The sequence below is a fragment of the Achromobacter animicus genome (genome assembly GCF_902859585.1).
Taxonomy (GTDB): Bacteria; Pseudomonadota; Gammaproteobacteria; order Burkholderiales; family Burkholderiaceae_B; genus Achromobacter; species Achromobacter animicus.
On the sequence record NZ_CADIJM010000003.1, the window covers coordinates 343,981 to 401,176 of the forward strand.

Here is a 57,196-nt window from a genome sequence, read left to right on the forward strand (position 1 = left end):
CAGCGCGGCCTGGCTGTCAGCCGACGAGACAAAGAGCTCGTCCGCCCAGAAGTAGTCGTCGGCCGTGCCGCCCATCGGCACCTCCAGGGCATCGAACACCGCCTGGTAGAAGCGCTGACTGGCCGGCAGATCGCGCACGACAAGCTGGATGTGATCGATCAGACGACCGCGATGGATCTCGTTGGTCTGCATGACATCTCCTTCCTGGTGGGGATCGGTCGACTATAGCGCCATCCGCTGCAGGCGATATGGGTGCTCGGTCAAACGGATACCACCGGGATGCATTGCCGGCTTGCGCATTCAGTCAGCCCGTCAATGACAAGGCCCGCATTGCCGTGTGGGGCAATGCGGGCCTGAATACCGCGGTCATGCGGGGCGTGCGCGGCACGCCCCCGGATTCGATCAGCCAAACACGCGGAAGCGCTCGGCGTCGTCCATGAAAGCCTTATCGCCGAAACCGGCTTCGTTCGAGCCAAACGGCATCTGCGCGCGCAGCTTCCAGTAGGCGGGAACGTTCCATTCGCGCGCGACGGCGGCGTCGATCAGCGGGTTGTAGTGCTGCAGGCTGGCGCCGACACCGGCGTTGGCCAGCGCGGTCCACACGGACAACTGGGCCATGCCGCCCGATTGCTCGGACCAGACCGGGAAGTTGTCGGCGTACAGCGCAAACTTTTCCTGCAGGCTGCGCACGACGTCCTGGTCTTCAAAGAACAGGATGGTGCCCACGCCGGCGGCAAAGCTCTTGAGCTTGGCTTCGGTCTTGTCGAAACCTTCGGCGGGCGCAACCTTGCGCACTTCTTCCGTAGCCAGGTTCCAGAGCTTGTCGCTTTCGGCGCCAAACAGGATCACGGCGCGCGAGCTTTGCGAGTTGAAGGAGGACGGGCTGTGCTTGATCGCTTCCTGGATCAGCGTGGTCAGTTCTTCCTTGGAGGCCGACAGGTTGCGGCCCAGCGAATACTGCGTGCGGCGCTGCTTGAGCGCTTCGAGATATGCGTTGCTCATTATTTGACCTTTCGACCAGTAGATAGAGATGACGATGGGAGGCATTCTACCGGCTCGACCATGACGCGAATACCCGTTCAAACGCACTTTGGCTGGAACATACTGTTCCACTGATGGTGCCAAAGGGGCTGCAAGGTGCTGTCCGCACGAGCAATCGGCCGCCTTCACACGGCCGAGTTCAAACGTTTGATTTGGTCAGAGGTCCATGTCCAGGACGCGCGTCACCGTGTTGCAGGACGTGCATTGGCCCGCCACGATGAGATTGCTGAAGAAGTTCTGCACGGTGTCCGGATCTTCGTCCCAGAGTTCGTCCGTGCCGTCGTAGTCGAACTGGGCGAAGACGCTGAACCGCGTGCCCTGGCAGGCGGGGCAGGCAAAGGCCTGCGCCGCCCCCTCGCCGCGGATCTTGGCCGAGCAATCCAGCTCGCCGTGATAGCCGTGGATGTCGCTGTCGAACACCACGACATCCTCCGATGCGCCGTCCCATTTCACGGCCAGCGGCGACACGAATTCGTAGTCCTGGACGTGTTCGTTGTAGTCGCGCAGGTCAAAGCCCAGGATTTCGCCCGTCTGCGCGCCGCCGGCGCCTAGCAGGCGGAATGCGACCGCAACCTCGCCACGGTCTTCCACGATCAAGGGCGCGGGTGTCACGCGCACGCCATCCAGACAGCGTGGCGGGTGGGACAGAACGTGATCGAACGTGGGATCGGACATGCAGCGGGTCTCCAGTGAAGCGCGAAGATTGATGAGCGCGAGACTATAGCAATCGCTGTGGCCGGCGACGTATGGCCGGCGACGTACGGCCGGCCAGATCCCTCGGTCCATCAGTCGGCGCGGAACCCCGTCGCCTTCACCACATCGGCCCAGCGCTTGGACTCCGCGGTCAGCAAGGCCTGCAGCGCCTGCCGGTCCGAGCCCACGACGACAAATCCCGCTTCGCCAAGCGTCTTCACGGCGGCAGGCTGGCGCAGCGCGGCGGCGCTGTCAGCCTGCAAGCGAGTCAGCACGGCCTCGGGCGTGCCGGCCGGCGCGAACAACGCGAACCAGGCACCGAAATTGACCGCGGGCAGGCCGCCCTCCGCGAACGTCGGCACGTCAGCCAACGCGGACGAGCGCTTCGCGCCGGTGGTGGCCAGCGCGCGCAGCTTGCCGCCCCGCACCTGGGGCGCGGCCAGAGCCGTCGTCACGAAGGCCGCCTGCACGCCGCCGGACACCAGTCCCGACACGGCATCGCCCGTCGACCGGTAATGGATGGCTTCGATCTTCAGGCCCGCCTCGCGCGCGAAAAGCTCCGCGCCGAAATGGCCGGGCGTACCCGCGCCGAAGGTGGCGAAGTTCACGCGGTCCGGCGCCTTCTTCGCGGCGTCGATAAACGCCGGCAGGTCCTTGTACGGCGAGCTGGCCGGCACCACCAGCACGAAGTCGGCACGCACTACCTCGGAGATCGGTGCGAAGTCGCGCGGCGGATCGTAGTTCAGGTTGCGGTACGTGGCAGGCGAAATGCTGATCGAGCCGACCTCGCCCAGCAGCAGCGTCTGGCCGTCCGCCGGACTGCGCGCGACGTTCTGGGCGGCAATCTGCCCGCCCGCACCGACCTTGTTCTCCACCACCACGCTTTCGCCCAGCAGCGGTCCCATGTGCTGGGACAACGTGCGGGCCACGATGTCCGGCCCCGTGCCGGGCGGAAAACCCACGTTCAGGCGCACCGGCCCATTGGGGAACTGGGCGGCTGCCGCAAGCGGCAGGCACAGCATGAAGCCGCCCAGCAGGCGGCGCAGCATCGTTTGCATGGTTGTCTCCTGGTTTTTTTAATGCCGCGGCGGCTGCCGCGGGTTCAGCAAATGCGATAAAAGCGCAATTCGACGCGGTCGGGATAACGCGCGCCGGTGCCGATGAACAGGCTTTCGTTCATCCAGCCGAGCGCGGGCGACGACGTTTCAAAGCGGGGATAGCTGCGAAAGTAGATGCGCGCCGGATCGACGGCTTCGCCGCGCGCCAGCCGCGCGATGTCCTCGGCGCTGCCCGTGCGGATGCCGGTGTTTTCGACATACACGCGCTCGCCTTCGGGCGTCTCGATCACATAGCGTGCGTGGATGTCCGTGAATGTGGCCGAGCGGATGATCTGGAAGTCCGCGCCGCCGGGCAGCACTTTGCCGGACAGACGCGGACCGTCGACCGTGCCGCCCGTGATCGGGATCACGCGGCGCCGGCCCTGCGGCGTATCGCCCACTTCCTGCGGCGCGCCCACGTCCACCACCACGGTGGTCACGTGTTCCAGCCGGGGCGCGTGGGGTTCGTTGATGGCATCGGCGCCGCTCATGGCTTTTCTCCGCGGGCAAGGCGCAGCGCGGCGGGGTCAAAACCCGCCAGCTGCTTGTAGCGCAGCGATACCGCCGCCAGCTCCTCGCCCGATATGACGTCGTTGATGTTCGCAAAGCCTTGCGGCGCGCGCTCTTCGGCCAACTGCATCACCTGTTCGGGGCCGTTCAAACGATTGCGCAGCACGATGCCGGCGGTGCGCGGCAGACGTTCGGCCTCGTACTCCAGCAGCGCGATCTCTGCTGAACGCGCCTTGCCCTGCACCGCCTGATCCAGCCAGTCGGCCAGGGAGCGCGCATCCAGGATCGCCTGGGCCGATCCGTTCGAGCCGATCGGATACATCGGATGCGCCGCGTCGCCCAGCAGCGTAAAGCGCCCGCGCGTCCAGCGCGGCAAGGGGTCGCGGTCCACCAGCGGGAATTCGTAGATCGCCTCGGCGCCGTCGATGATGGCAGGGATGTCGATCCAATCCCAGCGCCAATCGGCAAAGCGGTCCGCGAAGACGGACTTGTCGACCTTGCGGTTCCAGTCGGTGGCGGGCAGTTCCGCGCCGGGGATCGACAGCTCGGCGATCCAGTTGATGAGCGAACGGCCTTGTTTGCGCAGCGGTTCGGAGATCGGATAGCAGACGAATTTCTGGTCCTGGTGACCCGCCATGAACATGCTGCGCCCGTCCAGATACGGCGGCGCCTCGGTCACGGCGCGCCACAACATGCGCCCGGAAAAACGGGGCTCGTCCCCGACGGGATGAAGCTGACGGCGCAGTGCCGAGTGGATGCCATCGGCGCCCACCAGGATGTCGCCGTGCACGGCCTGCAGCACGTTGTCCGCGCGGCGGCGGAACTGCGCGTGCACGCCCGCCGCATCCTGGCTGGCCGATTCCAGCACCATGCCCGGCACGATGGCATTCGGGCCGAGCCGGTCGCGCACGGCCTGCGCCAGCAGCATCTGGAATTCGCCGCGATGCACCGAAAACTGCGGCAGCGGATAACCGGCCTCGAGGCCGCGCGGCTCGCGCCAGATCGGCTGGCCGAGCTTGTTGTAGTAGTGAAGCTGCGAGGTCTCGATGGCGCGTTCGGCCAACTGGGGCATGAGGCCCAATTGTTCGATCTCGCTGACCGCATGGGGCAGCAGATTGATGCCGACGCCCAATGGCCGCAATTCCTGCGCGCTTTCATAGATGCGGCAGCCGATGCCGCGCCGATGCAGCATCAGCGCAAGGGTCAGCCCGCCGATCCCGGCCCCGGCAATGACGATATGCATGTCTACTCCTGGTCTTATTTGTTATGCAACATAACAAAATAGCCACGCGTTTCGCACGAGGGATTTCCCGCAATCCGGTGGCGCGGCGGCGACGCGTGCATTAGTGTTGAGGCCCCGTTTCACGATCTGCCCCCGATGTCCAGAGCCTCCGCCCCACGCCCTCGCCGCCCTGCTGCCCGCGGCGAACACTTCGATCCGCATGTGCCCGGCATTCAGTACGGCGCGCTGGACGATCTGGTGGGCTACGCCATCCGCCGCGCGCAGATCCTGATCTACGAGGACTTCCTGGCCGCGCTGGCGCCGTGGGACATCACGCCGCAGCGTTATTCGGCACTGACGCTGATCGCCGCCAATGAAAACCTCAAGCTCACCGACCTGGCGCGCATCCTGGGCATTGCGCGCTCGGGCGCGGTGCAGATCGTCAACCAGTTGCAGGAACTGGGCTACGTGGAGCGCCAGGAAGCCGAACGCGACCGGCGCGCCTACGCGCTGGCCATGACGCCGGCCGGCCACACCGCGCTAGCCGCCATCACCGAGGCCGTGCAGGCGCACGACGCGCGCATCAGCGGCAAGCTCGGCGCGGCGGATCGGCGAAAACTGATCGGTCTGCTGGGCAAGCTGGGGTAGCGCGGCCCGCCGTCGCGCACCCATGGACAGGTAGCGCGGCTTCCCTCTCCGCGCTTCGCCGCATCGTGCGCGCCTTTTGCGCCCATGCGGGCATTCCCCTATTACTCCAGCCGCGTCAAAAAACTATCGTATTCGAGAATTATCAAATAAGAGAATTCTCGCTTCCGACAAAATGACTGCTGAAACCCTATACGACTTTGCCGTGGTCGGCGCCGGGATCGCCGGCGCCTCCGTGGCCTACCGCCTCAGCGCCTCGGCGTCCGTGGCAGTGCTGGAACGCGAGTCCCAACCCGGTTATCACTCCACCGGCCGCTCCGCAGCCATGTTCATGGAGACCTACGGCACCACGCAGATCAAGGCGCTTACGCGCGCCAGCCGCGCGTTCTACGAGCATCCGCCCGAAGGCTTCTGCGAGCATCCGCTGCTTAGCCCGCGCGGCGTGCTGTACATCGCAACGCCGGACCAGAAGGATCTGCTGCAGGAAGTGTTCGAAGACTTCCACCGCCAGTCGCCCAACGTCACGCTGATCGACGCCGCGCAAGCGGTGGCCCGCGTGTCCTGCCTGCGCGAAGACCAGCTCTGCGGCGCGATCGAGGAGCCCGACGCGCGCGACATCGACGTGCATGCCCTGCATCAGGGCTTTCTGCGCGGCATGAGCCGCCAGGGCGCGGTGCTGCACAACAATGCCGAGTTGACCGGCGCCGCGTTCGAGAACGATGTCTGGACGCTGACCCTGGCCGACGGGCGCCAGATCCGAGCGCGCGCCGTCGTCAACGCCGCGGGCGCGTGGGCCGACCACACGGCAACGCTGTGCGGGGCCGCCCCCGTCGGCCTGCAACCCTGCCGCCGTACCGCCTTTACCTTCAGCGGTCCGGACGACGTCGATTTTTCGCACTGGCCCGCCGTGGTCGGCGTAGACGAAAGCTATTACTTCAAGCCGGACGCCGGGCAGCTTCTGGGCTCGCCCGCCAATGCCGATCCGGTCGACGCGCACGACGTCGTGCCCGAAGAGCTGGATGTCGCAACCGGCATCTATCGCATCGAAACCGCCACGTCGCTGACCATCCGCCGCCCGAAGCACATCTGGGCCGGCCTGCGCTCGTTCGTGCGCGATGGCGATTTCGTGGTGGGCTGGGACGCGGCCACGCCGGCCTTCTTCTGGCTGGCCGCGCAAGGCGGCTACGGCATCCAGACCGCCGCAGCCACTTCCGAACTGGCGGCCGCGCTGCTGACGCGCCAGCCCCTACCCGATCACCTGCACGCGCACGGCGTCAATGCCGACGCCGTGCGGCCCGAGCGCTTGCGCTGATCCAGTCACCGATAACCGAGACCCCGACATGACCGCCATCACCCGATACCCCAGCAGCCTGCCCCTGCCCTTCTCGCGCGCCACTCAGGCGGGCGGCTTTTTGTTCCTGTCCGGGCAGATCCCGCTGGATGCCGACGGCCAGGTCGTGCGCGGCGATATCACCGCCCAGACGAATGCCGCCATCGAGCGCATCAAGGACACGCTCGCACTGGCCGGCGCCAGCCTGAAGGACGTGGTTCGCGTGACCGTGTGGTTGACCGATCTGGCGCTGTTCGCGCAGTTCAACGAGGCCTACCGCAGCCATTTCTCTTCCGATTTCCCCACGCGCTCCACCGTCGAGGCCAAGCTGGCCATGGACGTGGATGTCGAGATCGAAGTGCAGGCCTGGCTGGGCGACAGCCAGCCCAAGGGTCCCGCAGCCGCCTGACGCCGTATTCGTTCGATTGCATGTCACCGCCAGGCCCACGCCTGGCGGGGCGACACCTCCCAGCGCGCGCCCCGATGCCCGCGCCCTCAAAGCCCCTCTCTAGCGCGGAGCGTCATTCATGAAGATCTTTTCCGGGTCCCTGGCGACCGAGACGAACACCTTCTCCCCCATTCCGACCGGCCTGGCTTCCTACCGGGCGCGCGGCTACTTCCCCGCCGGCCAGCATCCGGACCGCATGCAGATGTTTTCGGGTCCGCTGTGGGCCGCGCGCCAGCGCGCCGCGGGCAAGGACTGGACGCTGATCGAAGGCTTGACCGCAGGCGCGACGCCGGCCGGCATCACCACCCGCCACGCCTACGAGACGCTGCGCGATGAGCTGCTGGACGACCTGCGCCGCGCGGGCAAGGTGGATATCGCACTCTTCGGCCTGCATGGCGCGATGGTCGCCGACGGCTACGACGACTGCGAAGGCGACCTGCTGCGCCGCGCGCGGGAGATCGTCGGCCCGGACGCCGTGATCGGCGCCGAACTCGATCCGCACTGTCACCTGACAGACGCGATGGTAGAGAGCGCCGACTTCCTGGTCTGTTTCAAGGAATACCCGCACACCGACATCCTGGAACGTGCGTTCGACCTGGTCGACCTGTGCGTGGCGCGCGCCGAGGGCCGCATCAACCCCACGCGTGCGGTCTACGACTGCGAAATGATCTCCATCATGCACACCAGCCGCGAGCCGATGCGCAGCTTCGTGGACCGCCTGCTCGCGATGGAAGGCAAGGAAGGCGTGCTGTCCGTGTCCATCGCGCACGGCTTCCCGTGGGGCGACACGCCGGACATGGGTTCGAAGGTGCTGGTCTATACCGACGGCGACGCCGCGCAGGCCGAGGCGCTGGCGCGCACGCTGGGCGAGGAGATCATCGGTTTCCGCGATCAGCTGGCGCCGCCTTACCCCGGCGCGGACGAAGCGCTGGACCAGGCGCTGGCGCACAAGGAATTCCCGGTGGTGCTGGCCGATTCGGCCGACAACGCCGGCGGCGGCGCGCCCAGCGATGCCACCTTCATCCTGGAACGCGTGCTGGCGCGCGGCATCACCGATGTCGCCACCGGCCCGTTCTGGGATCCGGTTGCCGTGCAACTGTGCTTCGAGGCCGGCGCAGGCGCGCAGATCAAGCTGCGCGTGGGCGGCAAGGTGGCGCCGGTGTCCGGCCAGCCGCTGGACCTGGATTGCGAGATCCTGGCGCTCAAGCGCGACGCCGTCATGACTGGTCTGGCCGGCACGCCTGCGCTGCTGGGCGACGTGGCCGTCGTGCGCACCGGCGGCGTCACCCTCGTCATGACCACCTCACGCACCCAGGCCATGGGCACCGACCTTTTCACGCAATTCGGCGTGGACCTGGCCGCGATGAAACTCGTCATCGTGAAGTCTTCGCAGCATTTCTATGCCTCGTATTCCAAGGTCGGCCGCCACGTCATCTACGTCGAAACGCCCGGCGCCATCACGAATGACCTCAACACGCTGCCGTTCGTGAAGCGCAAGCTGCCGAAATGGCCCTTCAAGGCCTGAGGCGGGGGCCGAGGACCAACCACCATTGCCGCCCATGACGGGCAGACCAGAACCAACAAGGGGAAATCCATGATCAGACGTTTCAGCCTGCTGGGAGCCGCCGCGCTCCTAGCCATGAGCGCCGCGACCGGTGCACTCGCCCAGACCAAGACGTTGCGCCTCGTGCCGCACGCCGACCTGAAGACGCTGGACCCGCTCTTCAACACCGCCTACATCACGCGCAACCACGGCTACATGGTGTTCGACACCCTGTTCGCGCAGGACAGCAAGGGCCAGGTCAAGCCGCAGATGGTGGATACCTGGACCACGTCCGAAGACGGCAAGACCTGGACCTTCACCCTGCGTCCCGGTCTGAAGTTCAACGACGGCACGCCGGTGACGGCCGAGGACTGCATTGCGTCGATCCAGCGCTGGGCAAAGAAGGACACGCTGGGCCAGGCCATGATGGCGGCCGGCGCAGAATTTGCCGCCACCAACGAAAACACGTTCACGCTGACGCTGAAAGAGCCCTTCGGCCTCGTGCTGGACGCGCTGTCCAAGCCTTCGGGCATGCCGCCCTTCATCATGCCCAAGCGGCTGGCCGCCACTGATCCGAACACCCAGGTCACCGAAATGGTCGGCTCGGGTCCGTTCCTCTTCAAGCGCGATGAATGGGTGCCCGGCAACAAGGTCGTCTATGTGAAGAACCCGTCCTACGTGCCGCGATCCGAAGCGCCTGACGGCCTGGCGGGCGGCAAGAACGTGAAGGTGGACCGCGTGGAATGGGTCTACATCCCCGATGGAAACACGTCGACGGCCGCGCTGATGAACGGCGAGGTCGACATGATCGAACAGGTCACGCCCGACTTCCTGCCGGTGCTGGAATCCAACCCGGACATCACGCTGAGCACGTCGGTGGCCTCGCAAGGCATGGTGATCCTGAATTCGCTGCATCCGCCGTTCAACAACCCGCTCGCGCGCCAGGCGGTGTACTACCTGGTCAGCCAGAAGGAAATGCTGACCGCGATGGGCTACCCGGACAAGTACCGGGTGGACTACTGCGCCACCATGTACATCTGCGGTTCGCCCCTGGCCACGGACGCGGGCGCCGCGCCCTACGCCAAGACCGATCCCGCACGCGCCAAGCAACTGCTGCAGGAAGCCGGCTACAAGGGCGAGAAGGTGGTGCTGCTGTACCCCACCGATCACCTGAGCGCCCCGGCCGTCATGGTGCTGGCGCAGAACCTGAAGAAGGCTGGCGTGAACGTGGACCTGCAGTCGATGGACTGGGCCTCGCTGGCCGGCCGCCGCCTGAAGAAGGATCCGCCCGCTCAAGGCGGCTGGAACATCTTCCTGACCTGGGGCGGTTATTTCGACGCCAGCACGCCGGTCACCAACCCGTGGCTATCCGCCGCCTGCGGCAACAGCCTGCCGGGCTGGCCGTGCGACAAGGAACTGGACACCCTGCGCACCAGCTGGATCCGCGAGAACGACGCCGCCAAACGCAAGGACCTTGCCGCGCAGATCCAGGCGCGCGCCTACCAGACGGTGCCCTACGTGATGTGGGGCGAGTTCAAGCCTGTCTTCGCGGTGCGCGGCTTGAAGCAGACCGATCTGATCAAGTCCGGCATTCCGGTGATGTGGAACATCGAGAAACCGTAAGGCAGACGCCGGGCGCCGTGCGCGCCCGGCCGCAAGCCGGGGGGAATCCAGCGTGAAATTCATCCTGCGCCGCATCGCGGCCGTCATACCCGTCATGGCCGTCGTGGCCGTCGTGGTGTTCCTGCTGATACACCTGTCGCCGGGCGATCCCGCGGCGGTCATCGCAGGCGACAACGCCACCGCCGACGACGTCGAAAAAATCCGGCAGAACCTGGGGCTGGACAAGCCGCTCCTGCAGCAGTTCGTCATCTGGATCAGCCATATCGCCGTCGGCGACCTGGGCACCTCGATGTCCACGCAGATGCCCGTGTCGCAGCTCATCGCCCAGCGCATGGGCCCCACGATCTCGATCGCGCTCTTCACGATGCTGTTTGCCGTGCTGGCCGCGATTCCGCTGGGCGTGCTGGCCGCGTGGAACGCCGGCAAGTGGCTGGACAGGCTGGTCATGGTGGGCGCGGTCTGTGCGTTCTCGGTGCCGGTGTTCCTGATCGGCTACAGCCTGGTGTACGGATTTTCCATCAAGCTCGGCTGGCTGCCGGTGCAGGGCTACAAACCGCTGGCCGATGGCCTTGTGCCTTACCTGCGCCACCTGGTGCTGCCCTGTCTGTCGCTGGGCCTGGTGTACATGGCGCTGCTGACGCGCATGACACGCGCCACCATGCTGGAGGCCCTGTCCGAAGACTACATCCGCACCGCGCGCGCCAAGGGCCTGTCATCCGGTCCCATCGTCTGGCACGCGCTCAAGAACGCCGCCAATCCGATCGTCACGACCATCGGTGTGGGCGTGGCGCTGCTGATCGGCGGCGTCGTCGTGACCGAGACCGTGTTTGCGATCCCCGGCCTGGGCCGCCTGACCATCGACGCCGTGCTGCGCCACGACTATCCGGTCATCCAGGGCGTGCTGCTGGTGGCCTCGGGCATCTACGTGCTGATCAACCTGCTGGTCGACCTGAGCTACCGGCTCTTCGATCCCCGCATCCGCTATTGAGAAGAGGCCACGCATGAACACGACCACCCTGCCCCTTCCCGCCGCGCGGCCGCGCCTGCGGCGCGCGTTCCGGTCTATACGCCGCCATCCCATGCTGTACGCCGGCGGCGCGATCCTCATCATCCTCGCGGCCATCGCGCTGGCCGCGCCGTGGCTGGCCACCGTGGACCCGCAGGAGATCAATCCGCTGGCGCGCATGAAGCCGCCCTCGGCCGAACACCTGTTCGGCACCGACGCGCTGGGCCGCGACGTCTATTCGCGCACTGTCTGGGGCGCCCGCATCTCGCTGCTGGTCGGCATCGTGGTCGCTGTCGTCTCCACCGCCGCTGGCGTGGTGCTGGGCATGATGGCAGGCTACTTCCGCCGCATCGACGCCGTCATCATGCGCATCATGGACGGCCTGATGGCCATCCCCGGCGTGCTGCTGGCGATTGCGCTGATGGCCACGCTGAAGGGCGGGCTGGGCACCGTCATCATCGCCATCGTCATTCCCGAAGTGCCGCGCGTCGTGCGGCTGGTGCGCGCGCTGGTCCTGACCATCCGCGAGCAGCCCTACATCGAGGCCGCCGTCTCGGTCGGCACGCGGGTGCCGTCGATCCTGATGCGCCACATCCTGCCCAACCTGTTTGCGCCGCTGATGGTGCAGGCCACGTTCATCGCGGCCTCCGCCATCCTGACCGAAGCCGTGCTGAGCTTCCTTGGCGTGGGCATTCCGCCGCACATCCCGAGCTGGGGCAACATCATGGCCGAAGGCCGCAACTTCGTGGCCGTGGCGTTCCACATCATCCTGTATCCGGGCCTCTTTCTGGGCGCGGCCGTCCTGGCCGTCAATCTGGTCGGCGACGGGCTGCGCGACATGCTCGATCCCCGCCTGGCCAAGAAGCTGTAGGAGCGCACATGCAGCCCCATCCCGTCCTGCGCGTGCAAGACCTCACCACCTGTTTCGACGGCGACGACACGACCGTGCTGGCCGTCGACAAGCTCTCGTTCGACCTCCTGCCCGGCGAAACCCTGGGCCTGGTGGGCGAATCGGGCTGCGGCAAGAGCGTCACGTCGCTGTCCATCATGCGGCTGCTGCGCGCCCCCGGCCGCGTCGCCACCGGCAGCATCGAATTCGACGGCAGCGATCTCCTGGCCCTGCCCGAGAAATCGATGCGCGCCATTCGCGGCAACAAGATCTCGATGATCTTCCAGGAGCCCATGACCTCCTTGAACCCCGTGATCACGGTGGGCAAGCAGATCAGCGAATCGCTCATGCTGCACCAGGGCCTGTCGCGGCGCGAGGCGCTGACGCAGGCCGAGGCGCTGCTGGACCTGGTGCAGATCTCCGACCCGGCGCGCCGCGTGCGCGAGTATCCCTACCAGCTCTCGGGCGGCATGCGCCAGCGCGCCATGATCGCCATGGCGCTGGCCTGTCAGCCCAAGGTGCTGATCGCTGACGAACCCACCACGGCGCTGGACGTCACCATCCAGGCGCAGATCCTGCACCTGTTGCGAGACATCCAGGCGCGGCTTGGCACGGCCATCGTGCTGATCACGCACGACCTGGGCGTGGTCGCGCAGATGTGCCAGCGCGTCATCGTCATGTATGCCGGCCGCAAGGTCGAGGAAGGCAGCGTGGACGACGTGCTGGACCGCCCGCAGCATCCGTACACCCAGGCGCTGATCCGTTCGCTGCCCGACTTCGTCGACGGCCAGGACCACACTGCCCGGCTTGCCGAGCTGCCCGGCATCGTCCCCGTCAGGACGCCCGTGTCGCGCGGCTGCGCCTTTGCCGCGCGTTGCCCCGAGGCCCTGCCACGCTGCACCGAGGAAGCGCCGTCCGCCACCGACGCCGGCGCGCGCCACCGCGTCTGGTGCTGGGCCCGCCAGGACGCCCCCGCGCCCGCCGCCCTGACTGCCTGAGACGCATGAGATCCGCCATGAATCTGCACGACATTCCCCTCGCGTCTTCCGCGCCCGCGGCCACCGCGGTGCCCATGCTGGAAGTCATCGGCTTGAAGAAGCACTTTCCTGTGGACAGCGGGCGCGGCGCCAAGGTGCTGCGCGCCGTCGACGGCATCTCGCTATCGGTGCCGCGCGGCCAGACGCTCAGCCTGGTCGGCGAGTCCGGCTGCGGCAAGTCCACGACGGGCAAGTGCCTGATCCGCCTGACCGATCCGACCGAAGGCCGCATCCTGCTGGAAGGCGAAGACCTCGCCAAGATGAACAGCAGTCAGCTGCGCGCCATGCGCCGCCGCATGCAGTTCATTTTCCAGGATCCGTTCTCGTCGATGAACCCGCGCATGCGGGTGCGCGACATCATCGGCGAGCCGCTGCGCAACTTCGGACACGGCCGCGAGGCCATTCGCGAGCGCGTGGCGCAGCTGCTGGCGCGCGTCAGCCTGCGGCCCGACGCGGCCGACAAGTATCCGCACGAGTTCTCGGGCGGCCAGCGCCAGCGCATCGTGATCGCGCGCGCCCTCGCGCTGGACCCTGGCCTCATCGTGTGCGACGAGCCGGTGTCAGCGCTGGACGTGTCGGTGCAGGCGCAGGTCATCAACCTGCTGATGGACCTGCAGCGCGACCTGGGCCTGACCTACGTGTTCATCTCGCACGATCTGAGCGTCGTGCGCCACATCAGCCACCGCGTGGCCGTGATGTACCTGGGCAAGATCGTCGAGATCGGCACGCGCGACGCGATCTTTGACCGCCCGGCGCATCCGTACACCCGCGCGCTGCTGGCCGCCGTGCCGTCCGCGCGCCAGGGAGAACGCAATCCGGTCGAGGTCCTGAAGGGGGAAATCCCCAGCCCGCTGTCGCCTCCATCCGGCTGCGCGTTCCGCACGCGCTGTCCGATGGCGCAGCCGCGCTGCGCCGAAGAAACGCCCCAGCCCCGCCAGGTCGCCGCCGAACAGCAGGTCGCCTGCCACTTTGCCTGATCCCCGCATTGCCTGATCCATCCAGCCGGAGAACCGCATGTCCCAGCCCGACGCCACCCCGTTTGACTACATCCTCACCGGCGGCACCGTCATCGACGGCACCAACGCCCCCGGCCAGCGCGCCGACGTGGGCGTGCGCGGCGACCGCATTGCCGCCGTGGGCGACCTGTCCGGCAGCGCCGCGCAACGCCGCATCGACGTGACGGGCAAAGTGGTGGCGCCCGGCTTCATCGACTCGCACACCCACGACGACAACTACCTGCTCAAGCGCCGCGACATGACGCCCAAGATCTCGCAGGGCGTCACCACCGTCGTCACGGGCAACTGCGGCATCAGCCTGGCGCCGCTGGCCCACGCCCATGCCAGCCCGCCCGCGCCGCTGGACCTGCTGGACGAAGGCGGCTCGTATCGCTTCGAACGTTTCTCCGATTACCTGAACGCGCTGCGCGCCACGCCCGCCGCCGTCAACGCCGCCTGCATGGTCGGCCACTCCACGCTGCGCGCGGCCGTCATGCCCGACCTGCAGCGCGCCGCCACGCCGGATGAAGTGCAGGCCATGCAGACGCTGGCCGACGACGCGCTGGCCAGCGGCGCCATCGGCATCTCCACCGGCACGTTCTACCCGCCAGCCGCCCAGGCCACCACCGAGGAAATCATCGAAGTCTGCCGCCCGCTCAACACGCACGGCGGCATCTACGCCACCCACATGCGCGACGAGGGCGAACACATCGTGGAGGCACTGGAAGAAACCTTCCGCATCGGCCGCGAACTGGACGTGCCGGTTGTAATCTCGCATCACAAGGTCATGGGCCAGCCCAACTTCGGCCGCTCCGCCGAGACGCTGCCGCTGATCGAGGCCGCGATGGCCAAGCAGGACGTCTCGCTGGACGCCTATCCCTATGTAGCCGGCTCCACCATGCTCAAGCAGGACCGCGTCCTGCTGGCAGGCCGCACCATCATCACCTGGTGCAAGCCTCTTCCCGAACTCAGCGGGCGCGACCTGGACGAGGTCGCCGCCGAGCGCGGCAAGTCCAAATTCGACGTGGTGCCCGAGCTGCAACCGGCCGGCGCCATCTACTTCATGATGGACGAGCCCGACGTGCAGCGCATTTTGAAGTTCGGCCCCACCATGATCGGCTCGGATGGCCTTCCCCACGATGAGCGTCCGCACCCGCGCCTGTGGGGCACCTTCCCGCGCGTGCTGGGCCATTACTCCCGCGACCTGGGCCTCTTCCCGCTGGAAACCGCGGTCTGGAAAATGACCGGCCTGACCGCCGCCAAGTTCGGCCTGGCCGAACGCGGGCAGGTGCAGCCAGGCTACTTTGCCGACCTCGTGGTCTTCGATCCGGCCACGGTGGCCGACGCCGCCACCTTCGAACGCCCCACCGAACGCGCGGCCGGCATTCACTCGGTCTACGTGAATGGCGCGCCCGTGTGGGAGGACCAGGCCTTCACCGGGCAGCACGCCGGCCGCGTCCTGGCGCGGAGCGCCGTTGGGATCGCCGCTCCGGGCAACGCCGGGAGCGCCGCATGACCGCCCGCAAGCTCCACCTTGCCGTCGCGCAGCTGGGCCCCGTCCAGCGCAGCGACACCCGGGTCCAGGTCGTTCGCCGGCTGATCGACCTGCTGGAAGACGCCCACAGCCGCGGCGCGGCGTGGGTGACGTTTCCGGAGCTGGCGCTGACCACGTTCTTTCCGCGCTGGTCCATCGACGATCCCGCCGAGGTGCAGGCGTTCTTCGAAACCGAAATGCCGGGCCCCCTGACCCGCCCCCTGTTCGACGCGGCGCGCGACAAGGGCGTCGGCTTCTATCTGGGCTACGCCGAGCTGGCGGACGGCGTGCAGTACAACACCAGCATCCTGGTCGGGCGCGACGGGCAGATCGTGGGCAAGTACCGCAAGATCCATATCCCCGGCGACGCGCAGGCCGTCGACGGAGCGCCCCTGCAGCACCTGGAGAAGAAGTATTTCGCGGTCGGCGACCTGGGGTTTCCCGTCTGGCAGACCCCGGACGCCGCCATCGGCATGTGCATCTGCAACGACCGGCGCTGGCCCGAGACGTTCCGCGTCATGGGACTGCAAGGCGTGGAGGTCGTCATGGCCGGGTACAACACGCCCTCCGGCTACGTGCAATGGAACGAGCCGATCCACCTGCGCATGCACCACCACCTGCTGTCGCTGCAGGCCGGCGCCTACCAGAACGCCTGCTGGGTGGCCGCCGCCGCCAAGGCCGGCGTCGAGGAAGGCAACCCCATGATCGGCGGATCCTGCATCGTCGCGCCCACCGGCGAAATCATGGTGCGCACGTTCTCCGAGGAGGACGAAGTCATCAACTTCGTCTGCGACCTGTCGGTGTCGGATCACTACCGCGCCAACATCTTCAACTTCGCCGCCCACCGCCGGCCCGAGCACTACCGGATGATCGTCGAACGCACCGGCGCCCAGCCTCCCGCCTGACCCGGCCCACCCCGTACAATCCGGCTACACGCGGCGGGGCTTGCGGGCCCTGCCCCTGCCCTCAACCCTATAAGCCAGACCGCTACATGGCCCCAACCGGCAACACATCCCCGCCCGAAATCGTGGGCAAGGAAGAAATGGGCGCCCGCCTGCGCGCCGAGCGCAAGGCCAGGAAGATGACCTTGCAGGCACTATCCAAGGCCAGCGGCATCGCGGTGTCGACGCTATCGAAGGCCGAACTCGGCCAGATCGCCCTCAGTTACGAAAAATTCGCCGCGCTGGCCCGCGCGCTCGACATCGACATGACCCGCATGTTCATGCTGCGCGACGCCGCGCAGGCCGCGGTCGCCCCCACCTTCGTCAAGAACCGGCTCAGCGACGCCCGCGACTACATCACCGAGAACTATCACTACCGCCTGCTGATGGGCGAATACCCCGGCAAGAAGATGCTGCCGATGGTCGCCATGATCGATTCGCGCAAGGTCGTGGAGTTTGAAGACTATATCCGCCACCCGGGCCAGGAGTTCGTCGTGGTCCTGTCGGGCAAGGTCCGCATCCAGTTCGAAAACGGCGACAGCGTCGTGCTGAACCGGCTGGAATCGGCGTACTTCGACAGCAGCATCGGCCACGTTTATCTGTCGCTGAGCAGAAAGCCGGCCGAGGTGCTGGCCGTGTGCAGCGATATGGAGGATGTGCCGGAGCGGTTGAAGGGGGCGTAATGATGTGGCGCCGCGCCAACTGCTTACTTGGCTGAAGCGGCGCCTTGGGATGACCCAGCTGAATCCGTTGCGGGCGAGAGCATCCTGGACGCCTCTCGTGACAGATCCACTCCTTTTCCATCTGGCTTGGACCTCGTCCAGGCGTACGAGCCCACGCGTGACTGATCGGAGAGGCAGGCCGCCACCGCGTGCGTACCGCTCAAGTCCACGATGTTGATCCGCAGCCGCGGCTTGTCCCGGGAGAGCTGCACAGCCGTTGCACAGATATCCTGGCCGCATTCGTCCGCGCCGGCCAGGAACAGGAATATCAGGGCATCGCGCTTGACGCCATCGACGGTCGCTGCCGCGATCTTCAATCCGTCGGTCAACGCCGCCTTGCCCTCGTTCTGCGTGGATTTCAGAGCCTGCAGGAGTTCCGCTCGGTTCGCCGATGGGAAAGCGCCCTGACTGTGTGGCATTCCACACTGCATTGCTGGGAACGTGACGAGACGCGTATCGGTGACGTCCGGCAATCGGTCGACGATCCGTCGAATCTCATCGTGGCCAATGACCCGGCGTTCAGGCCCGCCGATCTTTTCCGGCGCTGCCTTCATACGCGCTGCCGTTTCCAGCACGAACACCAGTTCCGTGGGCCATTCCGGCGTGCGATCCGGCTCTGCTTTGGGCTCAGGGCTGAGTGCAGGCAAAGCTGGGCCGCTCGGCGATGCCGGCTGCCGGTACCACCACCATGCGCCAGCCAGGAGCAGCGCGAGCAACAGCGCCCCTCCCACCGCAAGCCAGCGCCAGAGAGCGAAGGACGGCGCCGGCGCGCCGCCCGCAGCCGGAAGCGTGGGCGCCGCATCCTGCAGGCGAATCAGCAGGCGCCCGTCCACGCCATACAGCTTGTCCAGATCGGGCGGAACCCGCAGCGCCTCTATCTGCTGCGCCTGGTGCTCCATCCCGCGCGCTCGCATGGCCTCTGCCAGGCCACCAAGGGTGGCGACATGCGCATCATAGGCGCGAAGCAGCGCCTGCTGGGCGTCCTCAGACAGGGCGGCATACTGCGTCACCGCCCCCTGCTGGGAAGTCCACCACTCGAGCACCCCGTCCGCGCCAATCCGGGGCACGGCGTACGTCGCCGCCACGCCCGGCGCGAAATGCTTGCGGATCAACTCGATCAGCTCGCCGTAGGTGCCGGACAGCGACGCCTCCGACATGTTCCCTCGCGGGTGCCGCAAGAAGCGTTGCATGGATAGTCTCGAAGTTTGGGCTTACGGAGGCGTCAAGGAACGAGGCCCATGCTCTTTTGCAGCCTGAGCACTTCGGCCTGCTTGGCCTTGATCTGCGCTTCCAGGGCGGCATCCGAAACATTGACGTTGATGGGCGTCTTCAGTGCCCGTTCCGACTGTGCCAGTTGCCGCTTGAGCTCCTCGCTGTTCTTGGACTTGGCCCGCGCCTGATCCAGCAACTTCTGGACCGATGCTGACAGCGCGTTACGCGCCTTGGTCTTTTCCGCCAAGGACTTGCCAATTGACGCCCGCTGCGCCTCCAGATCGGCTAGCACCTGCCTGGCTTGCGCATTTTCGGCTTGAGCCGCCCGTATGTCGTCTTCGCGCTGTGCCACGTGTTTGCCATAGCCTCCGCCCACGTCGCAGTTCATTTTGGTGATGAAACCGGCGTTCGTGTTCGATGGATCACAATCGGCTGCCGTCGTTGCGCAACCGGCCAGAACGAACAGCGCCACGATCGGAGCAAGCTGCGCAACTCGCGTCATCAAGCGCTTCATGCCTTTTGCTCCCCGAGATCGATGGCGCCGCGCAAGGCAAAGTAGCTATCCGCCTCTTTGTTGAGCTTCGCAATCTTGTTCTCGAGCACGGCCAATTCCTTTTGCATTTCCTTGGTGTCCTTCGCGCTGCCGCCAGTTTGCTCGCCAGCCTGCCGGTATTGATCTGCGACGCCCTTCATCCGATCGATGTCGCTCTTGATGAGGCCGATGTTGGCGTCGATCTGCGCAAGATCTTTTCGAGCGGCGGTCTGGTCTGCGGACTTGGTCGCAATCTCGGCTTGCAACTGGACAAGCTTCTTCTTGTCGTCGGCCATCACTGCCACGATGGAGTTGCTGCGGTCCTGGACTTTTTGCGTATCGGTCTTGATGTCGTCGCCCATCGCCTTGAGCTGATCCGAGGTGTTCTTGTACTGACTGCGGCGGACGTCCAGATAGTAATTTGCGCCCATTCCCACGCCGCAGGCCGCAACGGCGCCGACGACGGCAGCCGTTGCCTTGTTCTTGCCTCCGGCCAGCAACCCTACCGCCAATCCCGCAGCTGCGCCCATCATGCAGGCCTGCAGACCAGACTGGCTGAAAAACTTGGCATCACTGCCCTGCGTCAGACGCGGGTCGGGCTTCACGCCATTGTTGAGGAAGGAGCTGCCCGTGCTGGCGCACCCACTAATCGCCAAAGAACAGACCATCATGAGAACGACCGGAATGCGATTCCACTTCCTTGCGGATAAAGCCATGAGAACTCCTTGATTGTTATTTGTTGACTGCCATGCACGAATCCAGCCACGCCGAGCGGTCGATCTTCTTATTGCTCAGGTATGCCTTCTGTTGCGACCAATATGTCGTCAAGTAGGGCCGCAACCCGTTAAGCTGCTTGTTCTGCTCGAACATCTTGTCCAGGACCGGCACCTGCTTGGTCAGGTTGTTGGCGCCGTACAGGGTGGCCGCGTCGACAAGGCTGCTGGCGTAGTACTGTGTGACGCCCTCGACCCGGCTCTCGTGGCTGGTAAGCAGTTTCTTGCGGCGTTCGCAAGTGGCGTCGGAATTGCCGTCCTCGCAATTGGACTTGTAGACACTGCGCAGCAGATTGCGGTGCTCGCCGTCATCCTTGAGCTTGGTGCACAGAAACGCGCCGAGGTTAAGACTCGCGCGAATTGCCTGGTCACGCGCCTCTTCCTGTTGCTGGTTGCTTGCGCGCAGCTTGCCTTCCAAGCCAGCCAGTTGATCCTTCAGTTTCTTATCCGTGACAGTGCCTGCCAACGCGTTCAATTCCTTGACTGCCGAAGCGCCCTTTTTGGTCGCGTCCGAAGAAACATGGCCGTCTCCCAGCTTGCTGTAGCTTTCTTCAAGCGCCTTGACGTGGTTCGCGCTGGTCATCTCGCGCGATGCGATCACCCATCGCAGGCCCACCGTCTTGTCCTTGATCTCGCCGTCCTCGTCGTAGAGATTCCCCTCGCGCCGCAGCGCGGCACGAAGCTCCGACTCCGGCTGCATGAAGTCTGAACCGCGAATGACGAAACTGCCGGCCGAGCCGTTCTGGCGATCGAACTTGTTGAGCCGGAATGCATCAAGCGTCATCTCTGACACGTTGCCCAGCATGTCGTGCAGTCCCAGCGGGTTCGGAAGAAGCACGCCAATCCGGTTGATCTTGCTGTTCGACGACTGCGTGCCGCCGAACCATTCATACTCCGTGATCTTCCCGTCGCGCATGGGATAACGCGGTTCAGCGAACTCCGCGGCATTGACGTTGATGCCGCCCCGGGCGGCAAACTCCCATTCGACCTCGGTGGGCAGGCGCACGAAGCCGGAGATCTTGTCTTCCTGAGGTAGCAACCCCTTGGCATGCTGCCGCAGCCAAATGTTGTAAAGATGGGCAGTCCGCATCGCGTCGAACCAGTTCGCCCCTGTAATGGGGAACCGGCCATCGCCAGCCTGTGGATCCGGACACTTGGTCGAATCGCCGTTGGCCAGCGTCGCCAGAGCGAGATACTGGCTGGTGGTCAGCTCATACTTGGCCATCAGGTAATAGCTGGATCGCGACTTCTTGTCTGCCGAGATTTCGGTGAAGCCGCCTGCGATGTACGCCGGCCTGCTCTTTTCGACAAAAGAGTAGGCTCCCCCTTCCTGGCCCACCTGAATGGGCAGGTCGGCCAGCGGCCCCCCCACCGGGACGACGATTTTTCGGAAGACGATGGCGCCATTGCACGGCAGCGGCAATTCAATGTCGCCAGCTTCCGGCTTGGGGTTATAGAAACGCGCATCCCACTTCGAGGGTGACGCCGGCGCATCCGCGGCAAGCGCCGCTTGGCTTGAGGGCCACGCCAGCAGGACAAGTGCGGCGCAACGGCCCAGCAGTTCAAATTTCACGCAAACTCTCCGCGGGTTGAATTCGTTTGGCGCTGGCCGCGCCGATCATCGACGCCAGCAGCGCTACGCCTAGGGCAAGCATGAACGCCATGCCGCCATGCAGCGGCGTGATCTGGCAGGCGAATTGGCCAGCCTCCCGGACGCCGCCCAACATGTCGTTGAACACCGCGCTTCCCGTGAAGTAAATGGCGAGACCTGCGCCCATCGCCACGACGGTCAAAGCGATTGCTTGCATCGCAAGCAGGACGGCGACGTCCCGGCTACCCAGTCCCAGCAGGCGCAGCGTCGAGATGTCGCGCCGCTTGCGCCGGACACTGGCCAGGAACGCCCCCACCAAGGCTGCCACGCAACCTGCAACCGCGGTGATGGAAATCACACCGAACACGGTCGTCAGAAGATGGTTGATGGCCTTGACGTTGCGTATGTCGGCCAGGCGGCTGCTGGTTTCGATGCGGCGGTCGTTCAAGCGCTTCTCCAGGCCTTCCACGGCGTCCAGGTCCTTCGCATACATGCGAGCACGCGCGAAACGCACCTTCGCGGCTTCCACGTCATTGCCGTCCGCAGCGCCCAAGGCGGCGACGGCGTAGCCGTCGCGGTACCACTCCATGTCTCGCAACAGGGCGGGTTGCACAAATGCGGCGGCACGCTCGTAGGCTGGACCCGGCAGCACGGCGAGGACGGTGAGTTCGACCACGGCGCGCTGATCCATGCCGTTCAGGCGACGCGCGATCTGCATGCGCAGTACATCTCCTGAAACGGCTTTCAAGCGCTGCGCGGCTTGTGCGCTGAAGATCACGCCGAAATGCGGCAAGGCGAGAACGTCCACGCCGCTCATCAGCGGATCGCCAGGGGCAGTGGGCAGGACTTCCACATTCTCCAGGAAGTTCGAGGCGCTACGGATGAAGTCCGCCTGTGTATTCAGGGAACGCGTCATACCCACCGTGAAGCCGACACCGGACTGGCCAGCTAGTTCGTCAATCCACGCCTGGTCATAGCTGCCGCTGGTGAGCATACGGATTTCCAGATTGCGCGGGTCACGCATCAACTCGTCCTGCATGGCGCTCACAACCCCATGCTTCAGCCCGAATAGGAGCAACAGTGGCGCGATCACCGCCACGAGCGTAGCGATCATGCAGAGCGACACCAATCGGTCATGCCAAAGGTCTCTGATTGCCAGCCGAGATATCTGCCAGGTGCGCATCAAAATGCCTCGCGCAGACCGAACACGCTCAAGCCTGGCTCCAACTCCGCCGTCAAGCAAGGCAGCCCAAACTGACGGACCAGGTCCCAATCGTGCGAGACGACCAGCGTAGCCATGCTTTCGTCGCGCGCCAGATCGAGGAAAAGCTGAAAGAGCTTGCGCGCGTTATCCGGATCCAGCGCAGACGTGGGCTCATCGGCCAACAGCACATCCGGGTCGTGCGAAAGTGCCCGCACCACCGCAACGCGCTGCCGCTCGCCAATGGACAATTGGGATGGCCGCTTATCAAGCAAGCCGTCAAGGGCGAGCAATTCGATTGCATGACGGACGCGCGAACTGTGCGCGGGCAGACCAAGAAGCTGGCGCGGCAGAAGGATGTTTTCCAGCACCGTCAGGTAAGGCAACAGCCCGCCGGTCTGCAGCACGAAGCCGATCCTGGACGCACGCACGGCCGCCAGCGCAGACTCGTCATCGCGCATCATCAACGCGGCCACGTCACGCTGGTCGCCAAGGGTGTAAGTTTGAATCTGCACGGGTGACAAGAGCAGGCCGATACCTTCCAGCAGCGTGCTCTTTCCGCATCCGCTGCCTCCCACGACCGCCATCACCTCGCCGCGCGCGAGGCGTAACCGCGGAAGCCGAACCTCGTAGGTGGAATCGCCCCGCCCTCGCTGCAACCGCAAATCGTCAATAGCCAGCATCATCCGACCGCTCAGGGCATCATTTCCAGAGGCACCGGGTAGACGAAATCACGTGGATCACTGTCTGGCGCAAGCGATACCCAGCGATCGACATCGGCGTTGTAGACCTGGTAGTGCCGAAGCTTGATGGACAAATTGCGGATGAACTTTTCTTGGGCCAAGCCGTCCCAGCTCTTCCAGGTCGCCTCGTCAAGATTCAGGACCTCGCTCTGGTAGGGCAGTCCCTCCAGGTACTCCGCCATGAATCCCATTTCCGCCAGCTTCTTGTCGGACTTCTGCAATTGATTGGGATCCGCGCCCATCGTGGCAGCGACATTGCGCAATTGGTTGAACATGTCGGTCGGCGAAATCAAGCCCTGATTCGCCGCGTCCACGATCGTCTTCATGATGTCGTTCAGGTCGCTCAATTGCCCTTTCGTCAACAACACGCGCACGTCGGTCGTCGGTACGGTCTGCTTGATCAGATCGCGATCGCTGATCCATGCCTCGAACACCGGAGGGGCCTTGGCGCCGATGCGTTCACCGAGATAAGCCAGCTTCATCGCATTGCCAATAAGATCCGCATCCTGCAGCATCTTTTCGTCAGCGTTGGCCGGCTTCTTGCCCGGGTCCGTAGCGTTGGCGGCGCTGCCGACAGCATCCTCGCCTTGATAGGCCGACTTCACCTGCTGCGTAATCGCCTCCGACAAGGCATCCACCTTCTTGCCGAATTCGTTCACATCTCCCGCATTCACCGGGTAGTACAGGGACAAGTTGCTGTTGCCGTACGTCGACAGGTTGCGATACTGCGCCTCGGCAGCTGCGTGGTTCTTGGAACCCGAAGGCGTCTTCAGGTGCAGCGTGTAGATGGCAACGCCAGGCTTGGCCGCCTCCAGGCGGACTTGGCTAGCGCTCATGCCCGTGGAGGACAACTTGTCGCCGCCATCGATCGCGCCGGCGTCGGTGATCAGGACGACATATCGCGCGCCATACGGACGCCAATCGATGCTGTTGATGGCGTCCATGACACCTGCGTACGAATCTTCATCAAACAGGCTGCTGGAGACCTTGGCCTGCCTCAATTCGGCCACCTTGGCCATGAAATCCGCGCCGTCCTTGATATTGTTCGGATCCGCGTAGATCTTGCTCACGTACTCCAGACCCGGCACGGCCTTGGTGCTGGAGCGGAAGGCCACCAGGCCGAACTTGACCTTGTCGCCCAGTTTCTCGGCCTCGACCTTTGCATAGACCTTGCGAATCGCCTCGCGCGTTCGCTCAATGTACGGATCCATGGAAATAGTGGAATCGATGACAAAGACCACCGCCGAACTGAATTCCTTGATCTGCTTCGTGCGTTCCTGCTCGGTCGATTGGTCCGGGCTCCCATTGGCCGCGGCCCCGGGGTCCGCCGCACTGACGGACGCCACGTTCAGCACGCGCACGCGCATGTTCTGTTCCGTCATCACCTCTTCGCCGCCAAGAATGGGCAGCAGATAGAAGTTCTTGGTCATATCGACGAACAGCTCAGGCTCCTGCGCCACCACGCCCGGAGCCTTGCCCGACGTTTTGAGTTGCTGTCGCGCGGGAGCGATCTTCTCGACAGGGTCGATTGCGTTGAGCACCGAATCGAGTGCCGAGCGGTCCTTGAAGAACAAGGTTCGATCCCGGCCAGCGGGGTTGGTGAAGGCCAGCGACATCTGCATCTTCCAGTCCACCGTGCAGGCTCGGTCAAGCCAGCCCAGCGTCTTGCCAAATGAATCTGGTCCCACTTGCGCCCAGCGTTTGCCTCCAACTTCCTGATCCGCATAAACGTAGAAACGGCTGAAGGTGGCTTGGACCGCACCGGGTTTTCCGTCGGGGGTCTCGTGCAGCTGGCAACCTGGCGTGGTCAGCACGCGCTGGTAAAGCGTCTTCTTGCCTTCCTGCAACAGCGGCGGTGCGGCGTGTACCGCGAAGGACATGCCGATCAGGCCGATCGCCAGAAAGATCTTCCTCATTTCGGCAGCTCCTTGAGGCGCGCTTGCGCTTGCGCGTTGTCCTTATCCTTTTCCAGCACCGCTTGGTACCAGTACGCAGCGGTCGCGGCATCCGCCTTGAAGCAGGCGTTTTCCTTGTAGCTCGCGGGGTCATACTCCCCTGCATAAGCCAGGGCTATCTGAGCGTCACCGGCCTGCGCGCGATTCGCATAGAGCCGCTGGGCGATCGAGCACTTGCCAGCGTCCCGCGCGGCCTGAATGATCGACAACATCGCGACGGGATCCTTGACGTCCCGCACGCAGTCCTGCACGAAGACCATTTCGGATGCAGTACCCAAGCTGTCTTTCGAGCAAGCGGCTGCAGAAGCGGCCGGCGCGGCCGCCGGAACGTCCGCCTTCGGCGCTGGCGCGGGCATGTCGCCCTTCTTGAGGAAGAACCAGACGGCCAGACCGGCCGCCACCAGAAGCGCCAGCACGGCAGCGACGATGGCAACCACCGGCTTGGATTTACGCGCTTCGGGCGGCGCAGGTTCAGGCTGGCCCATCGGCTCGGCTGGCTCGACTGTGGGCGGCAGGACGACCGGCTCGGACGGCGTTGGCTGCGGGGCGGCCGCGACATTGACAACTTCGGCCTGCGCGGGCGCTTCGCCCGCCGCGGTCGACGGCGTGACATCATTCGGAATGGGACGTACCGGATAGCGCGCCACGCTACCGTCAGGTTTGCGCGTTTCGATCTGGAACTGGGAATTGCGCTTGGCCTCAAGCATCGCGTCCACGATCGCAGGGCCGATCTCGATCACCAGCCGGCCGTCTCGCGCCTGACCATGGCCAAAGCGCAGCCACTGTTGTTCGCCGCCCCACGTCCCTTGTGCATCCAGGTGCGCCGGCGATGAGTTGCGCCGGACGCTCAGCTCGACTTCGACGGCGTCGCCGCTCCATCCTTCGATCTGCAGTTCGGCGTAACCCGCGCGCCGGCTCGGCAGCGGATTCAAAGAAATAAAAACAGCCATTTATCAACCTTTCCTGATGTCCGCAATGATGGCGCCCAGCGCCTCGTTCTGTTCATCGCTGATTTCCTGCCCGGCCGTGTAGCCTGCGTTCTTGACGATCATGTCGGTCAAGCAAGCAACCCAGTCCTTCAAGAACTCGCGCCCCTTACCCATTTCGTTCTTCTCGGGCAGGTCGGGCAGGCCGGTGGCGGCGTCAAGCGATGTGGTCTTTGCAAAGACCTTGCCGTTGGCCACCGACGCGCTGGCAGGCTTGTCGTCGTCGTTCATGCCGGGGTAACCCAGCCACGCAATGAAGTCGCGCAGCACCATTTGCACGCGCAGCACCTGGCTCATGACCATCTGATCGCGCTTGGAAGCGCTGTCCGAGCGCGCGAGCAGGCTGAGCAGCATCTGCTTGGGCAGGTTATGGCCGATGGCATTGTCCCGATAGGCGGCGTTGCGCAGCTCTTCGACGACAATCTCCAGAACATCCTGCGGAATGTTCTTGAGCATCGCGTGCTGGCGCGTTCGGGCGGGAATCTCGCTCAGATGGTTGAGCCACAGCTTGAACGCCGAATCGGCGAACCAGTGTTCGTAGGTATCAACGAGCACATCCGCAGCGGCGCTGGCTGGCGCATCATCGCCGCCACCACTGCCGCTGTCCAGCAGGCTGGCAAACAGATCGTCTCCCGTGCTCGCGGGCGCCGCTTTCGCCTCGGCCTGAACCTGCCGCGCCTGCGGCACGTCCGCGCCGTTCAGATACAGGTTGCGGAGTGCTTCGCTCGGAATCTCCAGGGCGTGCATCAATTCCGACAGGATGAAATAGGCCTTGGGGTTCTCGGCGATGCCACGCAAGACGGGCGCGACCTTGTCAGCCAGTTCCCGCTTTTTCTTTCGTGCCGCTTCGACATCGCTGCCTTCACGGTAAAACAGGCCCACGCCAACATCGGCGATCGTGTGGTGCGCGTCCTCGACCTGGGAACGCAGCCGATCGAGCTTGAACCCGATGTCGCTGATCTGCGCGATGGCGCCTGCCATGCGTCCCATGCCGCCGTCGTCAAGCTGCATCATGGCGTCCCACGCCTCGCCCGCCTGCGGGAACCTGCTGCGCAGCGCATCGGCGTTGATGAAGCTCTCACGCATCCGGCTCAGTGCATCCCGCTTCTCAGGAGACACGGCGACTTCCCGATGGCCGTCTTTGGTCGTGAAGTCCGAGTAGGAAGGCGTGCGCACGAGGAACGTGTTGCTGAACGGCTTTCCGCCCTTCCAGTCACGCATGAAGTCGAGGCTTTCATAGATCTTGAACGCAATGTCGTTCAAGCCCTTCCACTCCTGGTGCCACTTGTCTTCCTTCTGCAGCATGTCCGTGACGCGAGCGTTGAACATGGTCACGGCCCACAACAAGCCCGACTTTTCGGCGCGATCACGGCCCGAATCGCCTTGCGTTCGCCTGACCCACCGATCGAGCACGGGCACTACCGCGCTCGTTTCGGGCTGCTTGTGCGCTGGCGTGCAAAGCACCAGGCCGTTCATTTCCTGATTTTCGGTGTACAGCTCGAACAGGTAGGCCACCTTGCCACGACGCAGCAGCTCGCCTACCGGATTGTTCGGAATTTCGCTCAAACGGGCCTTGTCGTATCGGCCCCGGTAGCCGGGAAAATCCAGCAGGTCGACCGTTTCCAGGCTGCGTTCCCGCGGCGGGTTCACCAGCGGAAAAACCAGCTCCGTTGTCAGGGCAGCCAGATTCGAGCGCCGAATGCTGACCGGCTCGCCCAATGCCCCCCCCTTCACCGCGCGCACTTTGATGGTTGCGCCGTCGCCGCCGCCGATCTGGTCCAGCATCGTGACGTTCATGATGCTGGGAGGACCGTCGCTGTGATCCTGCACGGCATCGAGCGGAATATGCGCGACGTCGGCATTGCCGATGGCGCGAAGGCTTTCGGCCATTTGCGCGTAAACCTTCGTCAGCTCCCTTTCCTCGCCCCACAACAGAGAGAAGAACTCCGCGCGGTCGGCGGGAGACAACCGAGGCGCCAGAGCGACGGCCTGCGGCCAATAGCCGCTTTTAAGGTCGCCTTCCAGCGCTTGGACGTGGTTGCCGAACGAATCGGACACATAGTCCCACAGGGACACGACGTCGTCAGCGCTTACGCCGGGCTGAGGCTCATGCAATACCCGATCGGCGAACCGCTCAAGGATGGACTTGATGCCATTGCCATTGATCTTGTATTCGACCTTTCCTTGGTCGAAGTCCTTGAACCATGCGTTGGCCAGAATTTTGGCGAGATCGATTTCCCGGAAGAGGCGCACTTCGATGGGATAGGCCGCATCCTGGATGGCAGGTTTGGTCCGCGTGAACCTGGTCACCAGTCCTGTCGCCTCGCTACCGCCGCCGGAAGGATTCACCGACGTCAAGAAGTCGACGCGTTGACCGCCGTACTCCGTTTCCAGGCGGCCGTCTTCGCTCGCCGCCAGGGTGGAAATCAGATACGACTTTCCCGCCTGGGATAAGCCGAAGAACCCGATGGCCATGGGGTGGCCCGCCGCACGCTCGAGGCTGCGCGCCTTGTTGCTGGTCCGGCGCAAGCCGTGGATCAAGGCATCGGCCTTGTCGTCGAGCCGCTTGGAGTTGCCGCGCACGGCGTCTATCCATGCAATTGCACGGCCCGCGCCGCGATGAATCGCACGCCATTGGTTCGCAATTTTTTCCTGAGATTCGCTCATGTCGCAATCAATCCTGAATCAACCTTTCACGCTACCGCTATCCAGCCAGTAGAAATTCGCCTTCCCGATCCGGAGCTGCGTGTTCAGTTGCAGCCTCACCTCCGGCTTGCCTCGCGCGTCGTCCGTCAGGGGTGCGGTCTTGGCGACCAGCAGCCGATCGCTGATCAAGCCCGCCTTGCGCTCCTGCTCGGTGGGCTTGGCGACCTTGAAATACACGCGGCCCGAGGCATGGGTCCTGTTCGGATTGGCTTCCTGCATGCGCTTGTATTCCTGCTCCCACTCCCGGTCGAAGCCCAGGACATACATGGGCGTCGCCGGCCAACGTTCCGCCTTGAGCTGCCGGTAGCCCAGCCGCGCAGTGTTTTCCATCTTGAACGGAATGACGTCGCCGTCCGGCCCCAGGGGCAACTCGATGCTCTGGTCCATGGACGTCTTGCCGTCATCGGACTGCCGCGTATGGATGTCGGCAAACAGCACGTTGCCGTGCTTGAGCATGTTGTCGTTGCCGATCTCGCCGAAATGGCGGATCAGGGGTTTCGGTCGTAGCGTGCCGGTATTGATCTTGAAGGTCGGAATGCGATTGTTCTCGCACAGCCAGATCACCATGGCGCCTACCGATGCCGTGGTCTTGGGATCGTCGATGCGTCCGGCCTTGCGGAACGGGAACCAGTCGCCAGTGCGGTAGTTGTGCATGGAAACCAGCCGCCCCGGCGGCAACGGCACGGCCTTGCGGATCACGGCCTGCACGCCCGGCAGGACAGACGGCCTGCCGGTCAGCAACAACACGTCGCACTCGAAGTAATTGACGATCTCGCAAAGGTTCCGCAAGGTATTGCAGATATCGAGGTTGTCGGTCAGGAAGTCAAAGTGCATCTTGAGCGGGTCGCACGTCAGGACCACCGCGTCCAGGTCAAACTCGACCGGCTGCCCGGCGGCTTCATTGAGCGCCTTGCCCACGAATCCTCGCACCGCACTGCTAAGCGGCTGCTTATCGTGCAGCCAATCGCCAATGGTCTGTTCCTTGCGCTCGGCCGGCTTCTCCGGGTCATAGCCTTCGTACTCCTTGAGCAGTACGAGCGCCAAGGGATAGAGGCACTGCAACGTGAGCTGCTGGCGCAGAAGGCGCTGGCGCTCGTCGTCGCCCGTGCTTCCGCACAGGATGTCCATGAGGCTCGCCGTTTCCCGGGCGCCCGCCTCCTTGAGCGCGGTTTCCAGCTGGGGAAGCACGTACTTGCGGATGACCTCCAGGACGATGTCGTCTCCCGCCACCTTGAAACCATCGCGAAAGCGCTGCGTGGGAGTGATCGGCACAAAACTGTTGGCCGATTGCCGCGCGCCGCGATCCAGCTTGTAGTCGGTGATGACAAGGTCGGTCGTGCCGCCCCCGATGTCCAGGGAGGCCACGGTGATGCATTCACGATCCGGCTTCTCGCGCCGCGCGATCGCATCGAAGAACTCCTCGGCATAGCCGTTGAAGTTGGTGACGACCTCCGTGTACAGGTAAACCAATTGACCGCAGGTCGCTTCGTCCCATTTGATGACGATCTTGGGCAAGGGAATGACGAACAGGTCGTGCTTCTCATCCTCGCTGTCCTCGACGGGGTCGCCATCGCCGGTGTGCCAGCCCATGCTCTTCCACAGCAAGCTGAGTGCGCGTTGCGCGTGCTGCTTGAAGATGCCACGCTCCACCTGCGGCATGCTGGGGGGGACGGTCAGGATGATGGCACGCAGGAAGCGAGGCAGGGTCCGATCTTTCTTGCGCGAACGATACAACCAGCTATTGATCTGCGACACCGCCTGCGCGAACACTTCGTTCAACATGAAGCCCATCAACGCACTGCGCGTGTAGTGGGCCTCAAACGCGGGAAAGCCTGAAGTTTCCTCGCCTTCGTAAAGCGGGCACGGTCCATACAAAGGAATGCCCTTCTCGTCGATCAGGTTCTTCAAAGGCCCGAGCGTCGCCCATTCAGGCGCTTCGCCCTTGATCGTTGAAGCATTGGGCCGCCAGCCAGTCTCGTAGGCATCCTCGGCATCCCAGAGGTAACGCTTGGGGCTGGACAGTCCGGTGGACCCTTCCGTGCCTTCCTTGCGCGCGGCCAGGTTCGTCGCTTCGGTGCCGACCCGCGCCATCGAGACCCAGACAAACGCGTCGTCGCGTCCGCCTTGCAGAGAAAGGTCATCCTTGCCGAAGCTGACCGGTGCGAACTCAACGCGCGACTCGAACGGATGATGGTAGACATGCTCCGGCCGTGTCATGTCGCGCAAGGTCAGGAAGCTGTAGTCGTTCAAGCCGTTGTCGTTCTGCTTGTGTTCCTCGATCAGGATGCCGCAGGTGCGCGAATTGCCCACGTCCAGCACCAGGTCGACCGGCACGCTTCCCCCTCGAATCACCTTGCGGCCATTGCTACCGGGCGCAACCATGTTCAGCACCTTGATGCGCGGCAACTTGATCTTGACCTTGTCCTTCAGCTCCTTGTTGGAGCGTGTGGTGGGCGCGCCCTCGCGCATCAGGCTGAGCAGGTTCAAGTAGTGGGCAATGTGCTCTTTCTTTGCGAGCGCCTTTTCAATTTCCCGGTTTTCGAGGTCGTCCCGGCGCTCGCGGAAGATACTTTCAAGCCACTTGACGACCCATTCCTGTTCGTCAAGGAACCACTGCATTTCGTGGAGGTTGAAGGCAAGACGAAACAAGGCGCCCGTCTCCATGTCTTCGTCGTAGGGCTCGATGTAATCGCGGGCGTCGTCGCGCGCACGCGTGCGAGTGTCGAACGCCAGGGTTAGACGGTGCGTATTGCCATTGGCGTCAGCTTCAGCGAGCTTGACGAAGCGCAGGCGCGCCCAGTTCTTCGGACCCCGATCGAATTGGCTGTCTGATTTGTAGCGAAAGAAAGGAGCAGGCAACCAGTAGCCGTCAAACAACTCCAGGCTTTCCTGTAGCGGCAGGGAAAAGGCGGCCCTCGTCTCGAAGAAGTTGCCCGGCCTGTCTTCGTAGCCTGGCTTGCCGTCGTCAGGCACATACAGCCTGATCGGCATCCTGCCAGATGGATGCATGCAGAACTCACCCTCCGGCTCTCGTTTGAGATCAGGCAGGGCGCACGCCAGGTCGAGGAACTGGACGCCCGTATTTCCGAAAAGCTCAACGTTATCTTTGTCGGCGTCGTAGGTATCAACTGGGGGCAACATGGCAGGTTCTCTCAACGATTAGGGTTGGGCGCGACGCATGGAGATGGGGAATCGAGTGTCCCCATAATGGCCGGCGCACGACGCGATACTTGTCGCGCCGGGCTGGCACTGGATCTGGGGCATTTCGTAGGTGCCTCCATCGCTACACTGTGCCTCGACGCTGTTGTTGATCATCAACGAGCCCTTGCTCATGGCGGCACTGACAGGCGCGGAGCACTGCACGCCGTTGTGACGATTGAGGGTGACGTTCCCTTCCCCGTTCTTGAACTGGTAGAGCAGACGCAGGGGCTGGCCGGTATCGCGGTCTTGAATTCCCGCGCCGGCGCGCCAGTTACCGTTGAGGAAGTCGGCATTGCCCTCGCCCGCGTCAACCGGAATCTGCAGGGCGTCCTTGTTTTCTGCCGGCGACGGCGGCACGACATCGCGCTGGCCGGAGGAATTGTCCGAGGCGCCCGGCGCGGAAGAATTGGCGTCATTCGCGGCCAAAGGCGGCGTCGCAGGCGCGACTTGGTCTGCTCCGGCAAGGGCAGATGCAGATTCAGCGGGAGTATTCAGGCCGGGAACAGGCAGTTTCTCGCCCGACACAGCGCTGCCCGAAGTGGCGGGCAAGCCACTGCTTGCACCATTGCCATTCGCTGCGGGCGCGGTCCAATGTGTGACACCAGGCGGCTTAGGCAGCTCCGGAAGGGTTTGTGACCCCCCAACGTCGCGCGGCGCCGTGTCGACCGGCAAGGATGAGCTCGGCGCGAGACCCGGCATGCACGCACGCAAACCAAACAACAAAGCCAACAATGCAAGAAGCAAGAGCGGCCATATCCACCACCGCTTCCACCAAGGTGAGGACGCGCCAACCTGAGGCAGCCCCGGCGAGGACAAGGAGGGACGGGTTGCAGTTTCCAGGAGTGGCGCCTGCGGGACCGATTCCGCGAAAGCGGATGGCCGCAAGGCGTGAAGAGGATCGAGGGATCTATCCGCACCGCTGTGCACGAAGCCCCAGAACGTGATGACGGGCTGGCCGTCCACGAGGAACACAAAGCTGTTATCCGGGTGGTGCAGGATCCATTTCAGCAGTTGACCCAGCAAGGCAGCATCGTTGCTGCTCCCCTTCGCTTGCACGGTTTCCCGCAACTGCGCCACGCCAGCCCGTACCGATTCGAGCCTTGCCAATGCGCTCGACTGCTCTGTTTTGGTCGCCGCGTTCCAGGCGATCACGGCTCCCGGATTAGGCGCGTACCAATCAATGCGAGTGCCATTTTCGCTAGGCTGCGGCACGGCGAAATTGGCGAGCAGATCGGGACGCTTGCCTTTCAACACAGTCAGGATTTGGCTGGCGACAAGGTGAATGGCCTGTCCGCGTTCGCCCAACACATCAAACTGGTCAATATTTTCGCTACGTAATTTAACGCCTAGCATATTTTGTTACTTGTCTGCTTTATATCGCCCACAATCTGGACGAACAGCCCCCAATCTCCGTCACGCGGGCATGGACGACCCCGTGTTTTAATTCGGGACAGTTTGAAATTATAAGGATAAGACTAACAATGCGTCACAAAAATTTTCTTCAATGTATTTTTATGTTTCTGACGCTTGCGATGTTAACAAGCTGTTCGCGGCAATCTGAGTTTGATCGCAACTTCGAAAAGAATTGTGTTGCGGCGAGTAGCGGAAACTCCGGCTATTGCACCTGTGCGCTACAAGTCATCAAGCGCAACATCAAGGCGGAGGCGCTGCCGGCGCTATCAGGAAGTGATATCCAGAAACTCGCGCCCGAAATTCTTACTTCCTGCCCTGTTGAATAGGCAGCGAAGAATTTCAAGTCGTTAGAGACAAAAGCGGCGGACGCCTGCCCCCAAGGACAGGCGTCAAATCTGGGCTAACGAGGTAAACGCCTAGCGCCGGCGTTCGCTAGCGGCCAGGAGCTTCTTGGTCATCGTGTCGTAACGGCGCAGAATGCGCCGGCCGTTCAGCGACTTGCTCCACGAATAGACGGGAATGAGCTGCTTGGAGCCGTACCCGTCCACCAGATAAAGGCCTTCGCGCCCTTCGGCATTGAAACCCACGACGATGTTGCTGGCGCTGACATCGTTGAACACCACATGCGCGTCGATCAGCGCCATGATGAATTCGTGCACGCGATAGCGCAGTTCCGGCGAGAACCCGTGCCGCGCCACGACTTCCTTCAGCGTGGGCGCCAGGTTGCCATGCGCATCGACGATGCGCTCGACCACCTGGCCCAAGCCCTTCGAGGTCAACACCAAACCGAAGATGCGCGCCATCAGCACATTGCCTCCCCGCGCGCCTTGCTGGGCCGTGGTGGCGATGTATTCAACGGCTTCCATGATGAACACGCGATGCGAGGCATCACGCCGGAAACGCTTGTACCAGGGACGTTTGCGGTCGGCCTGGCTGCGGCGCACGCCATTGACGATCTTGATCAGCAACGAGTTGTCGGCCGGATGCAGATACACGTCCCGCTCGCTGCCCGCCGCGGCGATGTTCAGCGGCTTCAAATCCAGGATTTCGAACGGACTGGCCGATTCCGACGGGGCGAGCGCCCGCCGCGGAATGACTTGCAGGCCCTTCCAGGGTGTCGTCTTCAGATTGGCGGTCTTTTGCCGGACCGACACGTTCAGCACGGACGCGGCCTCGGCAAATGCCGGGAAGCCCCGGCATGAGGATGCGGTCGGTCATGCCGATGTCGGCTCGGGGATTCGAAGGTGCAGGAAAGCATTGAAGAATTTTGCGCAATCTCGGGGCACGAGCGACAGATTGCAATGTTGGCTTGATAGTTGGCTTGCGACATGTTAGTCGCGAGGCGGCGACGGCACAAGCGCAGCGGCGATACGCGACCGGATGGGGTTTCCCCTGAGATCGCGCGGTTCACGGGGGATCCGAGGCCCATCTGTCCTTTGTTCCGGTATCTGGAAATCTGTTTTCCAGCGGATCCGGGCGAATAGCCACAGTTGGCTTGCGGACCCACCATGGAAGGGACCGTCCACCGAAGGGACCGACAAACAAAAAACCCGCATCCTCCAAAAGAGAAATGCGGGTTCATTGCGAGGAATTTCTTGGTGCCGACGGCGAGACTCGAACTCGCACAGCTTTCGCCACTACCCCCTCAAGATAGCGTGTCTACCAATTTCACCACGTCGGCTTGACCAACCCAACAAGGCGAACCCTGCTGGAAAGTCGAGCATTCTATCACGTAATTTGGAAAGCGGGAAAGCCGTCCCGCTTTATCTGCAAGGCGGCGGGTTGCGGCCCATTCAGCCCGGACATCTTCAGGCCGCCACCGCCTCCACGCCCAGCGCCTGCAGGCACGCCGCGAGCGATCGCGCCTGCGTGGCGTCGTACAGCGCCAGTTCGTCCATCACTGGCGCGCCAAGCGCCGCTTCAAACGCGGCCTGGCTGGCGTTTTGCGCGTACTCGGCCTGCGCCTTGTCGCCCAGGTTCGACTGAAAGATGCCGGCTGCGCTGACCGGCAGGAAGTCTTCGTACACCAGCGGTTCAAACTGGACGTAGCCCGCATCGATCAGGGCGGACAGATCCGAGGTTTCCGGCGTGCCCGGCTTGCCGGTCAGGAAATAGCGGAAGTACGCCAGCCCCTGGTCGTGCAGCGCCGCGTAATCGTCCGGAAACGCCGCAAAGCAATCCTGCAGGTTCTGCATGTAAGCCGCCGCATTGCCCTCGTTGGGCGCGCCGCTGATGCGGCTGCGGGCCAGGTCCAGCAGTTGGTCGTACAGCGCGCGGCCCTTGCGGGTCAGCGCCACACCGCGCTGCTCGATCTCGCCGAAGCGGGCGGTGTGGCTGCCCACCGCGCTGGAGCCATCCGCGCCGGCGAAGCGCACCGGTTCCTCCAGCGCCTTGAAGCTGGTCTGGCGCAGCAGGATCGGGCACTTTCGCGGCGGCGGGCCTTCGATGACGGCCTTGGCCGACACGCCGCGGCGCGGCATCTCGGCCTGCGCTTCGTCGATGTCCAGCGTGCGCGGGGTCAGGTGGTTGATGTGCGGCCCCTTGAATGCCACCACGTCGGCGATCAGGCGATGCTGGCCATGCAATTCGCGGTAGTCGGCCAGGCTGACCGTGGACTCGCTGTGCCAGCGGAAAGTGTGCAGCGCCTCGGCCACGAATTCCCGGGCGTCGGCCTCATTCAGGCCACCTTGCGCCTCACAGCTGGCGGTCAGCGCCAGAACGCGGTCCGTGAAGATCTGCCGGGCGGCCAGGATGCGGGCGGCCTTTTCGCGCAGGGCCACGTCGTCGATCAGCTCCAGGCGCAGCAGCGAGGTGAAGACGCGGAACGGGCTGGCCTGCAGGGCCGCTTCATGCGTGGCGCGGAAAGCCGTCGAATGCACCGGCACGCCGGCGGGCGACAGGTCGTAGTAGCCGACGGGCAGCATGCCCATCACGGCAAACACGCGGCGCATGTTGGCCAGTTCTTCCGGCGTACCGACGCGGATGGCGCCATGGCGTTCGATGTCCAGGCGCTCGATCTCGCCGGTGCGCGCCAGATGCGCGGCCAGTTCCGGCTGCTCGTCCATCGTCCGGGCGTTCACCTGCGCCACCAGGTCCAGCAGCGTGTCGTACAGCGGGACTTCCTGCTTGTACATGTCGGACATGGCGCGCGAAAACCAGGCGCGGATCTGATCGGGATTGACGTAGTTCTGACTCATGACGGGCTCGGCACATCGGTGGAAAAGGATGGCCCGCATGTAATCACGCCGCCCCGCGCCGATCAAATGAAAAAATTCGGCCTAATCAGTCCGTTTTTTCATGGACCGGGCGCGCGGCGCGCCCCGGCCGTCCGGCTGGCGGGCTTCGTCTCGCACCCATGCCACGAACTGCTTGATCTTCGGCACCTCGGCCGAGTGCTCGGAATACGCCACGAAGTACGCGCCATCGCTGGGCTGCACGTAATCCCAGGGAACGACCAGCTTGCCGGCCTGCAATTCTTCTTCGGCCAGAAGGCGCGGCGTGAGCGCGATGCCGCAACCCCCCTCGGCCGCGCGCACGCACATGTAGAAGGTGTCAAAGCGCGGTCCGAGATAGCTGCGGTCGGACTGGAATTGCTGATGGGAAAAGTAGTCGTGCCAGGCCTCCGGGCGGGAGGCGCACTGGATCAGCGTCTGCCGGCTCAGGTCGGCAAGGCTGGCCAGCTTGCCGCCGTGCAGGATGGCGGGCGAGCACACCGGCACGACGTCAGCCTCGAAGAGTTCCACGCACTGCGCGCCGGGCAGCGCGCCATGGCCGAAGAAAAGCGATATGTCGATCTTGGCCTGCATCAGATCGAACGGATGGGTTTCGCTGCGCACCTTCAACTGGATTTCCGGATGCGCAGCCATGAAGCGCTGCAGCCGCGGGATCAGCCAGCGAGACCCGAAGGTGGGCTGGGTGCCGATGGTGAGCACCTGAGTCTCGCTGCCATAGGTCAGAATGTCGCGCGAAGCCACGTCGATCTGATTCAGAATTGCCCTGACCTCGGACTGGTACAGCGCGCCCGCGGGCGTCAGTTGCAGCCGGCGGCGCACGCGCAGGAACAGCGGGTTGCGCAGCAGGGCCTCCAGTTGCGCGATCTGCTTGCTGATCGCGCTCTGCGTCATGTGCAGTTCCTCGGCCGCGCGCGTGAAGCTCATGTGCCGCGCCACCGCCTCGAAACACTGCAGCGCCATCATCGACGGCATCAATCGCTTTTCCATGGCTTTTCCAGGCAGGTCGCTTCAATGCGGCAAGCATAAAAAAAGCCGGCTTACGCCGGCCTTTCTGCTGCTGTGCCTTACTTTGCCGGGGCGGCGGGCGCGGCCGCCGGCTTGTCGCCAGCCGGGGCGGCCGGGGCAGCCGGAGCCGTCGGCACGGAGGCGTCGGGCTGGGCGGGCGCCGGCGTGGCGGGCACGGACGATGCGCCCGGGACGGACGATGCGCCCGGCGTGGCCGGCACCGAGGAACCCGGCGCTTGCGGGACCGAACGGTCGGCCGGGAAGCTTTGCATCACGCCGGAATCCACAGCGGGGCCAGCGGTGCCCTTGTGGCTGAAGTAGGCCAGACCAGCGGTGGAGGCAAAGAACACGACCGCGGCCCACTTGGTGGCGCGCGACAGGAAGTTGGCCGCACCGGTGGCGCCGAACAGGCTGCCCGACGAGCCGCTACCGAAAGCGGAGCCCATGTCGGCGCCTTTGCCCTGCTGAAGCAGGACCAGGACGATGATAGCCAGCGCCGAGATCACTTGGACGGCCAGCAGAATTTTGAGCATCAGGGGCATTACAGACTCCGGAACGGAAACTTAGATGGCGGCAATTCGCAAAAACTCTTCGGCCACGAGCGACGCGCCGCCGACCAGGGCTCCGTCGATATCAGTCATGGCGAACAAACTGGAGGCGTTGGCGGCTTTGACGCTGCCGCCGTACAACACCTGGACCTGTGCAGCGCCGAGCGCGCGCAGGGCGGCGCGGATGGCGCCGTGGACTTCCTGGGCTTGCTCCGGCGAAGCGGTGCGGCCCGTGCCGATGGCCCAGACGGGCTCATAGGCGAGAACCATGCGGGAAACCGCATCGGCGCCCAACGCCAGCACGGGCTTGAGCTGCCGTTCGATCACGGCCAGCGTGTTGCCGGCTTCGCGGTCGGCCAGGGATTCCCCGACGCAGACCACGGGGGTCAGGCCGGCGGCCAGTGCGGCCTGGGCCTTGGCGGCCACGATCTCGTCGGTTTCGCCGTGCAGGACGCGGCGCTCGGAGTGGCCGGCCAGCGCCCAGCGGCAACCGAATTCCTTCAGCATCGAACCGGAAACTTCACCCGTGTACGCGCCCTTGTCATGCGCGCTGACGTCTTGCGCGCCCCAGGACACGCTGCTGCCGGTCAGGGCCGAAGCAGCCTGCGCCAGGTAGGGAAACGGAACACAGATGCCGATTTCGCAGTGGCCCGCCGCATCCGCGGCACGAAGCTCGGTCAGCAACGCGGCGTTCTCGGCAAGGTTGCCGTGCATCTTCCAGTTGCCCAGCACGAGGCGGGCGCGGTTTTCGACTGAAGTCATGGCGAATTTGTCTGACGATTGGGAGTGAGGGGGTGAGCCTGCAGGTCCTGATACAGGGGACTTGTGCAGCAACCGCCCACGGGCCTGCCTGGAAAAAATTCCAGGCGAAACCCGAGATTGTATCCTGTTGCGCGGCGATACGCCGAACGCCGCGCGTTTCTTACATAGTCAGGATGATTTTGCCGATGTTTTCCCCGCCTTCCATCATGGCGTGCGCCTTGGAGGCCTCGGCCAGCGGGAACGTGGCGTGGACGATGGGCTTGATGGCCCCTTTTTCCAGCAGCGGCCAGGCCTGCTCGCGCAGAGCGCGGGCGATGGCCCCCTTGAAGGCGACCGGACGGGGCCGCAGGGTGGAGCCGGTGATGGTCAGGCGACGGCGCATGACCTGGGCGGTATCCACATTGGCGTGCGAGCCTCCAAGCTGCGCGATGATGACGATACGGCCATCATCGGCCAGGCACTGCATGTCGCGGGCGATGTAATCGCCGGCCACCATGTCCAGGATCACGTCGACGCCGCGTCCGCCGGTGGCGTCCAGCACTTCCTTCACGAAGTCCTGCGTCTTGTAGTTGATGCCCTTGTCGGCGCCCAGCGCCTCGACGGCACGGGCGCGATCGTCGCTACCGACCGTCGCGTAGACCTTGTGACCCATCGCACGGGCCAACTGGATGGCCGTGGTGCCGATGCCGCTGGCGCCGCCATGGACCAGCAGCGCCTCGCCTTCGGACAGGCGGCCGCGGTCGAACACGTTGCTCCACACGGTGAAATAGGTTTCCGGCAGGCCGGCGGCCTCGATGTCGGACAGGCCTTTGGGAATCGGCAGGCATTGCGCCACAGGCGCGACGCAGTATTCGGCATAGCCGCCGCCCGCGACCAGGGCGCAGACCTTGTCGCCCACGGCAAAGCCGCTGCCGGCCACGTCGCCGCCGACGATTTCACCGGCCACTTCCAAACCCGGCAGGTCGGATGCGCCGCGCGGCGGGGCGTAGTTGCCCTTGCGCTGGAACACGTCGGGGCGGTTGATGCCCGCAGCGGTCACTTTGATCAGAACTTCGCCGGCGCCGGCCTCGGGCGTGGGGCGTTCCACGGGGACGAGGACTTCGGGGCCACCGGGGCGGGTGATTTCAACAGCGTGCATCGCGTGCCTCCTTTGCAGCAAATGGATTATTATTGCGCCCTTTGCGGCATATCGTGATTCCGTTCGGGCAGAATGTTTGCCTGGCGGCCGCAATAGACTGGCGGCACTGCGGGCAATCCGGCAGGCAAAATCGCCGGCAGTACTGGCAACACCCCGGAAGCGTGGCAGAGTGGTCGATTGCACCGGTCTTGAAAACCGGCAACGGGCAACCGTTCGTGAGTTCGAATCTCACCGCTTCCGCCAGATTCAGAGGCAACCGTCCCAAATGGGCCGTCCTCCACAGGCCGTCCTCCACAGGCCGTCCTCCACAGGCCGTCCTCCACAGGCCGTCCCAAACGGGCCGTCCCAAACGGGCCGTCCCCAACGGGCGTACCATGGACGCAGATTCCTTCTGGAGGTTGCCATGTACAAGCACATACTCATCCCCATCGACGGATCCAGCCTGGCCAATTCCGGCCTGGAACAAGCCCTTGCGCTTGCGCGTGCGTTGGACGCCAGCGTCACGGTCCTGACCGTTTACAGCCCGTTCGAGATGCCCTCCATGGAATCCGTGCAGCTTGAAGGCATGCGCGGCATCTACGAAAACCAGGCGCGCGAGCTGGCCAGCTCGTATCTGTCCGAAGCCGCCGGCAAGGCCAGCACCGCCGGCGTGGCCTGCGTCACGGAAATGCGCGAGAGCGACTCGCCTTATCAGGTGATCGTCGACGTGGCCATGACGCGCAACTGCGACCTGATTGCCATGTCTTCGCACGGCCGTGGGGGCATGGCCGCGCTGCTGCTGGGCAGCCAGACGCAGAAGGTGCTGGCGCACACCACCCTGCCCGTCCTGGTGTATCGCTGACCTAAGCGGTGGCCGCGTAGGTCCCGGGAATGCCGGCGGCGGCCACGCCGCTGCGCAGGGTTTCCTGCGGCAATGATTCGGCCAGCAGTGGCCGTGCCGCAAGCAGGCGGGGCAGGTCAACGCCCGTGCGATACCCCATGCTTTCCAGCATGAACACCAGGTCTTCAGTGACGATGTTGCCCGACGCCCCCGGCGCAAACGGGCAACCGCCCAGCCCGCCCAGGCAGGAATCGAAGGCGCGGATGCCTTCGTCCAGCCCCGCCAGCGCATTCGCCAGACCCAATCCCATTGTGTCGTGCAGATGCAGCTTGGTCAGTCGCGCGCCCACGGCATCCTGCGCGGCACGCACCGCCTCGCGCACGCGCCCGGGATGCGCATAGCCCACGGTATCGGCCAGCGCGATTTCATCGGCGCCCACGCGCGCCACCGCGGCCGCGACCTCGGCCACCCGCCGCACCGGCACCTCGCCTTCCATCGAACACCCGAACGCGGTGGCGACGGCGGCGTCGATTCGCATCGGCCGCGCCTGCGAACGCACCCAGTCGACGATGGCGGCCAGCATGTCGACCTGCGCGTCGGTTCCCTTGCCCACATTGGCGCGGCTGTGCGTGTCGCTGACCGACACGGGAAACGCCAGCACGTGCGCACCGGCCTCGTAGGCGGCGATGGCACCCTTCAGATTGCACGCCAGCGCGCACACCGTCAGCCCGTCGATCTTCAGCACTTCGGGCAGGATGTCGCCCGTGTCCGCCATCTGCGGCACGAGTCGCGGCGACACGAAGCTGCCCACTTCGATCTCGCGCAGCCCGGCATCAGCCAGTTGCCGGATCCAGCGCAGCTTGTCGGCGCCCGGCATCATGCCCTTGGCCATCTGCAACCCGTCGCGCGGCCCGACCTCGCAAAGCCTGACTTCCTGGTTCATATACGTTCCCGTGTCTATTGCTGAATGACGATGCCGGCGCTCTTGATGGTCTGCTGCGCCTTGCCGATGTCCGACTGGATCAGCGCGGCGAACTGGGCACTGGATACGGGGTCGGTCTCGAGTCCCTGCGCCGCCAGCGCGTCCTTCACATCCTGGCGCGCCAGCAGCTTGTTGAAGTCGCTGTTCAGCCGCGTGACGATGGCGTCGGGCGTCTTGGCCGGGGCCAGCACGCCGTAGTAGGTCACCACGCTGAAGTCCTTGTATCCCAGCTCCGCCACGGTCGGCACGTCCGGCAAGGCCGGGTTGCGCTTGGGCGAGGTCACCGCCAGCGCGCGCACCTTGCCCGACTTGATCAGCGTGGCCGCCGACGAGATCGACGAGCCCGCGAACTGCAGATGCCCGCCCATCAGGTCGGCCAGCGCCGGCGCGGAACCCTTGTACGGCACGTGCTGCATCTTGAAGCCGGCTTCGTGCTGCAGCATTTCCATTGCGATGTGCACGCCCCCGCCGGTGCCCGACGTGCCGTACGAAATCTGGTTGGGCGCCTTCTTGGCCGCTTCGATCACCTGAGGCAGCGTCTTGTAGGGCGAGGCCTCCGCCACCAGCAGCACCATCGGCGTCGTGGCCACCAGCGCTACCGGCGTCAGATCCTTGACCGGGTCGTAGGCGACTTTCATCAGCAGCGGAATCAGCGTGACATTGTCGGACTGGCCGATCACCAGGTCATAGCCCTGCGCGGGCGAGCGCGCCGCTTCGGCCAAGCCCAGCGCGGTGCCGGCGCCGGGCTTGTTCTCGGGCACGACCGCCCAGCCGTTCAGCTCGTGCAGCTTGGTGCTCATCAGGCGGCCGATGTAGTCGGTGCCGCCGCCCGGCGTGGACGGGATGATGATGCGGATGGGCTTGTTCGGATAGTCCTGCGCAGTGGCGGTACATGCGACGGCCAGCGCAGCCAGCGCAACGAGTTTGCGGATCATGGGTGTCTCCTCTTTGATGGATGTCTTGGCGGTCTGACGCCGCCTCGACAGAAATCGGGCGCTAACGCCCTGGCGTCATGCAATCACTCCCGCCGTGCGCAAGGCGTCGATGCGCGCGGCATCCAGGCCCAGGCCTTGAAGAATGGCGTGCGTCTGCGCGCCTTGGGTGGGCGGATCGAACCGCTTGCCCGCCTTGCGGCCATCGAACTCGATGGGCAGCGCGGCGGCCGAGATCTCGCCGCCGTCCGGCAGCCGGGTCGGCAGCAGCGCGCCACCCGCGTTCAGATGCGCGTCATCAAGCAAATCGTGCGGTTGGCGGATCGGGCCATACGACAGATTGGCTTCCTCCAGCGCGGCGCACAGTTCGTCGGTTTTCCAGGTTTTCAGGATTTCACCGACGCCCGGCACCAGCCACGACCGTGCGGCCTCGCGGTCGATGGCGGTCGCCAGGCGCGGATCCGCGGCCCATTCGGGCGGCAGGAATTTCTGCGCGAAGTTGCGCCATTGCGCATCGCCCACCACTGCGACGAACACGCGGCCATCGGCGGTTTCGAAGACGTCGTACACGCCCCATGGCGGCTTGCGCTCGGCGCCCATCGGCTTGGGTGCCGTGCCCGTCAATTGGAACTGCGCGATGAACTGTGCAACCAGCAGCAGATTGTTTTCAAAGAGGCCGGACCGCACATGGCGCCCGCGGCCGGTGGCGTGGCGGTCGTGCAGCGCGGCCAACGCGCCCACCACGCCGAACGTGCCGCCCAGGATGTCGTTGACCGACGCCGCCACCCGCTGCGGCGTGTCCGCCCCGCCATTGATGTACGCCAGCCCGCCCATCATCTGCACCACCTCGTCCAGCGCGGTGCGGTGCTTGTAGGGACCGGACAGAAAGCCCTTGAGCGACACATAGATCAGCCCCGGGTTCTCAGCCGACAGCGATTCGTAATCGAGTCCGTACTGCGCCAGGCTGCCGTCGCGGAAGTTCTCCACGATCATGTCGGTCTGCAGCGCCAGCTTGCGCACCACCTCCTGGCCTTCCGGCGACTTCAGGTCGATCGCAAGACTCTGCTTATTGCGGTTGAAGACCGGAAAATAGCCGCTGCCGGATCCCTTCAAGCGCCGCGTGCGGTCGCCGTCGATCGGTTCGACCTTGATGACGTCCGCGCCCAGGTCCGCCAGCGACAGGCCGGCGGCCGGCCCCATGATCATGTGAGACAGTTCCAGGACCTTGATGCCGCGCAGCGGCAGTTCGGTGCTGTCCATGAAGGGTGAAGCCGGTGCTGCTGTCATCTGCGGTTCCTCTTGCCAGCCTGTTCGATGGGAGCGCGGCGTCAGCCTCGGAAACTTGTCCGCCGCGCCGGCATGTCTGCATCATCGCGGGCGGGCGGCACCGGCGGGTAGCGGTCTTTCAGCACGGGGGCATTCTCGTTTCGGAACGTCCGGGTTAGCCCTGAGGGCGTCAATCCCCCAGCACGCCCAGATGCGCAAGCAGCGCGCGCGCAGCCGGCGACAGCGCTTCCGGATCCCGCACCGCAATGCACAGCGGCGTGCTCGACCACGGCCCTTCCAGCGGAATGAAGCGAATGTCCAGGTGCGCCAGTCGCGGCTTCAGATAATGCGGCACCACCGCCACGCCCATTCCGCGCGACACCAGCAGACAAATGGTCTCGTGCGAACTGACACGCGCGCTGATGCGGCGCGTCATACCCGCCTCGCGCGCCGCCTGATCGAATACGCTGCTGATGCCGTTATCGCGGTTCAGCTCGATCTGCTCGAACGGCAGCAGCTGTGCATAACCGAGCGTCTCGCGGTCAGCCAGCAGATGCCGGCCCGGCACCACCGCCGCCAGTTCGCAATGGCCAAAGGGAAACACCTGCAGGCCTTCGTGTCCGAAGTCGGAACCGGCCGCCACGTCCGCCCGCCCTTCCAGCACGGCGCGAAACGCCGTCTGCGTGGTGTCCTCTTCCAGCGAGATATCGATTTGCGGATTCGCGCGCCGGAAGGACTGGATCTGCGCCGGCAGGTCGCCCGACAAGGCGGCAAAACTGACGGCCAGCCGGATATGCCCGCGCACCCCGGTTGCAAATCCCGCCATGTCGCGCTGCATGCGGTCCATATCCTCCAGCACGCGGCGCACGTGCGCGGCCAGCGCATCGCCGGCCGGCGTCGGCTGCACGCCCTTCACGCCGCGCTCGAGCAGCGGCACGCCAAACGCGTCTTCCATTTCCGACATGCGCTTGCTGACGGCCGACGGCACGATGTTCTCGCGGGCGGCGGCGCGCGCAAGGCTGCCTTCCTCCAGCGCGGCCAGGAACAGGCGCAGGGAAACGGGGTCGATGTCGCGGGACGGCGGGGCGGGCGGGCTGGGCTTCATGGCGCAAAGTGTCGTCCGTAGTCCCGCCGCGCAGGGATCGGGGTTTACCCGCCCGCCGGTCCAGTTCCTGTCGCGATTACCCGTCACCAGCGCGCGCCGCCAATATCCCCGCTGCCAAGGTGGTATAGTCTCGCCCGCTGCCGGCCCCTCGCGGGACGCGCATCGCCCGAGTGGTGAAATTGGTAGACACAAGGGACTTGAACAAATTTGAGCCCTCTGGAGGAAACTCCAAAGGTGAAGCCCGTCAAACTCGGCGAAGGCCCTGGACCCGTTCCGCGCTAACGCCGAGCCAAGCCCCGATGACATATCGGGGAAGGTGTAGAGAGCAGACGGCGGGCACCTAAGGCCGAAAGGGCTATGGTGAAGGCGTGCTCCAGACCACGAACAGCAAGCCTGTGCTGGCGGCGAAAGCCGAAGTGGTAAGAAAATCCCTCGGCCTCGCGGCCGTACCGGTTCGATTCCGGTCTCGGGCACCACCCCTCTGCATCACGATCCAAGGCAGGACGCCATTTCTGCGCCGCCTTCCTTGGCGTTCGCTGTGCCCGTCAGGGGCCGCAACGCCACGCGCCTCCCGAAACTGTTCATGATTGTTTCGCATGCCCACTGGCACCAATGCTCGGCAAGCGTTATGCGCGACTCTGTCTGATTTTTGTTGAGCCTTGGCTACCGCGATAACAGCCAAGCTAGACTTACCTCGCAGAATCGGTCACCTGCCACCCGACGGGTCCGAACAGGAGGGAACCCTATGCGCCTGAAAGAAATCCCCGGCGCCAAAAAGCGACGGCTGCTCGAGAAGCGCTGGCCGCGTGAACTCCTGTATAACGTGCCGCCTATATTCGCGGCCGGCATTGCGGCGATAAAGCTGTGGCATGAGCCAAAGCCTGATTACTTCCTTTTCGGTTGCGCCGCTCTTGCGTTCGTTTGGCTTATTGCCGCCCTCATGGTTCGCGTCAGCGTAGCTCGAGGGGAGGATACCAAAGACAGCCCCGCCGCCGTCCACGAAGGGCTGTATGCTGCGGTGTCCACCGTACACCATATGCTCGCCAAGCAATGCGCCACCCGAGAATGCGGGTCGGACTTGCGGGCAACCTTTCATCGAGTCGTCCCACCTGTCAACGATCCGACTGAGATCGAGCAGATCATCAACTATGCAGGCGGAAGCGGCGAAGGGGTTGGCCGAACGTTTCCGGTGAACGCGGGCATCACCGGCAAAGCCATCCGCAATAAGACCCCATTTGATATGTCGAGCGAAACCGCGACGGACGAACAATTGAGAGATGAGCTCGTTGATGCCTGGGGGTACACTACGGCACAAGCTCGCAGACTCACGCCGGGGCGATATTCCGCATTAGCCATTCCTGTCCTGGACGCTTCTCGACAGCATGCAGTGGGCGTGATCTACTTCGATTCAAGTGACCGTGCATTGTTCGCCCGTGACGATGTAATGGAAATAGTTGGCGCCGGCTGCGAAGCCATCAGCGATTTCGTCACGAAAAGGTATTGACATGACAACTGCCACCCCGCGCTCACGTTGGACTTTCGTAAAAGAGGCAACGGTCATCTCGAAACCGGATGCCAAGATCACGGTACGACAGCTCACCCTCACGGACTCCGGTTTGCGCGCCATCACCAGCGGTAGCAGCGGCATAACACAAGGCGCCCGGGAAGAACCCGGACCTCCGGCACCGATCAAGAAGATGGTCGCCGCATAATGAAAAAAGGAAGCTCTCGAGCTTCCTTTTCAGCATCTGTCGCCCCGCGCCGCATGAGCGCCCTGCTCGCCACGCCTTCTCGCAGTCCCCTCACGCTGGACAAATCGCACGCCCACACGGCAAGCTTGGATACCCCGGAGGCGCCACCGTGCGCCTCCCCCGTCATTCCGGGAGCCCGTGCATGTGTTCGCACTACCAGACGCTCAAGGACGCCGAACTGCTGCTGCAGAAATTCGGCGTGCGCACCAGACCCGCCGCCATCGGCAAGTACGACATGTGGCCCCGCTACGAAGGGGTGTTCGTGCGGCGTCCGCCTGAGCATGACGCCGGCGACGATGCCGTTCCTGATCGTGAGGCCGCGGCGGGCCGCTGGGGACTGATCAGCGCCATGACGCGTTCAGGCGGCCTGGAACGGGCAGGCAAGCTGTCTACCTTCAATGCCCGCGCGGAGACCGCCGCGGGCTCGTACACGTTCGGCAACGCCTGGCGCCGCGCGCAGCACTGCATCATTCCCGCCGACGCGATCTTCGAGCCGGACTGGACGTCCGGCAAGGCCGTGGCCACCCGTTTCACCCGCGCCGACGGCAAGCCATTGGGCATCGCGGGCTTGTGGGACCGTTATCGCGATGCGGCGGGGCAATGGCAGGAGAGCTACACCATGCTCACCATCAACGCCGACCACGATCCCCTGTTCAGCCGCTATCACCAGCCCAACACGGAAAAGCGCATGGTGGTCATCCTGCCGGAAGGCGCCTATGGCGATTGGCTGACCGCATCGGCCGCCCACAGCCGCGAGATGCTGGTTCCGTTTCCGGCAGACATGCTGACGGCCACCCCGATGGCCCGACCTTTCCTCAGCGGTACCCAACAGGGTCCCGACGACCGAAACCTTCTGGTGCCGGACGACCTCCTGAACAGATAACCCGCTCGGCAGACCACAGAAAAAACCACTATTCTTCTGCCTCGCCTCATATTTCCCGCCCGCCCGGCGACCATCGCCGCACCATTCGTGCGCGTTGCCCGGGCCAGCGACCGAACCGATCTTGACCTCCCTCCCCGCCTCTCCCCCGTTCATCGTCCTGGACGCGTGCGTCCTCATGTCCGGCATCCTGCGCCGCCTGTTGCTGCGCCTGGCCGAGGCCGGCGTGTTCCAGCCCGTATGGACCGAACGCATCGGCGAGGAATGGCGCCGCAACGCCTGCCGCATCTGGGACATTCCGCCGGAGGTGATGGCGGAATTCTGGGCAGACATGAACGCGCGGTTTCCGGCGGCCATGGAATCGGACACGCAGGTCTATGAAGCGTCGCTGCGCTACAGCGACCCCAAGGATTTCCACGTGATTGCGGCCGGGTTGGCGCGGCGCGCGCGCTGCGGGCTGCCTCAGACGCCGACCGTGCAGGTGCTGACGTGGAACCTGAAGGATTTCAATCGATCCGAGCTGCGACGCCAGGGGCTGGACGTCTACAACCCGGACCGGATGCTGGTGCAGTGGTGGCACGCGGGGTCTGAAAACATGCAGGACGCGATTGCGCAGATTCCCGCCGACTACGTCGCGCTGGGCCGCGAGCCGGAGCCGCTGACTGCGACCCTGCATCGCGAACGGCTGTACGGTCTGAAGAACCTGGTGGCGCGTCAATAGACCGCTTGGCGATGAAAGCGGCGGCAATAAGCCGGCGGAAATAAGGCAGGCAATAAGAAGCCGCCAAGAAAAAAGGGGCCTGGCCGGCTTTCGCCGAACCAGACCCGGAGCCAACCGTTACCGTTACGTCAATCGACCTCGACGAAAGCCTCTTCGCGCTTCTTGCGCAGCGCGGGCATCGCAACCAGCACCAGCAGGATCGCGGCAAGCGCCAGCAGCGTGGCCGACAGCGGACGCGTGACAAAGGTGGAGAACTCGCCGCGCGACAGAAGGAGTGCCCGGCGGAAGTTCTCTTCCATCATGGGCCCCAGCACCAGGCCAAGCAGGAGCGGCGCGCCTTCGCAGCCAAGCTTGCTCCACACGTAGCCGATGATGCCGAAGATGGCGAACATGAAGATGTCGAAGGCGTTGTAGTTCAACGAATACACCCCGATCGTGCAGAAGACCAGGATCGCCGGGAACAGCATGCGGTACGGGACGCGCAGCAGCTTCACCCAGATGCCGATCAGCGGCAGGTTCAGCACCACGAGCATCAGGTTGCCGATCCACATCGAGGCGATCAGGCCCCAGAACAGCTCGGGGTGGCTGGACATGACTTGCGGTCCCGGCTGGATATTGTGGATGGTCATCGCGCCCACCATCAGCGCCATCACCGCGTTGCCCGGGATACCCAGCGTCAGCAGCGGAATGAAGGAGGTCTGCGCGCCCGCGTTGTTGGCGGATTCGGGACCGGCCAGGCCGGCGGGATGGCCCTTGCCGAAACGCTCTGGCTCTTTCGAGAGCTTCTTTTCCAGCGTGTAGGACGCAAAGGCCGACAGCACGGAACCGCCGCCCGGCAGGATGCCCAGCGCCGAACCCAGCGCCGTGCCGCGCACGATGGCGGGCGCGGCCTCGCGGAATTCCTGGCGGCTGGGATACAGGGAGCCGACCTTGTCGGTGATCTCGACCCGGTTCTCCTTGAGCTCCAGGTTGCTCATGATTTCCGACAGGCCGAAAACGCCCATGGCCACGATGGCGAAGTCGATGCCGTCCTGCAGTTCGGGGATGCTGAAGTCATAGCGCGCCACGCCCGAGTTCACGTCGGTGCCCACCATGCCCAGCAGCAGGCCGAGCAGGATCATGCAGATGGCCTTGGGCAGCGAGCCCGACGCCAGCACGACGGCGCCGATCAGGCCCAGCGCCATCAGCGAGAAGTATTCGGCCGGGCCGAACGCGAATGCCACTTCGGCCAGCGGCGGCGCGAAGGCGGCGATCAGCACGGTGGCGACGCTGCCCGCGAAGAACGAGCCGATGGCCGCCAGCGACAGTGCGGCGCCCGCCCGTCCGTTTCTCGCCATCTGGTGCCCGTCCAGCACGGTCACCACCGCCGAGGTCTCGCCTGGCAGGTTCACCAGGATGGCTGTCGTCGACCCGCCGTACTGCGTGCCGTAGTAGATGCCGGCCAGCATGATGAGGCCGGCGGTGGGCGGCAGCACGTAGGTGATGGGCAGCAGCATGGCGATGGTCGGCACGGGACCCAGTCCCGGCAGCACGCCGACCAGCGTGCCCAGCAGGCAGCCGATGAATGCGTAAGTCAGGTTTTCGGGGGTGAAGGCCACCGAAAAACCCAGCATCAGGTTTTGAAGCAATTCCATGTCCGGTACCTCAGTTGGTCAGCACGCTGGGCCACAGCGGAAAGATCAGGCCCAACCCGCGAATGAACGCGAGGTAGGAGAACGCCACGAGGAACAGGCCGTTGGCGACGGCAACCTTCCAGTTGAATTCGTGGCTGGCGACGCTGCTGATCAGGACAAGCAGGAACACCGAGAGGTACAGGCCGAGATAGCGCAGGGAAAAGCCGTACAGGAACACAGACCCGACGACGAGAACAAGAATGCGGAAGTCATAGCGGCCGATCGTCGTTTTCTCGGCGCGGGGGGACAAGGCGCTCATCAGCACCGTCGCGCCCATCAGCGCCAGCACGATGCCGAGCCAGAACGGAAAGTAACCGGGGCCCATGCGCGCCGCGCTGCCCATGGAATATTGGGTCGCCTGCAGCGCAAAGCCTCCCCCCACCACGATGAACATGACGCCAGACCAGAAATCCTGTCTGTTTCTTATCAATTTGCTTTCTCCCTAATCCGTCGCGTCCCGGAAATCCTGACTTCAGACGCGCTCATTTCTCTTTCAACGCAGCCGCTTTGACGGGCGGCAACGACATGAACGCGGGATGGTAAATCGTGAAACGACACATCTCCTATGGGTATCAACCATGACTTTGTGGGGGATATCCCTAGACCGTGGAATGGACGCAATTCGGCATCTCGGCACCTGCGGAAAGGGTCACAAATCCGCGAAATTGGCTTTAATAGCCGATTTTTCAGGTGAGTTAGCCATTGGAGGAAAAGTTCCATACAGAATGGATGCAAGCCTGCGAAGAAATATTCAGATGCATTTTTTGCAGGATCTGGAGCGGGGAATCCGTCACCGGCGAGGCCCTGCCGGGACTCGCATCTGTGCTCGCAACGCGGCGTCCACGAACACGCCGCCCATACAAAAACGCTCCGGCCGAAAGTTCGGCCGGAGCGACAGTTTTCTGACAGCAGATTGAAAGAATGGGGCCGCATCGCGATGCCGCCCGGGCGGTCAATGATCGTGATTGCTGGCCGCAAACCCGGCCGCGTTCAGGATGTCGATCACTTCCTGGATGTGCTCGGGACCGCGCGTCTGCAACACGAAATCCACCTCGACATTGCGCACGGGCAGCGATGTGAACGCGCGTTGGTGGTGCACTTCCGTAATGTTGGCCTGCGCGTCGGCAATCAGTTTGGTGGCATGGGCCAGCGCCCCGGGCAGGTCACGCAGGTCGACGCGGATCCGCGCCAGCCGCCCGGCCCGCACCATGCCGCGCTCGATCAGCTCGCCCAGCATCAGCGGGTCGATGTTGCCGCCCGTCAGCACCAGCCCGATGCGCTTGCCCTTGTAGCGGTCGCTGCCCTCTTCCTGCGCGCGCAGCAAGGCGGCCAAGCCCGCGGCGCCGGCGCCTTCCACGACGGTCTTTTCAATTTCCAGCAGCACGACGATGGCGTGCTCGATGTCCGCTTCGCTGACCAGTTCGATGCGGTCGACCAGTCGTTGCACGACGGCCAGCGTCAGATCGCCGGGCGATTTGACGGCGATGCCCTCGGCGATGGTGTACTGCCCCGGCGGCATGGTGACGCCCTTGACGGCCGCGTACATGGCCGGAAAGCGCTCGGTCTGCACGCCCACTATCTCGATGTCGGGGTTCACGGCCTTGGCGGCGGTGGAGATGCCCGAGATCAGCCCGCCGCCGCCGATGGCGATGACCAGGGTGTCCAGCTTGGGCTGGTCTTCCAGCATTTCCAGGGCGACGGTCCCCTGCCCCGCCATGACGGCTTCGTCGTCGTAGGGGTGGATCATGATGAGGCCGCGTTCGCGAGCCAGCTCGTAGCCGCGCGCCTTGGCATCATCAAAGGTGTCGCCTGCCAGAACGACTTCAGCGCCGAAGCGCCGCGTGTTGGCGACCTTCACCGTCGGCGTGAAGCGCGGCATGACGATCACCGCCGGCACGCCCATGCGCTGCGCATGGTAGGCCACGCCTTGCGCGTGGTTGCCCGCCGACACCGCGATCACGCCCTTGGCGCGCTCCTGGTCCGACAGCGTGAGCATGCGGTTCAGCGCCCCGCGCTCCTTGAAGGACGCGGTGAACTGCAGGTTCTCGAATTTCAGCCAGATCTCGGCGCCGAAAATGTCGGACAGCGTGCGGGACAGGGTGAACGGGGTCTTCAGGACCTGGCCGCGCAGCTTTTCGCGGGCGGCCTGGATGGATGCGATATCGATCACGATGGAAATCCGGTTAACGCACAGGCAGGAAGTTGAACAGCAAAAGGCCCTGGGCGTAGTTGATGCCGATGCGCCGGGAGTTCTCGCCGAGCAGGTTGGCGATCAGGTCCAGCCGGCCGATGATGGCGCCGAACTCGCGCTCGAAGCTGAGATTCGTGGCGGTCGGGGAAATTTCGTTGGCCAGCAACAGCAATTCGCCCTGGTTGTTGCGGCGCGTGGCCAGCAGCCAGGCCGCGGCCTCGACGTTCCGTGCGGCATTGTAGACCCGCTGGCCGTCCAGGGCGTCTGTCGCGTACAGGCGCGTCTTGCCGTTGTGCGCGGCGATGATGGTGTCCGCAAGCCCGTAGATGAAGGCGCCGACCCGGTCGCCCGGATAATTGGGATCCAGGGCGACTGCCAGGATCTGGATGTCGCGCAGCCCGCTCAGATCTCGCGGCGGCACGCGGACTTCGATGGAATGCTTGACGCGGTTCACCGCCGTGGCCAGATCCGGCGCACCGGTCTTGCGCCATTCCCGCGGATTGCGGCGGTACAGCTTGTCCAGCAACGAATACAGGCTGGTCAGGTTGTCGCGTACCTCGAGCGTGACCGTCCGGTTGAAGTCCGTCTGCGCGAACTGGTCCGCCGTCATGTCCTCGCCCTTGGGGCCACGCTGGCCCGCCCCGGGGGGCGACATGCAGCCGGTCAACAGCGCCGCCAACAGCGCTGCGGTGACTGCGGTTATCGGCCACGCCGTCATGCCTTGTTCATCCGTATGCCCCCTTCGATCAAGCGTGAAGCGCGCCATTGCACCCGGCGGCGCGTCTCTCGCGCAAGACTTTACAGGAAGGCGGACGAACTGGGGAGCAGCGACCCATCCCCCTCACGTTCAGCCGCGCCAGGCAAAAAAAACGGCGCCTCGGATGAGGCGCCGCTTTTCAATCAGGAGGCTGCAGGCTTATTCAGCTTGCGGTTCCGATTGGGGGGCAGCTTCGGGAGCGGTAGCGGCTTGCTGCTGCTCGATGCCACCGATTGCCTTGATGGACAGGCGCAGACGGCCCTTGTCGTCGGCCTCGATGACCTTGACGCGGACTTGCTGGCCGACCTTCAGCACATCGTTGATGTTCGCGATGCGGTAGTTGGCGATTTCGGAGATGTGCAGCAGACCGTCGCGGCCCGGCAGCACTTGCACGATGGCGCCGAAGTCCAGCAGACGCAGGACCGAGCCTTCGTAGATCTGGCCCACTTCGACGTCGGCGGTCAGCTCGACGATGCGGCGCTGGGCTTCCTTGGCCTGCGCTTCGTCGACGCTGGCGATCACGATCGTGCCGTCGTCGGAGATGTCGATCTGCGTGCCGGTTTCTTCGGTCAGCGCGCGGATGGTGGCGCCGCCCTTGCCGATCACGTCACGGATCTTCTCGGGGTTGATCTTGATGGTCAGCATGCGCGGCGCGAACGCCGACAGCTCGCCGCGCGAACCGTCCAGGGCGTCCTTCATCTTGCCGAGGATGTGCAGACGGCCTTCGCGGGCCTGGTCCAGCGCAACCTGCATGATTTCCTTGGTGATGCCCTGGATCTTGATGTCCATCTGCAGTGCGGTAACGCCGTTTTCGGTGCCCGCAACCTTGAAGTCCATGTCGCCCAGGTGATCTTCGTCGCCCAGGATGTCCGTCAGCACGGCGAACTTGCCGCCGTCCAGGATCAGGCCCATGGCCACGCCGGCCACGTGATCCTTGATGGGCACGCCAGCGTCCATCATGGCGAGCGAGCCGCCGCAGACCGAGGCCATCGACGAGGAGCCGTTGGATTCGGTGATTTCCGACACGAGGCGGATCGTGTACTGGAAGTCTTCGGGGGCCGGCAGCAGCGGCACCAGCGAACGCTTGGCCAGACGGCCGTGGCCGATTTCGCGGCGCTTCGGCACACCGATGCGGCCGGTTTCGCCGGTGGCGAACGGAGGCATGTTGTAGTGCATCATGAAGCGGTCACGGTACTCGCCCATGAGCGCGTCGATGATCTGTTCGTCTTGCTTGGTGCCCAGCGTGGCCACGACCAGCGCCTGGGTTTCACCACGGGTGAACAGGGCGCTGCCGTGCGCGCGGGGCAGCACGCCCAGACGCACGCTGATCGGACGGACGGTGCGGGTGTCGCGGCCGTCGATGCGCGGTTCGCCGTTCAGGATCTGGCCACGGACGATGGCCGATTCCAGCGAGAACATGATGTTGTCGACCGTGACGGCGTCGGGAGCCGATTCGCCCTTTTCGGCAGCGGCGGCAGCCAGCTTGGCCGACACCTCGGCCGACACTTCACGCAGCTTGGCGGTGCGGGCCTGCTTTTCGCGGATCTGGTAGGCGGCGTTCAGGCCTTCCTGGGCGGCGGCGGTGACCGCGGCGATCAGGGCCTCATCCTTGGCGGGAGCCTGCCAATCCCAATCGGGCTTGCCAGCATCCTTCACGAGGTCGTGAATGGCGTTGATGACGGTCTGCATTTGCTGGTGGCCATAGACCACGCCGCCCAACATGACTTCTTCGGACAGTTGGTCAGCTTCCGATTCGACCATGAGCACGGCGTTTTCCGTACCGGCGACAACCAGGTTCAGCTTGGAGGACTTCAGTTCCGATGCGGTCGGGTTGATGGTGTATTGACCATCAATGTAACCCACGCGCGCGGCGCCGATCGGGCCATTGAACGGGATGCCCGAGATGGCCAGTGCGGCCGAGGCGCCGATCATGGCTGCGATGTCGGGATCGATTTCAGGATTGACCGACAGCGTGTGCAGGACCACCTGGACTTCGTTGTAGAAGTCTTCGGGGAACAGCGGACGCAGCGGACGGTCGATCAGGCGCGACGTCAGCGTTTCCTTTTCGGAGGGCTTGCCTTCGCGCTTGAAGAACCCGCCCGGAATACGGCCGGCGGCGTAGGTCTTTTCGATGTAGTCGACGGTCAGCGGGAAGAACGTCTGACCCGGCTTGGCCTTCTTGGCAGCCACGACGGTGGCCAGGACGACGGTGTCCTCGATCGACACCACAACGGCGCCGGAGGCCTGGCGAGCGATCTCGCCAGTTTCCAGGACGACCGTGTGCTGGCCGTACTGGAACGATTTAGTCACTTTGTTGAACATGACGATTATTCCTTACAAATGAAAAACCGTGGCCGCTGCGACATGCGTCGCACCGACCACGGTTGCGTCATGGGGAGCCAGCCCCGTCGATCACTTGCGCAGACCGAGTTTTTCGATCAGTGCGCGGTACGAATCGGGATTGCGGCCCTTGAGATAGTCGAGCAGCTTGCGGCGACGGCTGACCATACGCAGCAGACCGCGGCGCGAGTGATGATCCTTCATGTGTTCTTTGAAGTGACCGGTCAGCTCGTTGATACGGGCGGTGAGCAGAGCCACCTGAACTTCGGGGGAGCCGGTATCGCCCTGAGCGCGTTGGAATTGCGCAACGATATCGGATTTCTTGATGTCAGCTACAGACATTGATGACCTCTTCGGACATGCGACAGGGCCGAGGCGCCCTGACGTGGTTTGGAAAATTTTGCGCGAGCCAGGCTTGAATTCGCTTTCTCACTGCTGCCATTGGCGGGATCGGGCAGGACCGGCACATGAGGCTTGGCGCCATGTTGCGGGTACTGCGACAAGCCGCCGGCGGCTGGCGCAAAGGATCTTGCAGAATCAATACATTTGATAAAGCTCGGCGATTATAGCTGATTCGCTAGAATTACCCCAGCAAGAAGACCGGGCCCGCCGCGAGGGCCGGCCAAGCCGCAGTGCGCACCCGAAGGAGCATGGACATGATCAGCTTATACAGAACGGCCCGCGTGACCCTGGCCTCGATCGCACTGGCCGGACTGGCCGCCTGCGCCAACATGACCGAGGTGCCGCCCGGCACCCCGCTTTCGCAAGTTCAGGCGCAGTTCGGCGCGCCCAACTTCGAATGTCCCCAGGCCAATGGCGGCCGCCGGGTGATCTGGACGCAGCAGCCCATGGGCCAGTACGCCTGGGGCGCGAACGTCGGCCCCGATGGCCGGGTCGACCGGGTGATGCCGCTTCTGACCGACGCGCACTTCAAAGTGCTGGAGACCGGAGATTGGGGGCCGGATCGGGTGCGCTGCGAGTTCGGCCCGCCAGCTCGTATCGAACAGGCTGGCCTGGGCGAAAAGCGCGAGGTCGTGTGGTCGTATCGCTATAAGGAAAACAGCGTCTGGAATTCCCTGATGTACGTGTACATGAGCCGCGACGGCAGCAAGGTCACCCACTTCCATCCCGGACCGGACCCCATGTACGACGACGACCGGTTCAACTTCTGGTAGCACCACCCGGAACAAAAAACCCGCCAATCTTTGCGATGGCGGGTTTTTTGTTGGCGGCGTCTGGACGTCAGGACGAATGACCGCGGCGCTCCTGCTGCAGGCGGCGCACCTTGTTCCAGCGCCACAGCCAGGTGACCCAGCCCGACAGGCCGTACAGCACGAACAGGCCGAACAGGACAACGGGAGGATCGCTGGACACGAACACGAACACCGCAACGACAAGCAGGATGCCCCAGAACGGCACGCTGCGGCCCAGGGCGAAGCTCTTGCCACTGAAGAACGGCGCGTTCGACACCATGGTGATGCCGGCGTACATGGTCAGCGTGAA

General features: G+C 64.3%; 52 protein-coding genes and 2 tRNA genes (2 of these 54 running past the window's edge). 19 read left to right on the top strand and 35 right to left on the bottom strand.

Translation table 11 applies throughout. The annotated features are described in order from the left end of the window. From HV681_RS10695 to HV681_RS10720, 6 genes are all read right to left on the bottom strand, one after another. A protein-coding gene (locus HV681_RS10695) for a VOC family protein (RefSeq protein WP_175123066.1) crosses the window boundary here: on the bottom strand, positions 1–192 show its beginning. The gene continues 237 nt to the left of window position 1, outside the view; only the first 192 of its 429 coding nucleotides appear in the window; it begins with the start codon at positions 190–192; its stop codon lies off the left edge, out of view. A gap of 210 nt (positions 193–402) precedes the next feature. Beyond that, complete coding sequence (locus HV681_RS10700; protein WP_175123067.1) at positions 403–1,002, bottom strand: nitroreductase family protein; 600 nt, start codon at positions 1,000–1,002, stop codon at positions 403–405. A gap of 195 nt (positions 1,003–1,197) precedes the next feature. After that, complete coding sequence (locus HV681_RS10705; protein WP_175123068.1) at positions 1,198–1,716, bottom strand: hypothetical protein; 519 nt, start codon at positions 1,714–1,716, stop codon at positions 1,198–1,200. Positions 1,717–1,826: 110 nt separating this feature from the next. Beyond that, positions 1,827–2,792 carry a Bug family tripartite tricarboxylate transporter substrate binding protein gene (locus tag HV681_RS10710; protein WP_175123069.1) on the bottom strand — a complete coding sequence of 322 codons (966 nt, stop codon included), beginning with the start codon at positions 2,790–2,792 and terminating at the stop codon, positions 1,827–1,829. Positions 2,793–2,836: 44 nt separating this feature from the next. Then, complete coding sequence (locus HV681_RS10715) at positions 2,837–3,322, bottom strand: DUF3237 domain-containing protein (RefSeq protein WP_175123070.1); 486 nt, start codon at positions 3,320–3,322, stop codon at positions 2,837–2,839. Further along, the gene (locus HV681_RS10720; RefSeq protein ID WP_175123071.1) at positions 3,319–4,584 is read right to left on the bottom strand and encodes a flavin-dependent oxidoreductase; all 1,266 of its coding nucleotides are present in this window, start codon (positions 4,582–4,584) and stop codon (positions 3,319–3,321) included. The genes HV681_RS10715 and HV681_RS10720 overlap by 4 nt, the downstream gene beginning before the upstream one ends. A 135-nt stretch (positions 4,585–4,719) precedes the next feature. Between HV681_RS10720 and HV681_RS10725 the strand changes: the two genes are divergently transcribed. The 12 genes from HV681_RS10725 to HV681_RS10780 all read left to right on the top strand — a co-directional run bounded on the left by HV681_RS10725 (position 4,720) and on the right by HV681_RS10780 (position 17,237). After that, a complete protein-coding gene (locus tag HV681_RS10725) occupies positions 4,720–5,211 on the top strand; it encodes a MarR family winged helix-turn-helix transcriptional regulator (RefSeq protein WP_175123072.1) in 492 nt (163 codons plus the stop codon). A 172-nt stretch (positions 5,212–5,383) separates the two neighbouring features. Next, positions 5,384–6,520, top strand: coding sequence for an NAD(P)/FAD-dependent oxidoreductase (locus HV681_RS10730; protein WP_175123073.1), 1,137 nt, complete (start codon positions 5,384–5,386; stop codon positions 6,518–6,520). 28 nt (positions 6,521–6,548) lie between these two features. Next, positions 6,549–6,947: a RidA family protein gene (locus HV681_RS10735; protein WP_175123074.1), complete on the top strand. Its 399-nt coding sequence runs from the start codon at positions 6,549–6,551 to the stop codon at positions 6,945–6,947. A 118-nt stretch (positions 6,948–7,065) separates the two neighbouring features. Then, positions 7,066–8,511, top strand: coding sequence for a M81 family metallopeptidase (locus tag HV681_RS10740; RefSeq protein WP_175123075.1), 1,446 nt, complete (start codon positions 7,066–7,068; stop codon positions 8,509–8,511). Between the two features lie 69 nt (positions 8,512–8,580). Beyond that, positions 8,581–10,152 (top strand): ABC transporter substrate-binding protein, encoded by a 1,572-nt coding sequence (locus HV681_RS10745; RefSeq protein ID WP_175123076.1) that lies wholly within the window; start codon positions 8,581–8,583, stop codon positions 10,150–10,152. A gap of 52 nt (positions 10,153–10,204) precedes the next feature. Further along, positions 10,205–11,140: an ABC transporter permease gene (locus HV681_RS10750; protein ID WP_175123077.1), complete on the top strand. Its 936-nt coding sequence runs from the start codon at positions 10,205–10,207 to the stop codon at positions 11,138–11,140. Positions 11,141–11,153: 13 nt separating this feature from the next. Further along, complete coding sequence (locus tag HV681_RS10755) at positions 11,154–12,029, top strand: ABC transporter permease (RefSeq protein ID WP_175123078.1); 876 nt, start codon at positions 11,154–11,156, stop codon at positions 12,027–12,029. Between the two features lie 8 nt (positions 12,030–12,037). Further along, on the top strand, positions 12,038–13,045 hold the full coding sequence (locus HV681_RS10760; RefSeq protein ID WP_175123079.1) for an ABC transporter ATP-binding protein: 1,008 nt from the start codon (positions 12,038–12,040) through the stop codon (positions 13,043–13,045). 17 nt (positions 13,046–13,062) lie between these two features. Then, positions 13,063–14,061 (top strand): ABC transporter ATP-binding protein, encoded by a 999-nt coding sequence (locus HV681_RS10765; protein ID WP_175123080.1) that lies wholly within the window; start codon positions 13,063–13,065, stop codon positions 14,059–14,061. A 37-nt stretch (positions 14,062–14,098) separates the two neighbouring features. Next, entirely contained in the window at positions 14,099–15,595 is a 1,497-nt protein-coding gene (locus tag HV681_RS10770; protein WP_175123081.1) for an N-acyl-D-amino-acid deacylase family protein, read from the top strand. Beyond that, complete coding sequence (locus tag HV681_RS10775) at positions 15,592–16,518, top strand: N-carbamoyl-D-amino-acid hydrolase (RefSeq protein WP_175123082.1); 927 nt, start codon at positions 15,592–15,594, stop codon at positions 16,516–16,518. Before HV681_RS10770 ends, HV681_RS10775 begins: the two co-directional genes overlap by 4 nt. A gap of 86 nt (positions 16,519–16,604) precedes the next feature. Next, on the top strand, positions 16,605–17,237 hold the full coding sequence (locus HV681_RS10780) for a helix-turn-helix domain-containing protein (RefSeq protein ID WP_063954138.1): 633 nt from the start codon (positions 16,605–16,607) through the stop codon (positions 17,235–17,237). A 23-nt stretch (positions 17,238–17,260) separates the two neighbouring features. Here the strand turns inward: HV681_RS10780 and HV681_RS10785 are convergent, their stop codons facing one another. The 11 genes from HV681_RS10785 to HV681_RS10835 all read right to left on the bottom strand — a co-directional run bounded on the left by HV681_RS10785 (position 17,261) and on the right by HV681_RS10835 (position 33,529). Beyond that, positions 17,261–18,466: a vWA domain-containing protein gene (locus tag HV681_RS10785; protein ID WP_175123083.1), complete on the bottom strand. Its 1,206-nt coding sequence runs from the start codon at positions 18,464–18,466 to the stop codon at positions 17,261–17,263. A 32-nt stretch (positions 18,467–18,498) separates the two neighbouring features. After that, on the bottom strand, positions 18,499–19,002 hold the full coding sequence (locus tag HV681_RS10790; protein WP_175123084.1) for a hypothetical protein: 504 nt from the start codon (positions 19,000–19,002) through the stop codon (positions 18,499–18,501). Beyond that, positions 18,999–19,736: a hypothetical protein gene (locus tag HV681_RS10795; protein ID WP_175123085.1), complete on the bottom strand. Its 738-nt coding sequence runs from the start codon at positions 19,734–19,736 to the stop codon at positions 18,999–19,001. The genes HV681_RS10790 and HV681_RS10795 overlap by 4 nt, the downstream gene beginning before the upstream one ends. A 16-nt stretch (positions 19,737–19,752) precedes the next feature. After that, a complete protein-coding gene (locus HV681_RS10800) occupies positions 19,753–21,366 on the bottom strand; it encodes a formylglycine-generating enzyme family protein (protein WP_217467844.1) in 1,614 nt (537 codons plus the stop codon). Further along, positions 21,356–22,498 carry an ABC transporter permease gene (locus HV681_RS10805; RefSeq protein WP_254594162.1) on the bottom strand — a complete coding sequence of 381 codons (1,143 nt, stop codon included), beginning with the start codon at positions 22,496–22,498 and terminating at the stop codon, positions 21,356–21,358. The genes HV681_RS10800 and HV681_RS10805 overlap by 11 nt, the downstream gene beginning before the upstream one ends. Positions 22,499–22,566: 68 nt before the next feature. Next, the gene (locus tag HV681_RS10810; RefSeq protein ID WP_254594161.1) at positions 22,567–23,271 is read right to left on the bottom strand and encodes an ABC transporter ATP-binding protein; all 705 of its coding nucleotides are present in this window, start codon (positions 23,269–23,271) and stop codon (positions 22,567–22,569) included. Between the two features lie 8 nt (positions 23,272–23,279). Beyond that, positions 23,280–25,175 (bottom strand): vWA domain-containing protein, encoded by a 1,896-nt coding sequence (locus HV681_RS10815; RefSeq protein ID WP_254594160.1) that lies wholly within the window; start codon positions 25,173–25,175, stop codon positions 23,280–23,282. Positions 25,176–25,240: 65 nt separating this feature from the next. Next, positions 25,241–26,233: a hypothetical protein gene (locus HV681_RS10820; RefSeq protein WP_175123087.1), complete on the bottom strand. Its 993-nt coding sequence runs from the start codon at positions 26,231–26,233 to the stop codon at positions 25,241–25,243. A 3-nt stretch (positions 26,234–26,236) separates the two neighbouring features. Next, positions 26,237–28,936 (bottom strand): virulence factor SrfC family protein, encoded by a 2,700-nt coding sequence (locus HV681_RS10825; RefSeq protein ID WP_175123088.1) that lies wholly within the window; start codon positions 28,934–28,936, stop codon positions 26,237–26,239. A gap of 18 nt (positions 28,937–28,954) precedes the next feature. Beyond that, positions 28,955–32,131: a virulence factor SrfB gene (locus HV681_RS10830; protein ID WP_175123089.1), complete on the bottom strand. Its 3,177-nt coding sequence runs from the start codon at positions 32,129–32,131 to the stop codon at positions 28,955–28,957. 3 nt (positions 32,132–32,134) lie between these two features. Further along, positions 32,135–33,529 (bottom strand): SrfA family protein, encoded by a 1,395-nt coding sequence (locus tag HV681_RS10835; RefSeq protein WP_175123090.1) that lies wholly within the window; start codon positions 33,527–33,529, stop codon positions 32,135–32,137. A 128-nt stretch (positions 33,530–33,657) separates the two neighbouring features. On the opposite strand from HV681_RS10835, the gene HV681_RS10840 reads away from it, so the two are divergent. Beyond that, positions 33,658–33,915 carry a hypothetical protein gene (locus HV681_RS10840; RefSeq protein ID WP_175123091.1) on the top strand — a complete coding sequence of 86 codons (258 nt, stop codon included), beginning with the start codon at positions 33,658–33,660 and terminating at the stop codon, positions 33,913–33,915. Between the two features lie 90 nt (positions 33,916–34,005). Here the strand turns inward: HV681_RS10840 and HV681_RS10845 are convergent, their stop codons facing one another. The 7 genes from HV681_RS10845 to HV681_RS10875 form a co-directional block, all read right to left on the bottom strand. Further along, positions 34,006–34,752, bottom strand: a complete 747-nt coding sequence (locus HV681_RS10845) for a YrbL family protein (protein WP_254594159.1) — start codon at positions 34,750–34,752, stop codon at positions 34,006–34,008. 433 nt (positions 34,753–35,185) lie between these two features. After that, positions 35,186–35,270: transfer RNA gene (locus HV681_RS10850), tRNA-Leu, on the bottom strand. 127 nt (positions 35,271–35,397) lie between these two features. After that, a complete protein-coding gene (hglS, locus tag HV681_RS10855) occupies positions 35,398–36,786 on the bottom strand; it encodes a 2-oxoadipate dioxygenase/decarboxylase HglS (protein WP_175123092.1) in 1,389 nt (462 codons plus the stop codon). A gap of 81 nt (positions 36,787–36,867) precedes the next feature. Further along, on the bottom strand, positions 36,868–37,809 hold the full coding sequence (locus HV681_RS10860; RefSeq protein ID WP_175123093.1) for a LysR substrate-binding domain-containing protein: 942 nt from the start codon (positions 37,807–37,809) through the stop codon (positions 36,868–36,870). Positions 37,810–37,886: 77 nt separating this feature from the next. Then, complete coding sequence (gene secG / locus HV681_RS10865) at positions 37,887–38,369, bottom strand: preprotein translocase subunit SecG (RefSeq protein WP_175123094.1); 483 nt, start codon at positions 38,367–38,369, stop codon at positions 37,887–37,889. A 21-nt stretch (positions 38,370–38,390) separates the two neighbouring features. After that, positions 38,391–39,137 carry a triose-phosphate isomerase gene (gene tpiA, locus HV681_RS10870; RefSeq protein WP_056321524.1) on the bottom strand — a complete coding sequence of 249 codons (747 nt, stop codon included), beginning with the start codon at positions 39,135–39,137 and terminating at the stop codon, positions 38,391–38,393. Between the two features lie 160 nt (positions 39,138–39,297). Next, positions 39,298–40,275 (bottom strand): NAD(P)H-quinone oxidoreductase, encoded by a 978-nt coding sequence (locus tag HV681_RS10875; RefSeq protein ID WP_175123095.1) that lies wholly within the window; start codon positions 40,273–40,275, stop codon positions 39,298–39,300. A 155-nt stretch (positions 40,276–40,430) separates the two neighbouring features. Here HV681_RS10875 and HV681_RS10880 point away from each other — a divergent pair. Together HV681_RS10880 and HV681_RS10885 are read left to right on the top strand one after the other, a co-directional pair. Then, positions 40,431–40,518 (top strand) — tRNA-Ser (locus tag HV681_RS10880). A 160-nt stretch (positions 40,519–40,678) separates the two neighbouring features. Further along, positions 40,679–41,116: a universal stress protein gene (locus HV681_RS10885; RefSeq protein WP_175123096.1), complete on the top strand. Its 438-nt coding sequence runs from the start codon at positions 40,679–40,681 to the stop codon at positions 41,114–41,116. Position 41,117: 1 nt separating this feature from the next. Here the strand turns inward: HV681_RS10885 and HV681_RS10890 are convergent, their stop codons facing one another. From HV681_RS10890 to HV681_RS10905, 4 genes are all read right to left on the bottom strand, one after another. Beyond that, the gene (locus HV681_RS10890; protein ID WP_175123097.1) at positions 41,118–42,038 is read right to left on the bottom strand and encodes a hydroxymethylglutaryl-CoA lyase; all 921 of its coding nucleotides are present in this window, start codon (positions 42,036–42,038) and stop codon (positions 41,118–41,120) included. Between the two features lie 14 nt (positions 42,039–42,052). Further along, the gene (locus HV681_RS10895) at positions 42,053–43,012 is read right to left on the bottom strand and encodes a Bug family tripartite tricarboxylate transporter substrate binding protein (RefSeq protein ID WP_175123098.1); all 960 of its coding nucleotides are present in this window, start codon (positions 43,010–43,012) and stop codon (positions 42,053–42,055) included. 75 nt (positions 43,013–43,087) lie between these two features. Next, entirely contained in the window at positions 43,088–44,296 is a 1,209-nt protein-coding gene (locus tag HV681_RS10900; protein ID WP_175123099.1) for a CaiB/BaiF CoA transferase family protein, read from the bottom strand. A 169-nt stretch (positions 44,297–44,465) separates the two neighbouring features. Then, a complete protein-coding gene (locus HV681_RS10905) occupies positions 44,466–45,380 on the bottom strand; it encodes a LysR family transcriptional regulator (protein ID WP_175123100.1) in 915 nt (304 codons plus the stop codon). A gap of 745 nt (positions 45,381–46,125) precedes the next feature. Here HV681_RS10905 and HV681_RS10910 point away from each other — a divergent pair. The 3 genes from HV681_RS10910 (at position 46,126) to HV681_RS10920 (ending at position 48,732) form a co-directional block, all read left to right on the top strand. After that, positions 46,126–46,884 carry a GAF domain-containing protein gene (locus tag HV681_RS10910; protein WP_175123101.1) on the top strand — a complete coding sequence of 253 codons (759 nt, stop codon included), beginning with the start codon at positions 46,126–46,128 and terminating at the stop codon, positions 46,882–46,884. 389 nt (positions 46,885–47,273) lie between these two features. Further along, positions 47,274–48,014, top strand: a complete 741-nt coding sequence (locus HV681_RS10915) for an SOS response-associated peptidase (RefSeq protein ID WP_175123102.1) — start codon at positions 47,274–47,276, stop codon at positions 48,012–48,014. A 175-nt stretch (positions 48,015–48,189) separates the two neighbouring features. Then, the gene (locus tag HV681_RS10920; RefSeq protein WP_239216225.1) at positions 48,190–48,732 is read left to right on the top strand and encodes a PIN domain-containing protein; all 543 of its coding nucleotides are present in this window, start codon (positions 48,190–48,192) and stop codon (positions 48,730–48,732) included. Positions 48,733–48,860: 128 nt separating this feature from the next. Here HV681_RS10920 and HV681_RS10925 read toward each other — a convergent pair whose 3' ends face one another. From HV681_RS10925 to rpsO, 6 genes are all read right to left on the bottom strand, one after another. Next, positions 48,861–50,366: a tripartite tricarboxylate transporter permease gene (locus HV681_RS10925; protein ID WP_175123104.1), complete on the bottom strand. Its 1,506-nt coding sequence runs from the start codon at positions 50,364–50,366 to the stop codon at positions 48,861–48,863. Positions 50,367–50,376: 10 nt separating this feature from the next. Further along, positions 50,377–50,799, bottom strand: a complete 423-nt coding sequence (locus tag HV681_RS10930; protein ID WP_175123105.1) for a tripartite tricarboxylate transporter TctB family protein — start codon at positions 50,797–50,799, stop codon at positions 50,377–50,379. Between the two features lie 558 nt (positions 50,800–51,357). Continuing rightward, positions 51,358–52,575 (bottom strand): threonine ammonia-lyase, encoded by a 1,218-nt coding sequence (locus HV681_RS10935; protein ID WP_175123106.1) that lies wholly within the window; start codon positions 52,573–52,575, stop codon positions 51,358–51,360. Between the two features lie 13 nt (positions 52,576–52,588). Then, positions 52,589–53,314: a hypothetical protein gene (locus HV681_RS10940; protein ID WP_175123107.1), complete on the bottom strand. Its 726-nt coding sequence runs from the start codon at positions 53,312–53,314 to the stop codon at positions 52,589–52,591. Between the two features lie 198 nt (positions 53,315–53,512). Then, positions 53,513–55,675, bottom strand: coding sequence for a polyribonucleotide nucleotidyltransferase (pnp, locus tag HV681_RS10945; protein ID WP_175123108.1), 2,163 nt, complete (start codon positions 55,673–55,675; stop codon positions 53,513–53,515). Positions 55,676–55,765: 90 nt separating this feature from the next. After that, positions 55,766–56,035, bottom strand: coding sequence for a 30S ribosomal protein S15 (gene rpsO / locus HV681_RS10950; protein ID WP_006223612.1), 270 nt, complete (start codon positions 56,033–56,035; stop codon positions 55,766–55,768). A 314-nt stretch (positions 56,036–56,349) separates the two neighbouring features. On the opposite strand from rpsO, the gene HV681_RS10955 reads away from it, so the two are divergent. Then, on the top strand, positions 56,350–56,868 hold the full coding sequence (locus HV681_RS10955; protein WP_175123109.1) for a hypothetical protein: 519 nt from the start codon (positions 56,350–56,352) through the stop codon (positions 56,866–56,868). Between the two features lie 67 nt (positions 56,869–56,935). On the opposite strand, the gene pssA is transcribed toward HV681_RS10955, so the two are convergent. After that, a protein-coding gene (pssA, locus tag HV681_RS10960) for a CDP-diacylglycerol--serine O-phosphatidyltransferase (protein ID WP_105237630.1) crosses the window boundary here: on the bottom strand, positions 56,936–57,196 show its 3' end. The gene runs 513 nt beyond the window's last position; the window shows 261 of its 774 coding nt (coding positions 514–774); its start codon lies off the right edge, out of view; it ends in the stop codon at positions 56,936–56,938.

Bases quoted from the DNA above. Each gene is read 5' to 3' on its own strand.
- HV681_RS10700 (WP_175123067.1), bottom strand. From the start codon at position 1,002: ATGAGCAACGCATATCTCGAAGCGCTCAAGCAGCGCCGCACGCAGTAT.
- HV681_RS10705 (WP_175123068.1), bottom strand. From the start codon at position 1,716: ATGTCCGATCCCACGTTCGATCACGTTCTGTCCCACCCGCCACGCTGT.
- HV681_RS10710 (WP_175123069.1), bottom strand. From the start codon at position 2,792: ATGCAAACGATGCTGCGCCGCCTGCTGGGCGGCTTCATGCTGTGCCTG.
- HV681_RS10715 (WP_175123070.1), bottom strand. From the start codon at position 3,322: ATGAGCGGCGCCGATGCCATCAACGAACCCCACGCGCCCCGGCTGGAA.
- HV681_RS10720 (WP_175123071.1), bottom strand. From the start codon at position 4,584: ATGCATATCGTCATTGCCGGGGCCGGGATCGGCGGGCTGACCCTTGCG.
- HV681_RS10725 (WP_175123072.1), top strand. From the start codon at position 4,720: ATGTCCAGAGCCTCCGCCCCACGCCCTCGCCGCCCTGCTGCCCGCGGC.
- HV681_RS10730 (WP_175123073.1), top strand. From the start codon at position 5,384: ATGACTGCTGAAACCCTATACGACTTTGCCGTGGTCGGCGCCGGGATC.
- HV681_RS10735 (WP_175123074.1), top strand. From the start codon at position 6,549: ATGACCGCCATCACCCGATACCCCAGCAGCCTGCCCCTGCCCTTCTCG.
- HV681_RS10740 (WP_175123075.1), top strand. From the start codon at position 7,066: ATGAAGATCTTTTCCGGGTCCCTGGCGACCGAGACGAACACCTTCTCC.
- HV681_RS10745 (WP_175123076.1), top strand. From the start codon at position 8,581: ATGATCAGACGTTTCAGCCTGCTGGGAGCCGCCGCGCTCCTAGCCATG.
- HV681_RS10755 (WP_175123078.1), top strand. From the start codon at position 11,154: ATGAACACGACCACCCTGCCCCTTCCCGCCGCGCGGCCGCGCCTGCGG.
- HV681_RS10760 (WP_175123079.1), top strand. From the start codon at position 12,038: ATGCAGCCCCATCCCGTCCTGCGCGTGCAAGACCTCACCACCTGTTTC.
- HV681_RS10765 (WP_175123080.1), top strand. From the start codon at position 13,063: ATGAATCTGCACGACATTCCCCTCGCGTCTTCCGCGCCCGCGGCCACC.
- HV681_RS10770 (WP_175123081.1), top strand. From the start codon at position 14,099: ATGTCCCAGCCCGACGCCACCCCGTTTGACTACATCCTCACCGGCGGC.
- HV681_RS10775 (WP_175123082.1), top strand. From the start codon at position 15,592: ATGACCGCCCGCAAGCTCCACCTTGCCGTCGCGCAGCTGGGCCCCGTC.
- HV681_RS10780 (WP_063954138.1), top strand. From the start codon at position 16,605: ATGGCCCCAACCGGCAACACATCCCCGCCCGAAATCGTGGGCAAGGAA.
- HV681_RS10785 (WP_175123083.1), bottom strand. From the start codon at position 18,466: ATGCAACGCTTCTTGCGGCACCCGCGAGGGAACATGTCGGAGGCGTCG.
- HV681_RS10790 (WP_175123084.1), bottom strand. From the start codon at position 19,002: ATGAAGCGCTTGATGACGCGAGTTGCGCAGCTTGCTCCGATCGTGGCG.
- HV681_RS10795 (WP_175123085.1), bottom strand. From the start codon at position 19,736: ATGGCTTTATCCGCAAGGAAGTGGAATCGCATTCCGGTCGTTCTCATG.
- HV681_RS10805 (WP_254594162.1), bottom strand. From the start codon at position 22,498: ATGATCGCTACGCTCGTGGCGGTGATCGCGCCACTGTTGCTCCTATTC.
- HV681_RS10810 (WP_254594161.1), bottom strand. From the start codon at position 23,271: ATGATGCTGGCTATTGACGATTTGCGGTTGCAGCGAGGGCGGGGCGAT.
- HV681_RS10820 (WP_175123087.1), bottom strand. From the start codon at position 26,233: ATGGCTGTTTTTATTTCTTTGAATCCGCTGCCGAGCCGGCGCGCGGGT.
- HV681_RS10825 (WP_175123088.1), bottom strand. From the start codon at position 28,936: ATGAGCGAATCTCAGGAAAAAATTGCGAACCAATGGCGTGCGATTCAT.
- HV681_RS10835 (WP_175123090.1), bottom strand. From the start codon at position 33,529: ATGCTAGGCGTTAAATTACGTAGCGAAAATATTGACCAGTTTGATGTG.
- HV681_RS10840 (WP_175123091.1), top strand. From the start codon at position 33,658: ATGCGTCACAAAAATTTTCTTCAATGTATTTTTATGTTTCTGACGCTT.
- hglS (WP_175123092.1), bottom strand. From the start codon at position 36,786: ATGAGTCAGAACTACGTCAATCCCGATCAGATCCGCGCCTGGTTTTCG.
- HV681_RS10860 (WP_175123093.1), bottom strand. From the start codon at position 37,809: ATGGAAAAGCGATTGATGCCGTCGATGATGGCGCTGCAGTGTTTCGAG.
- secG (WP_175123094.1), bottom strand. From the start codon at position 38,369: ATGCCCCTGATGCTCAAAATTCTGCTGGCCGTCCAAGTGATCTCGGCG.
- tpiA (WP_056321524.1), bottom strand. From the start codon at position 39,137: ATGACTTCAGTCGAAAACCGCGCCCGCCTCGTGCTGGGCAACTGGAAG.
- HV681_RS10875 (WP_175123095.1), bottom strand. From the start codon at position 40,275: ATGCACGCTGTTGAAATCACCCGCCCCGGTGGCCCCGAAGTCCTCGTC.
- HV681_RS10885 (WP_175123096.1), top strand. From the start codon at position 40,679: ATGTACAAGCACATACTCATCCCCATCGACGGATCCAGCCTGGCCAAT.
- HV681_RS10890 (WP_175123097.1), bottom strand. From the start codon at position 42,038: ATGAACCAGGAAGTCAGGCTTTGCGAGGTCGGGCCGCGCGACGGGTTG.
- HV681_RS10895 (WP_175123098.1), bottom strand. From the start codon at position 43,012: ATGATCCGCAAACTCGTTGCGCTGGCTGCGCTGGCCGTCGCATGTACC.
- HV681_RS10900 (WP_175123099.1), bottom strand. From the start codon at position 44,296: ATGACAGCAGCACCGGCTTCACCCTTCATGGACAGCACCGAACTGCCG.
- HV681_RS10905 (WP_175123100.1), bottom strand. From the start codon at position 45,380: ATGAAGCCCAGCCCGCCCGCCCCGCCGTCCCGCGACATCGACCCCGTT.
- HV681_RS10910 (WP_175123101.1), top strand. From the start codon at position 46,126: ATGCGCCTGAAAGAAATCCCCGGCGCCAAAAAGCGACGGCTGCTCGAG.
- HV681_RS10915 (WP_175123102.1), top strand. From the start codon at position 47,274: ATGTGTTCGCACTACCAGACGCTCAAGGACGCCGAACTGCTGCTGCAG.
- HV681_RS10920 (WP_239216225.1), top strand. From the start codon at position 48,190: ATGTCCGGCATCCTGCGCCGCCTGTTGCTGCGCCTGGCCGAGGCCGGC.
- HV681_RS10925 (WP_175123104.1), bottom strand. From the start codon at position 50,366: ATGGAATTGCTTCAAAACCTGATGCTGGGTTTTTCGGTGGCCTTCACC.
- HV681_RS10930 (WP_175123105.1), bottom strand. From the start codon at position 50,799: ATGTTCATCGTGGTGGGGGGAGGCTTTGCGCTGCAGGCGACCCAATAT.
- HV681_RS10940 (WP_175123107.1), bottom strand. From the start codon at position 53,314: ATGACGGCGTGGCCGATAACCGCAGTCACCGCAGCGCTGTTGGCGGCG.
- pnp (WP_175123108.1), bottom strand. From the start codon at position 55,675: ATGTTCAACAAAGTGACTAAATCGTTCCAGTACGGCCAGCACACGGTC.
- rpsO (WP_006223612.1), bottom strand. From the start codon at position 56,035: ATGTCTGTAGCTGACATCAAGAAATCCGATATCGTTGCGCAATTCCAA.
- HV681_RS10955 (WP_175123109.1), top strand. From the start codon at position 56,350: ATGATCAGCTTATACAGAACGGCCCGCGTGACCCTGGCCTCGATCGCA.